Consider the following 56,853-nt stretch of genomic DNA (forward strand, 5'->3'; position numbering starts at 1 on the left):
GTCCGCAACGTTATATACATCGTGGTTGTAGCCTCCTATCAGCCTGATGGTCATTTTAGGCTTACCTTCTCCTGAAACCTCGTAAATATCATCATCTTCCAGCCCGTAGATCCAGAGTTCCTTTGTTTTGGAATCATCATAGGTCTTTTCGAAAACCAGTTCAGGATTTTCTTTATTCTTATCTAATTTGTATTGTTTTACATTAACGGAGTTACCGGTTTTTGTGACAACAAATTTATCAGGATTCACGGTTCCGGCCAGCGGAACTTTTTTCTGAAGAACGTCATAATACAGGGAAGCATAGTTCTGGAGCTTTGTTTTCCGTATTTTCAGCTTGCTCCGAATATCGGCAATCGTTTCGTCTTTTACCTCTTTCGGAAGATTAGTGAAAGCGTCGTCAATATCGGCATCCGTAAGATGATCCTGGATGTATTTGGCCTGAGCGATCCATTCTTCCTGTGTGGAACCTTTCAGGAAAACCAGATCTAGCGGATAAGGCTCCATATTCATCCATTTTACATTTTTTATATCATCCTTGAAAGTTTTCATATGCCGGATAGCCGGAACATTCATAATGATTCTGAATGCGGCCCCGTCATATTTGCTGAAAGCCTGGTCTCTGTCTTTCGGAATGGGTTTGTATACCACTTTATCTCCATCCTGGTATTCTGCCCATTTCCACTGATCAGAATGCCTGTCCCAGTCGCCGATCAGCATATCAAAGATTCTTGCTCTGATATAGGATTCGCGGTCTACGGAATACTTATAATTTTTAGTGAAATTTTTCAGAACATCATCTGTAGAAACAATGTCTTTGGCATTATCCAGTGAAGCAAGGGTTTTAGGATCGGAAGAGAAACGTTCTTCAATCATGTACATTTCATCTCCGTAGTTTTTATTGTATTCTCCCAGAGTATACTGCTTCGGAATGTAATATAATTTCGGATTGCTGTGGAAGATTCCCACCTTATCAGCCATATTTCCTACAGAGAAAGGAGTAAAAGGATGATTGGTGGTATAAAAATCCAGCAGAAACTTCTCCGGAAATGTATTGTTCAGCTCATTTCCGAAAGTACTTTTTTTGAAGGCCATATTATTCAGAAAGCGAACGGCACTTTTCTTCACTCCCCTCATTACAAATTCCTGACCGTCTGCTGCCTTAAGCCTTAAGCTGTTGGACTGGTTTCCTCCTCCTTCACGGAAAGGGGTAAAGCCTCCGTTCAACGTAGCAAGATCAGCCGTAGGAGCTTCGATAGGGATTCCGTAATAGTTTCTGTAGTGTTCACCCCAAAGCCAGCGATATACTTTTCCTTTTTGGGTCAGCTCAACAGGGTAGACTGTTGATGAAACAGTTCCGGGAAAAGTACGTGGATAGTTATTGACAAATACATCCGGTTTTGAAATCACGGAAATATGGGTAAGCTTTTTAAGGCTGTTGTTTTGGGTTGAAAAATATTCAACATCAGTGCTTTGGTCTTTTCTGATATTCAGTACTGCAAAACCGCTGCCACCGTAAGAGAAATCGGTCTGCCGGGCAATGGTGGAAGGATCTGTTTTGGAACCTGCACCGCTGATAATCTGCCTGATGTTCCGGTCTTCATGATACTGAAGGTTATGATCATGCCCGGACACGAAAATAATATTCTCTTTATCCTGAACAATACTTTTTAAACGGTTGGCCAGATCGGCATAATGCTGATTATTGAGATCTTCAGGACTGGCACCGGAAGAACTTCTCAGAATATTAATAAGGCTTGCCACACCGGGAACAGGAACTTTGCTTTTCAACGGAAAAAGGTGGGATTTTGCTGAATTGAATCCGGCATGCGTGCCACTGCTGATGATGGGATGGTGCAGAGCTACAATGATTCTCTTATCCTGATTTTTAGTGACTAAATCTTTAAATTCTGTAAAAAAGTCTTCACGAGTTTTGATGGTGCAGCCTTTGTTTATACCCGGATAATTATCCCAGTTGGCGAGTGCCCATTCTGTATCAATGACAATCAGCTTGATGTCTTTGGAAAGGTTTACATCATCAATGGGACAGGAATTTTTCGGGAGAAAAGCTTTTTTGTCGTTGAAATAGTTTTTCACGAAATCTTCCTGTGCTTTTAAACCTCCCAAACCGTTGTACCAGTCATGGTTTCCCGGTATAACCAGTGTTTTTCCTTTAAAATTTCTGGTGATAGCTAGCTGATTTTCCAGCTTCTGTCTGGCCAAAGCATAGTCTTTGTCTGTTTCTTTGGGCATTCCGTTGGGATAGATATTATCTCCCAGGAAGATCAGCATTGAATTGCTGTCTGCAGAATCAAGCTTGTTTTTTAGAAGACCAAGGGTCTGCTGTGCCTGAATTTCATCTGCATTTCCTGCATCGCCAATCAGGAAAACTTTAAAATCATTTTCAGATTTTATATCAGAATTTTTTACTTCAAATAAGTTTTTACCCTTTTTTACGTTATAGGTTGCGCAGGAATAAAGAACTCCGGCAGACAATACTGCTCTAAAGGCAATAGAAGTATTTTTTAGATGAGTTTTAAAGGATAAATTCATAAATTTACATTAACAAAAATTCAGGGATGAGTATTTTACACAAAGCCAAAGATTATGTTGAAATCTTATTCAAAGATAAGTTATCTTCTGTATACTTTTATCATAATTTTATTCATACCACTTATACGGTCAATAAGGCTGAAGAGATCATGAAGCATACCCCGGTTTCCGGAGAAGACCAGGAAAAGGTGCTTTTAGCCCTCTGGTTTCATGATACCGGTTACATAGAATGTGCCCAGAATCATGAGGAAAGAGGTGTTGAAATTCTGAAAGATTTTTTAAAGAAAGAGAATTATCCTGAGAGTTATGTAAATGACGTCTCTCAGCTGATTCTCGCAACAAAAATTACTCATGAGCCACAGAATCTCCTGGAAGAAATTGCAAAAGATGCTGACTGCAGCCACTTTGCAAGCCATGATTACAGCGATATTTCCGACTGCCTGAGAAAAGAATGGGAACTGACGAATGTAAGATGCTTTTCCAATGAAGAATGGAATGCAGGAAATCTTGATATGCTTAAAAATAAACATCATTATTATACGGAATACGCCAGGGAAAACTGGGATCCTTTGAAGAAAAAAAATATTAAGAAAATAGAGAAAAAGCTGGAAAAGGAAGAAGATAAAAAAGAGAGTTCCGAACCCAAAAAAGAAAAGGAACCTAAATCGGACCGAAGCGTGGATACCCTGTTCAGGGTAACTCTGAATAACCATACCCGTTTGAGTGATATTGCAGACAGCAAAGCAAATATCCTTCTTTCCGTAAACGCAATCATTATTTCTGTGTGCCTTTCTGTACTGGTTCCTAAGCTGGATACTCCCAAAAACTCTCACCTGATCATCCCGAGCTTTATCCTTCTGCTATCCAGTGTGCTCACGATTATATTTGCGATTTTATCCACAAAACCGAATGTGACGAAAACCGTATTTACCGCTCAGGATATTAAAGAAAGAAAGGTAAACCTTCTGTTTTTCGGGAATTTTCACCAGATGCTTTTCAATGATTATCATGATGCGATGAGAGACCTGATCAAAGATCGTGACTATATTTATGATTCTATGGTAAAAGATCTTTACTTCCTCGGAAAAGTTCTGGACAGGAAATACAAGCTTCTTTCTATTACCTATAAAATCTTTATGGCCGGAATTATTATCTCTGTGCTTTCTTTTGGGTATGCATTTATTACGCTATGATGAAGTAAAAATTTTATCTGTTTTTTATCTGAGTAGCTATCTTTCACTTCTGCCAGCATATATTTGCCTATTAATATGTATGTGGTGGTAGAGGATTGAGAAAGTGAGAGTAATTGGTCTGATTTTATTTTATTCATTCGTTTGTGAATTTTTTTTATATATTTAACTCACTAAAAAACGAAAACGAATGAGAAAAAAATAAAACCTCATCAGGCTTTTTGTGGTTACTCTGGCCATGTTCTCTCTCTGTTCCTGTATTCGTGAGGACCTTCTTCAACCCGATAAAACCAAAGGAATATCATCGCAGGATGTCACTGCTGCAAAATATGCTTCGAAAAGCTTATGGCAGGAAGATGATGTATATATTGGAAAAGTACAGCAGATATTCTTAAAGGCTGCTAACCTGGAAAAGGTAAAAGAAACTTATGGCGAGCTGTACTGGAATTATTCGATGAGTTTCGGTCAGTTTGGTGAAAAGTATCTGCTGGTTCCTGTAGTGAAAAAAGACAAAGTTCTTCTTTTGATGGAGGCTGTAAGAAAAGGTAACAGAGTGTATTTCTATGAAAAAAATGATGCTGATCTTATAAATTTTTTCCAACACGTACTTTATTCTAATATCATCAGTTACAGTGAAGTAATAGACGGAGCAGCCGCTAAATCAAAATACGTATGCTCTACCAGGACCATTGTAATAGGCTGTCTGAATGGGCAAACGGATTGTGAACCGGTGAGCTATTCACAGATGGTCTGCGAATGGAAGGAAGGCGGAGGAGGTCCTCCTCCTAAGAGTTTTGATCCGCTTGGCGACCCGTTTAGCGGTGGAGGCGGAGGCGGTGGAAGCAGTGATGACGGCTATGAATATCCTGATCCACCAGAAGATCCATGCGAGAAGAATAAACAGATTATTACTAGCCCGGGGATACAGAATAAAATAAAAGATGTAAGAGAGAAAGCTGACAGTAAAGGCAGATAGGAGTTTGGGTTTAAGGTGAATGCTGATGGTACTTCAACTGAAGTAACACAGGGGCCTGTAAAAGGAGAATGGGAGGTCGGAAGCTTAGCGGGGATTAAAGGTTTTTATCACTCACATCCAGATGTAGGAATCCAGATTTTTTCTCCTAATGATATACAATCATTTTTCAGAACTATTGTGACTTCAGGGACCCCTTCCACAGTAGGTGATATTTTTATCGGAGTAATAGGTGCTAAACCATGTAGCATCTGCCAAGGAGGTAAAAGATATTTTCATTATATGATCCGCTATGAGGGTTCAATAGCGGATGCCGGAACGATTACTTTTACGGATTATGATATAAAAACAATAATAGAAGATTATCAAAATAGAGAAAATGAACTAACTTCACTAACTGGATCTCCATATTCAGATGACGCTGGAGTTTCACTAAACTATAAAGGATTAGAAAAACTTTTTTTTGAAACTTTAGATAAAATGAATATAGATAAGACAAAAGTAGTATTGCAAAGAGTAGATGACGACGGAACTATTAATTCAATTACACTTAACAACGATGGATCTACCACGTCAAATCCTTGCCCTTAACTTTAATAAATATTGCTATTATGAAAATATTAACTTTTAAGATAGCCTTTTTTGTAATTCTTATAAATGTTATTTCTTGTAAAGCCCAGCAGGTGTATCCTTTAAACACCTTTATGGAAAATATTCCAGAAGGAGGATATGTAAAAGATTTGAATAATGAATTGGAACCCTATATTGGAGTATATAAAGCTGTTGATCAAGGAAATGAAATTACTTTATTTATTACGAAAGAAGAAAATAGACTTACAAAACGAGTAAATAAAAAATTTTATAGAGATGCATTGATTGTAAAGTTTATTATTAAGAATTCTTCCGGACAGATTTTACAGGATACTCAAAATGGAATTACTTCTTTAAATAATATTCATAGTCTGGGTACTAATCCGAATCTTGGAGCTGTAATCTTGTATTATGAAGGAACTAATTGTGGAATCGGCTGGGGAAAGATTATTTTGAAAAAACTTAATATGACCCAGTTTTCCTGGACATATAGTTTTAATGGATCTGTAATCACCAATGAAAATTGCTCCGGTAATCCAGATAAAACGATATATCTTCCGGACACAGATGGTTTAATTTTTACCAAACAATAGTGAATAAGTTATTATTTTTAGGAGCATTATTTGCTCTGGTTTCTTCCCGATCTAGAAGATTTAATCTTTACCCAATAATGACATATGAATAAATAACAGTAGTAATTATAAAACGGCTACAATAATTTCAGCAGAACCTAATTATGAAATCTTTATTATTTTTTTTTATTCTTTCATCTGCCTTACTACACGCTCAAATTATTAAAGATTCAATTTTAGGAAAACCTAAATTTGTAAAAGAGTTCGTCATTTTTCTAAATGATTCCGGACCGTATACTTTTATGAAAGGGGATGATGAATATGGTCACTCCATTATTAAAACCCCTCATAACCTAAGAAAAAGTATGAGGGATACGTGGTTTGAGACCTATTTTTGCAGATATATAAATAATGAAACCTATTATGATAAAAACAGAAATATTATAAAGGAAACATGGTATTACAAGTCGGGAGAAATTGTTGATGATTATGTTTATACATTTGATCATTCAAACAGATTAATTACAGAAATATCTAAAAACAAATATTCCGAAAGGAAGTCTAAATACTGGTATGAGGAAAACAGTAAAACGGCAGCATTTAAAGAAAATTCTTATCAATGGAAAGATGAACCTGCAAGAAGATATTTGAATAAGACTGAAAACTATGAACCTTTAATTGTAACGAAGTTTGACACTCTTACAAAGACAGACAGCATTTTTGCCGTGACAAATAATATTTGGAAAGCAACAGGAAAGGGATCTTTTATGAGAAGCGCAGACTCTGTTTATCATAAGAGATTGAGTAGAGTCAAAATTTATGATAACGAATACAGGGTTATTGAAGAAAATTTTTTCAACTATGAAGGTGATCTTCAAAACAAAATATATTCAATGGGACAATTTCAATATCAATATGATGCATCTGGAAATATTATAAAAAAAACGTTATTAAAAGAAGGAAAACCTTATTCATATAGTTTTTTTGAGAATGGAAAATTAATTAAAGAAGAAAAAGCTGAAAGTTCAGAATATACAGTTTATACTAAAAACCATAAACAAGAAAGGAAAACAACATATTACAAAGGTGAAATTTTACATGATCAGATAATCGAGTATAAAGGCAATTATATAACCGGACTATTTTTTCTGGATAAATTAGGAAAGGAAGATCAAAAAAAGGAATCCCAGATAATACGTTTCAAGTATAAGTTTGATAAATATAAAAACTGGATAGAAATAATTAAAAATGTAGATGGAAAAGATTTATATAAGTGGGTCAGAAAAATTGAATATTATTAAAATCTAATATCTGCCTTTCTAAAATGAAAAGTAACTGATCTGGATATTTTAATTTTAAACTATTGAAACCCTCAGTGCCAGCAGCCCGGTAATTCCCTGAAGATCCTCTACTTTCAGGAATTCTACATCGTGCTGAAGGACACCTTTTTTCTGAAGCTTAGCAATGTATTCCAGATATTCTTTCTGGTTTTCCAGGCCAAAATAAACGATGGTAATCTTTCCGGGACAGGTAATCCTTTCTGTGGAGTCTTTAATATGGGATTTGTCAAGACGCTTTTTAATAATTTCATAATAGGAATTGTAGGCACCGTCTACGTCAAAGCGTTTTTCATCCATTCTGAAACGGATGTCTATCTTTTCGTTGTACACAAAGATCAGGGAGGCAATATCCAGCCGGATGGGAAGATCCATTTTAAATGTCTGGAATTCGCGTTCCATACTGCAGATGGTTTTCAGCTGCCAGTATCTTAATTTGTGAACTACTTTGGAGGAATAGTGAAGATCAGGAGCAATATTGTGCCCAATGTAAAGATTATGTTCTACACCATCGGATTTGAACCGCTCATAATAATGCGGAAAGATCTGTTGCGCTTTGATCTGGCTTTCATCCAGCATATCTGCCAGTTTCCTGTTGAGCAGGGTAATGGAATCATCCAGTCTTTTCCGGTTGGCATAAAAGAGATCGGTCTGTGGAAAAACCTGTAAAAAATAATCTTTAATTTTTGTTTTGATTTCTCTTGTTGATTTTACTTCCAGCTTTCCCTGAAGGTAAGGGTGAATTTCCTCTCTCAAAATTCTTTGGAAACGCTGTTCTGTATCGGCTTTGATCTCATTGTTCAGCTCATTTTCAAAAACATCCAGTGCCAGAAGGTATTTCTCTGAATCGGAATTGATCAGGGTAAAAATATCATGAAGGGTCTCAATCTGCTGGTTGAGGTCTTCAAGCATGAGGTTAAAACGTTTGTCTGAAGAAGAACGGATATCTGAAAACCCGAACAGCGGGGTGAGGTTCTTAAAGGAGATCTGTTTCAGCGTATACATTTTCTTGGCCAGATAAGCGTTGAAATATTTTTCGGCTTCATTCCTGAATTTCCAGACTACACTGTTGTGGATGGAAGTATATTCACGCTGGATAATAGCTTCTATCTGATAATTTTTTTCAAAGCTGAACCGGGTCAGGGAAAATAGGATCATATCAGTAAAGAATTCCATCTTTTTCAGCTTTAAGCCATTGAAGCTGTTGGCATGATGAGACGTAAATTCCATGATGGCCAGAAGTTCATTGTCTTTCATGATGGGAATCACCATGAAGCTGTTGATATTATTTTCCTTTAAAATACTGAAAGAAGGCAGCGCTTTTATATTTTCATCCAGATTGCTGACATTGGAGACGACAATCGGTTTTGAATTATGACTTAAATTGTTAAAAGTATTGATTCGTGTTTCTTCATCAAAGGCATTGATCCAGAAATCAAGAATATGGTTGCTGAAAAGGCTTTCGTAGATCGGAAGCTTTTCCAGTTTCTGTCCCTTTTGATCGAAAAGCATTAATCCGAAGCTGAGATCTGCCACATCAAAATAGGATTTGAAAATTTCAGTGAGATTTTCATCAGGACTCAGGTCTTCAGGGTCAATTTCTATCATGCTTGATTTAAGCTCAGATAATGCTACTTCCGAGGTGCAGTCTACCAGTGATATAATAGTGAATCCTTTCAGTATCCACGACTGTGAAGGGAAATATCTTTTCCAAAGCTTGAAATCATCAAGGTTTTCCAGCAACATATCCAGCACATCATCTTCCGGAATTTTTGCATTTTCGGTAGGATATATTTCGGTAAAATCTGAATTGACCGTAATCTTATAATGTTTCATGATTCCCTGCTTGTTCGGGATATCATAGTAAAACGGGATGGTACTCTTAATGTCTTTTTTGAAATAGCTCTGAAGGATCAGGCAACAGCAGAATACATAAAATTCATTGTCATCAATATTCCTGAGCTCTATTTCAAAATCTTTACCGGCATCTTTAAGGATATTTTTAAACCTTTCGGTATAATTGAATGTAATATTGGAAAGCGGTATACTGGCCGCTTTAATTTCGTTATGGGTAAGGCCGGTGGGGAAGAGGTCTGCCAGAAGCATTCTGATAAGGTCTTCATGTTTGTCCAGAATAGCAACATCCTGAAAGCCGTCTCTCAGCTCCTGAAAATTTTTGGTACTGTCGATCAGGGATTCAGCATAGTTGACACGGTATTCCAGACGGTCATTATACCGTATATGTTCCAGCACATCCAAATATTTTTTGAACGAAATGTAAACCTGGAAGGGTGAGTCTTTTTTGTAAAGATTGGCCAAAAGCTGAAATTTAGAGTAAAGTTATGAAAAAAACGGAACTTCCAAACCGGACGGTATTGGCTAAAAATAAAGTTTTGGAACTGTTTCGTTTAAGACTGTTAAAAAAATCACTGAACAGATAAAAACATTACCCGTTTCTTCTTTTCTTTTTAAAAAAATCAACAGTTTTATGCAGGAGATTCGGATAAAAGTCTATAGTTCCGATCTTTAATTCTTTGGTAACCGGAAACAGAAATTTCATCACAGGGATGGAAAGCATGAGTGCACACGGAAGCAAAAGTATACCAGGACCATTAGTTTCTGCCGGATCTTTTTTTAGAAAAATAAGAAAAGCGGCTACAGATAAGGCAACGCATAAGGTAATAAGTATTTTTTTCATAGATGATCAGCTTTTCAAATATAATAAATTCTAGCCTTTTTTGTTGAAAATATCCGTTATTTTTCCACTGAGCCGCACAGTTTTGTAATTTCTGTTTTCTCGATAAGGAAATGGTCGTACGTCAGGATTTCAGGTTCTTCCGGATCGAAGGTAATGTCCTGAAGTTTTTTTGTAGCAGGAAAGAATTCCAGCCAGCCTACAGCATGATCAGCCATCTTTTTTACGGATGAATCTTCGGAAATATTGTTGGTTACATACAGTTCAATGATGATTTTTTCAGATGTGGCTTCTTCTATCCGGATTTTAACATCTTTAAAAGTTTTCAGGGAAGAAGCATTGCTGGATTTCACCAAAGCTGTCATCATTTCTTCACATGACCCAAATGTTTCTTCTTTTAGTACAGGTGCTTTTTGAAGAGTTTTTTCTTCAGCGACCGACGGTTCTGGGACAGGAGTTATCATTTCCGGTTTCTTTTCACAGGCAATGGACCATAAAGCTGCCATAATCAGGGTTTTATAATTTTTCATTGTGGTTGGAAAGTCCAAAGGTAATCTGTTTTTATTGCTTTTCAATCTTATATTTTTCCTGTTCTCCTACTATTGATTCCATAAGGTTACCTTCAAGGGTTAATTGATCTGTCCTGGTGAGGGTCAGGGATTTTCCTGTGGATGGATCTTTTAACTTCAGTTCTTTGGGGGATTGGCTGATTACTTCCATGTTTTTTTTAAGGATTTCAACATAAGAGTCAATAACAAAAATGGCTTTTTTATCGTGAATATCCAGTTTAATCTGGCCCCACGCCCTCGGATCTGCATATTCATCCTTTAATCTCAAAAATGTACCAAAGTATTTCCCGTTCCAGGTTAAAGAAGGGATGGATTGCTGTGAAACAGTTTTATCTGTATCAATTTTTCCGGAATCTTCTGAAATCTGTTTTTGGGAAATAATATTCTCTGCTTTGGAAACCGGAGCAGATTTCTGTTTGTTTTTGGAGCTATTAGTTTCCTTACAGGAAGAAAACGATACAACCAGGAGAAATAATAAAGTTTTTAATGTTCTTTCTATCATATTTTAATGACAAGGCTCAAGAATTAATGGGAGTTTACCACTGTTTTCTTTTATGAGAAGAAAATCATTGCTCATAAATTCCAGTTTTTGTTTTTTCATGTTATATAAGCCAATCCATTGCTGTGTATTTAATTATAAAAAGTATCATTTACTTCTGTCATATACCCTTTGAGGAATCTTTTTCAGGTTCTTATCCTGAGTTTTCATTAATGATATACAGGTGTGGTAACATTCCTTTGCGTTTACTTTATCCTTTATTTCCCAATAAGCATCTGCTATGTTTAAATAGGTAACTACTCTGGTTAAAAATTTTTCTATAATTTTTGTAAGTAGAAAAATAGCTTCTTTATTATTTCCTGACTGCTGTAAATAATAACTTATGTTGCTGTACATTTTGTTGAGTCATTGGAAATGTTGGTAATTGAATAAATACATTACTATGAATATGTTTTTATTATTGAAAATTATTTCAGTTTCTGTAGGATTTCTGTTGTTGTATCTTCAAATTTTATTTTCCCGAAGTCTTTCTCAGTCCAGACTTTTTCTGGAATATCTTTTTCATGATCACTTTTATCAAAATAACTTTCTCCATATTTATAAAGGTAAATTTCATTTCCATTAACTTTAAATGTAATGTAAGTATTGACCAATATATTATAGTCTGAACAGTCCTGATGTTCAATGGTAAAGTAATTATTTTTCACGGCAACGTTACTGAACCCCTCAGAAATACAGTTGTTTTGTTTATCAAATACCAGATGGTCATTGCTTTTCCACAAGGTGTTTCCTTTATAAATCTTTATGGGAAGATTAAAATGCTGTTGATCGTAGGTATCCTTATCTATACTGTTTTTTAAAACTTCAATTCTATATTTTTCCTGATCATTATTGAAATTTGTATTGACTTTAAGAATGGCTTGTTTAGGGAGTGAATTAACTTTCTCTACGTTTATAAGAGTTCTTATCTCATTCAGATTTTTATACTGTGGCTCATGAATTTCTTTGATGATCATATCTGGTTGAGTTGTATTACCATAAAAATATACATATGGCAATTCGCTTTGATTCTTAGGGATTGTATAATTTCCTTCTCTTTCATAATTGTTGTTTAATGATGCTAGAATTTTCTTATCAGCATTTATCACAATTTCTTTTATATCTTTCGGATATCCCCAGAATGTTTTTTGGGGATATCTACTATCCAATAAAGCTGGATTAAAATATAAAAGTGGGACCTGTTTCCCATTTTGAATGTCATATATTACATAGTCAACACCATCTTCATAGCCCTGAGCTCTGATTATTTCGTTTTGTTTATCATTATCTAGGTTTGTAAACCATTTCTTATTAATAGTCCCCCAAGGATAAGAAAACTGATAAATAAGTTTTCCATTTTTAAACCAATATTCATAAGATGTCGTAGCATCATTATCTGATGTGGTTATTATTGTTTCTTGTTCATTATCATTATCAAAATCTATATTTTCTTTGCTTTCTATTTTTTGATCTTTAGGAATAAATTGTTTAAATTTATTGTCAAGGCCTGAATGATTTTCATTTATTTTCTGCCCTGAAGTTTTTTTACATGCTAAGAAAAATAAATTAATAATAATTAGATATTTTAAAGTTTTTATTTTCATAAATTATAATCCATTTTGAGAGTTACGATCGGGACTTGTGTTAACAGCTTTTCCAAGTTCAGGTATTTCTGTTAAAGGATTAAATGAAGGCTTGGACATCTTTTCTGTACGAACTTCAAAATGAAGATGTGCCATTTTCGCTGGCTGTCCATAGGCGTTACCGGTTTGTCCTGTTTTTCCAATTTCCTTACCTGCCTCAAATTTACCTGTTTTATATTCTGAAAGATGACAATACATAAAGTAATATTTTTTTCCTTTATATGTTCCTTCTAAAAATGTTCTATGCCCATACCCTCCTGGGTCAGCCCTATAAGTGACTTCTCCATCAATACAAGCATATACAGGTGTGCCCACAGGAGCATATAGATCTAAACCGTCATGTTTACCACCAGTCCTTCCATGAAAATCACTTTTTCCTGGAGACCATTGTGTTTCAGAATACCATCCTCTTAGCTCCATTTTATCAAGAGGATTATGCCAAGAAGAATTGTCATCTATTTCATAACCTGTGCATTCTGTTACTTTGAAAATATCTATCATTCGTTGTAAATGCGACCATCTATCCTCTCGCGAAGAAGTTTTGCTATTAACAATATCAACAATTTTATCGAAATTTTCTCTCTTAACTCCTTTTTCTGCTTCATCTTGGCATCCATATTCTTTCCAATATGCCATACTGGCTACTGTACCTTCATTTAAATTGTTGATATTGCCTGCGTCTATATGTACACCAAACTCTGAATAATCGTTTTCTAACCTAGAATTTATTTTATCATACTTATCTTTTCCTGTAATTTGAATTATTCCACGACCTCTATATTTCCATCCATCTCCACTAGCAGCGTCACCATTACCATTTCTATTAGCATAAGCATTATTTGCAATAGCTTCTGGATTAGCTGGATGTTCAGGTGTTCTTCCATCTCTATAAGATCGTTCCTTATTTTGATAATAGTAGCTAAATATTACTTCGTACTTATTTTTTTTTGGATTCCATTTCCCTTTATATAAAACATCCGCTGAGTAATTGAGATTCTCTCCATCCTTAACATTCATTGATGTACCTATTTCTTCTCTGACTTGGGCAAAAAACTGAGCTTTTTGTTGACAAGTATTTAGTCCCAATTTACTGTTTGCTTTATTAAAAGCATCTTTTAATTCTCTTCTTTTATCTTCCGTTGCATCAGGAAATATGCTAATTAGTTCTTCTACAGTTAAAGTGTCACATCTCGAACATTTTTTAGAAACCTCAAAATACGCCCCCTCCTTCTTCAAAAACTCCTTATCATGCTGTTTCTCTCCCTGCGTTTTGGCGTGAAGATACAACAGTTCCGGAACTTTTTTCAGTAAGTTAAAAGTAATTGTTTTTCCGGCTTCATAATTTTTTATTTCTAGTAACTTTTCTATTTCTTCTACACTGGAAGTTTTACCATTTTCTATTTTAGGATTTTTAGAATTCCCTTTTTGGGCATTGTCGAGGATAATCTGGGCAATGGATTTCTTTTTAGCTTCATCAGTAATGTTGGTATTGCTTCCGAATGTATAGGTATAGGTTCCGTCCTTTTTTCCTTTGGTTATTTTTTCTTTCCATTGCTTCAGTTCATCGTCAGATTTCGGACGGAGATGGACCGGGATTTTAACCATATTATCCTTTACGGTGCCTGAAAATTCGGTTTTTTCGGTTCCAGGAACTACTCCGGCTGGTGCTTTTTGGTCCATTTGTTCTTCGGTTATTTCGAGGATGGGAAGAACTGTATCGGCCGTACCTTTGATAATTCCGTCTTTTTCTTTAATGGAGATTTTAACCTGTTTTCCATCAAGAAGCATCGTTCTGGCAACAAGATAGAGTTTATCTTCCAGTGGCGCACTGTCAACTCTTTTAAATTCCGGACCTAATTTAAGTGTCTTAAAGGTAACTGTCTTTTCATTGGTTGTGTCCTTGCCATAAGCATCGGCGGTTAATGCAGCAGCAATTATTTCAAGTGTGGTATATTTTTTCTGAGATTTCAGACTGTCTTTAACTTTATTGAGAATGGTCTGAGCCACTTTATTTTTCTCTTCAGCAGTAGATGTTTTATTATTCTGTTTGCTTCCTCCGAAGGTGTAAGTATGGGTTCCGTCTTCTTCTCCCGTTTGTTTTGTATATTCTTTTTTAGCAAAATATGCATTAAGAAGATCTTCCGTTTTCTGTTCATTAACGGTTGTAGGAGAGAGACCTCCCGGTGGTGGAGAAGCTGGTGGCTGGGTATTATTGGCTTGTCCGTGAGCTGTTTGAGGTTCAGGTGGAGGAGTAGGTTGTGGCTGGGTTGTAGGTTGCTGCTGTGGTTGAGCCTGAGGTTTTCCGGATGGAGTGCGGATCTCATCAGGGGTATTGATATTAACGTTATCCGTCGCATGCTTCTTATGAGCATAATACTCCACAGTAACATAAAACTCCAGCTGCTTGGGATCAGTTTCGCCTTCCATCGCTTTTTTCATCAGGGCTTTGGTGAGTAAAAATTCAGCTCTGGCAACTCCGTTGCGCACTTTTTCTTTTTTACTGTCTATCTGCAGGTTTTTATTGTTGTGTCCTGAATCTGCTGCGTCATCTTCCCAAAGCGTAAATTGAAGATACTGGCCTTCCAGATTCATACATTTGGCTTCTGCGACCAGTTTTTCCGTGAAGCTGAAAACAGTTCCGGGAGTATCGTCTATATATTTTAATTCAACTTTATTGATTCGGGGAACATCGCTGGGCTGAGGCTGTATTTCCAGCGCCATTGGAGCTCTGCCTTCCGGATTATGGAGATAGGCTTCAATTCTGAAGGTATCTTTATAAGCTGTTGTGTTAAAGGTAAAGCTGCTTACTCCTTTTTTCTTAATATTGGTAGGGACAAATTTTCCGTTTACCTTTTTGAAAAGATGCCAGGTAACGAGGGCCGGATTTCTTTTCTCGAGTGGAGTGGCAGGATACCATTCATCAATTTTATAAGTAACCCGTTCTCCTACTTTTGGTTTGGTATTTCCCGATATTTTATAAATTCCTTGTTTTGACATGGCCGAAAAGTTTTTGATTAGTAGGCATCTGGTTCAGTGTCCTGCATTTCCTTCTGGAATTCCTTGAAATTGATGAAGGGATTGATGTGATGCTGTTCCTGGGGGTCTGCTTTTTTTACATTCTGCTGAGTCATCGCTGAGGTTTGCCCATGTTCCATGATGGTGATCTTTCCGCCTGTGGTGCACATAAGCTCAGAGATCTCCGTAACACAGCTTTTGTCCATTACCTTTACTTTTTCATAGGTTTTCTGCCATTTTCCTGCAGGAGCGTAAGTGCAGGGAAGGTACCCACCGGATGAAGGCTTCAGTTTGCATCTTCCGAAACTTGGCCCAGAAGGATTAAACTGAAGATCATCTTCAGTTACGGCCAGATAATCGGTTTTGCCTTCTTCATTATTCCAGTAATGCTTCTGGTGAGAGGTTACTTTAAATTGCGGAAACTGGTCTCCCTGGTTACATTGGGCCTTTCCTTTCTGTATGACGAAATGTTTTCCGTCATGTGGTGATGCGGAACCGGACATATTTTGCGTTTTTTGGTGTTGTTCCAAAGATACTAAATTATTTTAATTGCTTTTCCAGTGTAAATACTTCTTTTTCAGTTACATTTCCGATCTGAATTTCAAAATGCCCTGTGATTTTCTGAACTTCCAGATCATTCCGGCTCATGCAATATTCCGCTTCATGGTGGCAGATTACTGAGTCGGCATTGAAAGATGATGATTCATCATATTTATGTTTGCTATCATAAAGTTGATTAAGGTTTCTGTAATCAACTGAAGTACCTTTCTGAACGACTTTCAGTCTATTATTATCGGTTGCATCCGGCTCTTTTGGTAAAATTCGGTTATACAGTTCAAAGCGGATTGGGGAAGCATTGGTAAGCCATGGAAGAAACTCATGGTAAATCCCGGAATCTGTCCAGCTCTCATATTGGGCGTTATAAAATGAGCCGGACAGAAATTGTATGGGCAATGTATTACGGATATCTGCCAGGATTTGTTTCTTATCTTCAGCTTTCTTTTTTAACTGATTAATATAAGAGGCAGACCATTCATCAGTAAAGTATTTTTTTAATGCCTCAAGTTCTTCTTTAACAATTGTTTCCGGATGATGAAATGCTGCATCTGTAAGTTTTCCTGTTTCATTAATTCTGATTTCCAAAGGGAATATAATTGCTGCACAGGCTTTGGCCAGACTGGATATTTTGCTGTCCGATTCATGACCGTCTTTCAGGGAACCAGACTGCTGCACTGAAAAAAGATGCTGGCCTTTTTCATGCTTCAGGTATTTTAGTTCTACCTGGTAACGATAATTTGTCAGCAGGGTATTGTCCTGATATTTATGATGTCTGGCTGTATATCTGCCCTCCAGCAGAGGAATCTTAAATGGAATTTTTCCGTGAGGCGGATGATAGTAGAGGCTTTCACCGTTTTCATTAATTTTTTTGTTGAGCTTCTTTATTTCATCACCAAAGGGAATATGAAGAAGGGTACCGGTTTTCAGCAGTATTGGATCTACAAGCCTATCGTGCAATGCACAATAAGCATTATGGAAATCTCTGATGTATTTCGGGTTCTCTACTTTCAGGTCAGAAGCAATCTTTTCTAAAGTATCGCCCGGAAGTGTCATGTAGGTGATCATGCGATAGGTGTTTTTAATGATGAATAAGTTTACCGTTATAGTTCAAAACAACGGGATTTATTTATCAGGATGTAATTTATAAAAAATTCCGCAAAAAACTTTCATCAGTGTTAAAGGCTGTAGTTTAGCCTGAGTTCCGGATAAGATAACTTTTCCAAACCTGAAATTTCCAATAAAAAAACCTTTCAGCTGCCTGAAAGGTTTTTATTTTCATATGTTTAATACCCAATTATAATCCGAACTGCTTTGCAAACAGGTCCGGGAAAATTCCCAGAAGAATAATGGATACAATAACGAATACCGCTACAATATTATAAGTAAGTGTTACTTTTTCTGAAGATTTGAATGTTGATTCTTTAAAGAAGAACATTGCAATGATCATTCTTAAATAGTAAGCAATGGAAAGGGCAGACCCTAAAACGGCTACCAACACTAAGAAAACCCCGTGTTGTGAATTCATCGCCTGGGAGAATAATGCAAATTTACCCATGAAACCTGCAGTTAAAGGTACTCCGGCCATTGAAAGCATAGAGATCGCTGCAGTTGTTGCCAGTAAAGGCTCAGTTTTAGCAAGACCTTTGAAAGCTCCGAATGAAGTCTCTCTTTTCAGTTTTTCTACCCAGATCAGGCACATGAAAACTCCCACTGTAGATAGTGAATAGGCAAATAAATAAAATGCCAGGTTATAAGTGGAAAGGCTTGTCATTCCGAAGAATACCAGCCCGATGTATCCCGCATGAGAAACAGAAGAGTAAGCAAGCATTCTTTTGGCGTTAGTCTGTGCAAGCCCCATAACGTTGGCCAAAAGCAAAGTGATGATTAAGAATACTCCCAATACATTGATCCAGTCCTGAGTAACACCAGCAAAACCGATCGTCATTAATCTGAACAGGGCAAAGAATCCGGAGATTTTTACAACACTTGCCATAAAAGCGGTAATCAGGGAAGGGGAACCTGCATATACATCAGGGCTCCACATATGGAAAGGCGCCAGTGCTACTTTAAATGCCAGTGCGCAAAGGATAAGCAATACCCCTAAAATGAACATAACATTGGTAGTATTGGCCAATCCGAATTCATGGATTTTATATAAATCGAAACTTCCGGCACTTCCGTAGATGAATGCAATCCCAAACAGTAAAAATCCTGTGGCAAATGCACCCATTAAGAAATATTTAATAGAAGCTTCGTTTGATCTTAAATCAGTTTTGTTGGCTCCGGCCATTACGTATAACGGAATAGAAAGGATTTCAATACCCAGGAACATCGTTACCAGATTCTGGTATCCGAAAAGAACGATTCCACCACATAATGCAAACAGCATCAGGGCGTATAATTCCGACTGGTGGCTTCTGTGGTTGCTGAATGCAAAACCTCCAAGGAAGAATAACAATAAGGTGGTTACAATGGATATTTTAGTGAACAACGCTGTATTAGCCGTGTATTCATACATATGTCTGTACTTTTCGAAGAAAGCACATTCAGGCATGAAGCTTACGTACAATGCAATGATCAATCCCAAAATCCCAATGTATCTTGCGAATTTTCCCTGTTCAAAAACTCCCGAAAATAACGCAATAACTGCCGTTAGGAAAACAATAATTAAAACACTCATAATATAGATTTGAGACGAGATTTAAATTGAAAGTAAAAGATTCAAAGTTTGAGGTTTTTCCGGATGATCTCCGTCTCTTATCTCTGCGTCTTTTATCTTTAGTCTTTCCTTATCTCTTATTTTTTAATTTTTAAATCTTTTAATTTTTTTAGTTAGCCATCGCTGTGTAGATAAACTTCACCGAACTGCCTACCATATCGATCACCGGTTGTGGATAAATACCCAATAGGATCACGAAAACTGCTAAACTTGCCAATACAGAGAATTCTACACCGGAAAGGTCTTTTGCTGTGCTTAGGACTGCTTCATCACCTTCACCGAACATTGCTTTTCCGTAGAATCTCAACAGGTATACTGCACAAAGGATCACCGTAAGACCAGCAATCACTGCTGCCAGTCCGTTGAAATCATATACTGATTTTAACAGGATAAATTCTCCGATAAATCCATTGGTCAACGGAACTCCCATTGAGCCCAATATAATGATCAGGAACAATACGGCAAATTTCGGAGCTACTTTCGCCAGCCCTCCCATCTGTCTGATATCTCTTGATTTAAATCTCTTGTACAAAATATCACAGCAGTAGAATAATCCCACAACGTTGATACCATGGGCAAATGTCTGTACCAAGGCACCTTCAGCACCTTCAATATTGAAGGACCCTCTTAAAGTAATTACTGCTGAAGCAAAAATTCCCGCTACCATTAATCCAACGTGGGAGAAAGAAGAATACGCAATAATTCTCTTCATATCGGTCTGGATAATTGCAATGAGTGCTCCGTGAACGATTCCTACAATAGCAAGAATAATCACGATCTGTCCTGAAATCCCTGCAATCGGAACCGGGGTGATAGGAAGTAAATAACGCATTACTCCATACACCGCCATCTTAAGCATGATCCCGGATAACAACATTGATCCCTGTGTAGGAGAGTAGGTATAGGTATCAGGCTGCCAGGTGTGGAATGGGAATACCGGTAATTTCACTGCAAATGCAAAGAAAATGAACCAGAATACCACAGTCTGCTGAGTTTCGTTAAGCTGCGCATTATACAGGTCTGTAAGCTCGAATGATGCAGAGTGGTTGTAAACATAGATCAATCCTGCCAGCATGAATAATGAACCAACGAAAGTATAAACGAAGAATTTTGTAGTGAACTCAAATCTTTTATTTTCCTGCCCCCAAAGTCCGGCAATGAACCAGATCGGAATTAAGGTTACTTCCCAGAAAATGTAGAATAATAATCCGTCTAAAGAAGTGAATACCCCTACAAGGCCGAACTGCATTAACAGAATCAGACCGTAGAATGTATTTCTGTAGTTTACATTTTCATTGAAAGATGATAAAATAATAATTGGTGCTAAAATGTTCGTTAATAATAAAAGCAACATACTCATTCCGTCAATTCCGAAATGAAGGGTACTTTTTATGAACTGAGACCAAGGGTAATTGATTTCATGCTGAAGTACACTGTCTACGGTTGGATTAAAATCAAAATCCGAAATAATGTAGAATGTTACAAGCATCTGGATCAATGCAATTCCCAGCGCCAAATATTTGCTGGAATTATTCTTCCAGGCAAAAACTAATCCCGAACCTACAAGAGGTAATAGTAATAATGTTAATAATAAACCAGACATTATTGTAATATAAAGTTAACAATCAGTATAATTCCCACAGCTAAAGACATGATAAGGATATAAGTCTCTACATTTCCGTTCTGGATACGCTTCATTGCTTTTCCGCTGTCTTCTGCGCCTTCGCCCACGAAGTCTACAAAACGGTCTAAGATTCCTTTATCAAACATCTTTCCTCCGCGTCCTAATCCTTCAACAGTTTTTACAATCAATGCATTGTAAAGTTCGTCTACATATAGTTTTTTAGCAGAAAGCTTTTCCCATCCGGTGTAGCTTTCTTCTGCAAGAGCCATTTTTTTCTTTTTCACATAGGTGTTTCTTACGATGAACCATACGGAGAAGAACATTAGTACTGTTGCTGCTAATAAGATCATTTCTGTGTTGAAAGGTACTCCTGAAAGAGTAGCTTCCATCTGCTTGAAGCTTTGTTCGGTAAGAACCGGTTTAAGCCATTCCATCAGCTTGGCATAATGTCCGTGTCCGATGAAGTGAGGAAGGTTGATAAAACCTCCAAGTACAGAAAGGATGGCCAATACGATCAATGGTAATGTCATATTAGACGGGCTTTCGTGTAAATGGTGTTTCTGCTCTTCAGTACCTCTGAATTCTCCGTGGAAAGTCAGATAGTACAGTCTGAACATATAAGTTGCCGTCATAGCTGCTAAAACAAATAAGATTACCCAGTAGATTGGATTTTTAGCAAAAGCAGCTACTAAAATTTCGTCTTTAGAGATCATCCCTGATAATAAAGGGAAACCTGAGATAGCTAATGTTCCGATAAGGAAAGTAGCGTGGGTAAGAGGAATGTATTTTTTAAGACCTCCCATGAAACGCATATCCTGTTCGTTGCTCATGGCGTGGATTACAGAACCTGCTCCTAAGAACAATAAAGCCTTAAAGAATGCGTGTGTCATTACGTGGAACATTGCAGTTGTATAAGCTCCAAGACCTAAAGCGATGAACATGAATCCAAGCTGTGAAACGGTAGAGTAGGCCAATACTTTTTTGATGTCATTCTGACGTAACGCGTAGAACCCTGCCAAAGCAGCCGTTAAGAATCCGATGAATAAAATTCCTCCCTGTACTGTAGGCGCCAAAGTAAATAAGAAGTTAGATCTCACTACTAAATAGATACCTGCTGTAACCATCGTTGCCGCGTGGATCAAAGCTGATACCGGAGTAGGCCCGGCCATTGCATCCGGTAACCATGTATATAAAGGAACCTGAGCTGATTTACCGGTTGCACCGATGAATAAACTCGCCGTAATAAAGATGATTACAGTTCCGTCCAATTCAAATTTTGAAGAATTCTGAGCTACGGTAAGGTAATCTACAGCATTCGTCTGAGAAGCGATCATGAAGATACCGATCAGTAATGCAAGGTCACCAATTCTGTTCATAATGAAAGCTTTTCTTGCTGCTTTACCATATTCCTCATTGGTATACCAGAATCCGATCAGCAGATAAGAACAAAGACCTACACCTTCCCATCCGATGAAAAGAATAAGATAATTGCTTCCCATTACCAAAAGTAGCATAGAGAAGATGAAAAGATTCAGATAAGTAAAGAACTTATAGAAACCTTTGTCGTGGCTCATATATCCGATAGAATATAAGTGGATCAGGGAACCGATACCTGTGATGATCATCACCATCATTAAAGAAAGCTGATCAATCTGGAACCCGAAATTAATCTGAACTCCGTTTACTCTGAACCATTCAAAAGCTCTTACAATTACCGGCTGGCTTTCGGAACTGAAATTCATGAAAAGACTTACAGCAATACAGAATGATCCGAAAACCACGGCTGTAGCCAAAGATCCAACCACCATTTTTGGAAGATGTTTTCCGAATAAACCGTTAATAAGAAACCCTAAAAGTGGTAAAAGTACTATTGCATACACTAAATTTTCCATTCCTTATCCTCTTAATTTATTAAATATACTTACATCTACAGAACGGGTATTTCTATACAGCATAGCAATAATTGCAAGACCTACCGCAACTTCTGCGGCAGCCACTACCATAATGAAGAAAACTAAAAGCTGTCCGTCTCCGTTTCCCTTATATGCTGAAAAAGCAGCTAATAAAAGGTTTACAGAATTCAGCATAAGCTCTACACAGCCCAAAATAACAATAGCATTTTTTCTCAGCAATACTCCAAGCACTCCCAGACAGAATAATACTGAACAAAGAATGATGAAATAATTCAGAGGGATGCTTTGTATGAATGTATTTACTTCTCCCATAATTTTATAAATCTTTTTTACCGATTAATACCGCACCTACAATACCTGCCAAAATCAGGATAGAAGCAAGTTCAAACGGTAAAACATATTCATTAAACAAAAGTCTGCCCAGATTTTTCGTGAGACCCACCCCTTTATCTACATTTTCCAGTACAATGTGGTTGTCGCTTACTCCTCTGAATACTCCTAAAACTCCAATTAAAAGAAGACCTGCTGTAAAAACTCCAACAAATTTTAAAGTATTGTTCTTCTTACTTTCGTCTTGCTTATTAAGGTTAAGCATCATCAGGATATAAAGGAATAATACCATGATGGCACCGGCGTACACTATAATCTGAATGATTGCCAGAAACTGGGCATTCAGAAGAATGTACATACCAGCAATGGAAAACATCGTAACAATTAATGACAGGATAGCATAGAGAGGATTTCTTGCAAACACGAAATACACCGCACTTGCCACTGCTAAAAATGCCACCAAGAAAAATAAAAACTGATCCATTATTTTACCGCATTTTTTTGTTTCTCGGATTGTCTTGTCGTGATGTCAATCCTTTCATTTATTTTTTCCACTAATTTATCTTTTCCGTAAATGAAAGAACCTCTGTTGGTTTCCACATCCACCAGTCTGTCGGTAAGATAGATGGCAGACTTCGGACAGGCTTCTTCACACATACCGCAGAAAATACATCTCAGCATATTGATTTCATATACTGAAGCATATTTCTCCTCTCTGTAAAGGTCTTTTTCCTCTTTTGTTCTTTCTGCAGCAGTCATAGTGATGGCTTCTGCAGGACAGGCTACGGCACAAAGTCCACAGGCTGTACATCTTTCCCTGCCTTCTTCGTCTCTTTTCAGAACGTGCTGGCCTCTCCAGATGGAAGCTCTTGGTTTCTTTACTTCCGGATACGAATATACTGCGGGAGCACCTTTTATCACGGTTCTTACAGCATGCTTAAATGTAATCCCCATTCCTGTGAAGATCGCAGGAAGGTAGATTTTTTCAGCAAGGGTCATTTCTTTATTGGAAACAACTTTTGATCTGTTAGTTAATTTCATTATATAATTTGAAATTTGAAGTTTGAGATTTGAAATTTATTAGTAAAATTTTATTTCTCAAACCCTTAATTATTAATTATTATTTCGTTTAAATTTATTTCCGTTATGCCCTGTCATTTTTAAATAATTTATAAATCCTGACAGTTTCTTAGACAAAGATATTGTTTGGCTTTTTAAAAAAAATTAAAAACTTCTTCATCTAAATAATTTCGGTCAAAAGCTCTGATTAATCGAGAACGAATTTCTCCTGCAGAACCTTTAGACATGGTAAGAAAGTTTATGAATTCTTTATTACCTTCTCTTTCAAACCCTTCGGTTATATTATCCATAATTGATGCAGATGATCTGTCAATCTGGTTTTTATCGTGGTTTAGAAATTTGGGATTCAACAAATATTCTTTCTGAATCAATTAGCAAAGACTTCTTGACTGCTGCCATATTTCTAAATCTTCAAAATTATTTATCGTTGCCATATTTGATATTTGAAATTATTACTCTTAAAATTACTAATTTAAAGTCATTCCGCTGAATCTCAAATTTCAACCATCAAATCGCAAATTTACTGGAACGCTAAAATTACAGCTCCTGTAATTAGTAGGTTCACTAATGCCATTGGGATTAATGTTTTCCATCCTAAGTGCATTAACTGATCATATCTGAATCTAGGAAGCGTCCATCTGATCCACATAAAAATAAGGATTCCGATTACTGTTTTCGTTAAGAAAGCAACAATACTTAAGATTCCTGCTACGTTTTCTCCCCAGTTCTGAGTTACCCATTCAATACCTGGGTAATTGTAGCCTCCGAAGAAAAGAACAACCATAAATGCATTGGAAATAAACATGTTCACATATTCACCGAACATATAAAGACCCAGCTTCATGGAAGAGTACTCTGTAGAATATCCCGTTACAAGCTCAGATTCACATTCCGGTAAATCAAAAGGGTGTCTGTTGGTTTCTGCCAAAGCAGCTACGAAGAAAACAAGGAAGGCAATCGGCTGATAGAAAATATTCCAGTTCATTCCGGAACCCCATGGGATAATTCCCCATAATTTTCCGCCAGTCTGGCTTTCTGTAATTTCTTTTAAATCTAAACTTCCTGTCATCATAATGATAGAAAGAAGTGCTAATCCCATTGCCAATTCGTAAGAAATCATCTGTGAAGAAGCACGGATAGCACCCAGTAATGAATATTTGTTATTTGAAGCCCAGCCTCCGATCATGATTCCGTATACCCCGATAGAAGCCATTCCGATGATGAAAAGAACTCCTACGTCAATATTGGCAACCTGAAGATCAAAAGAAGTGCCTGCAATATTTAAACTTTTACCCCAAGGAATAACCGCCCCAGTGATTAATGAAATAAACATTACCAAAGCCGGTCCCAATACGAAAAGAAATTTTTCAGCATTGGCAGGCGTAAAGTCTTCCTTAAAGAAGAATTTTCCACCGTCAGCAAGAGGCTGAAGCAATCCGAATGGTCCTGCTCTGTTCGGACCAATTCTATCCTGCATAATAGAGGCTACTTTTCTTTCCGCCCATGTAGAGTAGGCCGCTATCGTAAGAGACAGCAGGAAAAGCGCTAGTACAAGTATAAGTTTAAATGTTAGTAAATCCATTTTTATTTAGATATTAAGATGTCAGATGCTAGATGTCATTGTCTGAAGTCTGGTATCTGAAATCTGATGTCTTATTAATTATTTTTCGTCTTTTTCGCTGATTTCTTTCGCCATTGGGTTATCCAGAACTCTCAGCTCATCTTTAGGCTTTTCGTAATGGTTCAATGAAATAACAGAATGTCTGTCGATATGTCTTGGACCTTCAATGTTCCAGTCTGATAAAGCTTTTCTTTCGAAACGGCAGGTATCACAGATGAATTCTTCAACTTCACCCCACTGGTCTTTTCTTGCTGTTACCCTTACGATTTCATCACCTTTCATCCAAACGACAGCTTTTCCTGAACACTTATCACATTTACATGAAGCATTCATTGGTTTTGTAAACCATACTCTGCTGGCAAAACGCGCTGTTCTGTCTGTTAAAGCTCCAACAGGACATACATCGATAACGTTTCCGATGAAGTCATTATCCAGAGCTTTATTTAAGTATGTTGAAATTTCAGCGTGATCTCCTCTGAAAAGAATTCCGTGTTCTCTTTGACCTGTCAATTGGTTGGCAGCTAATACACATCTTGCACAAAGAATACAGCGGTTCATATTCAATTTGATGTTCGGACCAAGATCGTCAGCTTCGTAAGTATTTCTTTCGAACTCGGTTCTTGTGTTTTCTACACCATGTTCGTATCCTAGATCCTGAAGATGGCATTCTCCGGCCTGGTCGCAGATAGGGCAGTCCAGCGGGTGGTTTACCAATAGGAACTCTGTTACTGCTTTTCTTCCTTCCTGAGCCTTTTCGGAGGTAAGATTTTTCACCTCCATTCCGTCCATTACGTTGGTTCTGCAGCTGGCAACCAATTTAGGCATCGGGCGTGGATCTGCTTCAGATCCTTTAGAAACTTCTACAAGGCAGGTTCTGCATCTTCCTCCACTGGTTTCCAATTTGCTGTAGTAGCACATTGCAGGAGGTACAGATTTTCCGCCGATCTGTCTTGCCGCTTCCAGAATAGAAGTTCCAGGCAGTACTTCGGTGGTCTGTCCGTCTATCGTTATTTTGAATTTTTTAACCTCTTCGCTCATATTCTATGCTTTTCGCTTATGCTTTTAGGGCGTTAAGCTCTATTTTAATTATACTTTTTCGTGTTAAATGTATATCCTACCCCCGCAAGAACCTGTCCGAAAACAAAGTCCTGTCTGGCTTTATCAGGTTTATTATTTAATGTAGTTTTAATATCCCACATATTAATATATCCTGCTTTAGCTTCGGCTCTGATCATCCAGTTTTTCCAGAAAACCAGGTTAAGACTGGATCTAAGGTCGGCTCCCATACCTGCAACGTGAAAACGGTCGCTTCTTTCATTACCAAAAAGTTTTATATTACTTTTCGGGAACATTACTCCGAGCCCGGCACCATAAGACCATACCAGATCTATATTTTTCTTATGAATCAGGTTTTTATATTTTTCTAAACCTAAATTTTCATAATTAAGTCCGTCCGTATGCTCAAAAGTAAGAAACTGGGTGTCTGATAAGTCCACTTGTCCGTTCTGTACCATCCCTGCATATTTAGGATCTGAAATAGTTCCTGAAAAATCAACCGTCTGGTTCTGCTTCATCACATATTTCATGTGGTCTATTCCTAAAACAAGAGCCAGATTATCTTTTATAAAATATCCGATTCTGAAATTATACTGCGTTACGGTAAACCAGCTTGGATCGATGTAAACAATTCCGAACTTGGTAGGTTTATCTCTCGCCTGTACATTATTCAGCTGAAAATCATAACCGTTTCCTGAAAAATGGATATCAGAATTACTAAAAGCTCCTCTGTTCCAACCGTAGAAAAGGAAAACCTGTCCTTTTTTGCTCAAGGGCAGAGGCTTTTCTTTCTTTTCAGCTTTATATGGAGTTACCTCCAGTTTATATTCTTTGTCTAATGTATCTTTTTTAATTTGCCCCAAAGCAAAGCCCGACATCATTACGCCGACAACAAATAACTTCTTCATTCCTTAGCTACGCATTTTTTTCAACAGCCGGGATCGGATCAGCATAATTTGCCAATCCATAGTTTTGAGTCTGGGATAACTCAGGGTTTTTCACGTGCCATTCAAATTCATCTCTGAAGTGGCGGATCGCTGCTGCAACAGGCCACGCTGCGGCATCACCCAATGGACAGATCGTGTTTCCTTCAATTTTTCTCTGGATATCCCAAAGAAGATCGATATCTTCCATTTTTCCCTGTCCGTTTTCTATTTTTTTCAGGATTTTATACATCCACCCTGTACCTTCACGGCAAGGTGTACACTGGCCGCAGCTTTCGTGGTTATAAAATCTTGCTAAAGTCATGGTATGTTCCACGATACACTGGTCTTCATCCAGAACGATGAAACCTCCTGAACCCATCATGGTTCCGGTAGCAAAACCACCATCTGCAAGGGATTCATAATTCATGTATCTTGGTTCTCCGTTTACGGTTCTCAACAGTAAGTTGGCCGGAACAATCGGAACGGAACTTCCTCCCGGAATACAGGCTTTTAATCTTTTACCGTCTTTAATTCCTCCACAATATTCATCAGAGTAGATAAATTCTTCTACGGTAATGGTCATGTCAATTTCATACACTCCCGGTTTGTTGATGTTTCCACAGGCAGAAATTAATTTTGTACCTGTAGACCTTCCTACTCCAATTTTAGCGTATTCAGCACCTGTAATATCAATGATTGGTACCACTGCCGCGATAGATTCTACGTTGTTTACTACTGTTGGTCTTTCCCAAAGCCCTTTTACAGCCGGGAAAGGTGGTTTTAGCCTTGGATTTCCTCTTTTTCCTTCAAGAGATTCAAGCAATGCCGTTTCTTCACCGCAGATATAGGCTCCTCCTCCTCTCTGAACATAGATTTCAAGATCGAATCCTGTTCCTAAAATATTTTTTCCTAAGAATCCTGCTGCTTTGGCTTCTTCAATGGCTTCTTCCAGAATATCCGGAATCCATGAATATTCTCCACGGATGTAGATATAGGAAACGTTTGAACCTAAACAGTATGATGAAATAAGCATTCCTTCAATCAAAAGGTGAGGAAGAAATTCCATCAGGTATCTGTCCTTGAATGTTCCAGGCTCAGATTCATCTGCATTTACTACCAGGTGTCTTGGAACACCTTCTGGTTTTGCCAGAAAGCTCCACTTCATTCCTGTTGGGAATCCGGCTCCGCCACGTCCTCTCAGTCCTGAAGCTTTAACTTCTTCAAGAATTTCGTCAGGGGTCATTTTCAGGGCCTTTTCAGCTGCAGTGTAACCTCCCTGCTTACGGTACGTTTCAAAGTAGCGGATGCCTTCTATATGGGCGTCTTTAAGTAAAAGTTTTTTACTCATTGTTATTGGCTTCTTGCAATTGGCTTTTGGCTTCTTGCATTAATTATTATTAAACGTTAAGTGAATAATTTAAAATCTAAAATGTAGAATTTAAAATTTCTATTAGTCCAAAGCAATCTGTCCCTGTCTGCAAAGATCAAGGATTTCGTCTACTTTTTCTATCGTTAAATTTTCATGAAAGAATTTTCCAAGCTGCATCATGGGTGCATATCCGCATGCTCCAAGACATTCTGCCGGTTTCAGGGTAAACATACCGTCTTCGGTAGTTTCTCCGTCCTTAATGTTCAGTTTAGTTCTGATGTGGTTCAGGATCTTTTCGCTTCCACATACCATGCAGGGTCCTGTACGGCATACTTCCAATACATATTTTCCTACCGGTTTCATATTGAACATTGTATAAAAAGTAGCCACCTCATATACTTCAATCGGCTTGATACTTAGTAATCCGGCCACATAATCCATTACAGGTACGTCCAGCCATCCTCCGAATTCTTTCTGTGCCAAATGCAGAACGGGAAGAAGAGCAGATTTTTGTCTTCCTTCAGGATATCTTGCGATAATTTTGTGTACCTGTGCTAAACTTTCCGGTTTAAAAGCTATTGTTTCGCTCATTTTTTATCTAAGATTTCAGATGTCAGATTTCAGACATCAGATTTTAAATTTATATGTAAAGTCAAGAGTCTGACAATCTGAAATCAGATGCCTGACATCTTATTTTTTATGCGTCTAATTCTCCCGCAATAATATTCATACTACACATGGTTACAATGGCGTCTGAAATTACAGAACCTGTAATCATTTCAGGATATGCCTGGTAGTAGATAAAACATGGTCTTCTGAAGTGAAGTCGGTAAGGGCTTCTTCCCCCGTCGCTGACTAAATAGAATCCTAATTCTCCGTTTCCGCCTTCTACGGCATGGTAAATTTCTCCTTTTGGAACGTCTGTTTCTCCCATTACAATTTTGAAGTGGTAGATCAGTGCCTCCATTTTCTGATATACATCTGCCTTTTCAGGAAGGTAGAAGTCGGGAACATCCGCGTGGAACGGGCCTTCCGGAAGGTTTTCGTATGCTTGTTTGATAATTTTAATGGATTCCCAGATTTCCTGCTGACGAACCATGAAACGGTCGTAAGTATCTCCTGAAGTTCCTACAGGAATAATGAAGTCGAAATCTTCGTAGGAAGAATAAGGCTGTGCAACTCTTACATCGTAATCTACACCTGTTGCACGTAGGTTAGGTCCTGTAAATCCGTAGCTTAATGCTCTCTCTGCAGAAATGGCTCCGGCACCGATGGTTCTGTCCATAAAAATTCTGTTTCTTTCCAGTAAAGTACAGAATTCTTTAAATCTTGGCGGGAAGGTTTTTAAGAAGTCTTGTAATAACTCATGGAATTTCGGAGTGAAATCTCTTTCAAATCCTCCGATTCTTCCCATATTGGTGGTCATTCTGGCACCGCAGATCTGTTCGTACATATCGTAGATGCGCTCTCTTTCGATGAACATATAGGTAAGCCCTGTGATAGCTCCCGAGTCCATTCCGGTTACCCCGTTACAGATCAGATGGTCTCCGATTCTTGCAAGCTCCATCAGAATCACACGCATATAGTCTACGCGTTTAGGAACTTTAACACCGATCAGTTTTTCTACTGTCATATGCCATCCTAAGTTGTTGATAGGGGCGGAGCAGTAATTCATACGGTCTGTAAGGGTAGTGATCTGAGAATAGTTTCTTCTTTCAGAAATTTTTTCAAAGGCTCTGTGGATATATCCTACGGTTTGTTCTGCGTGAAGGATTCTTTCACCGTCCATGGTAAGGACATTCTGAAAGATCCCGTGGGTAGCAGGGTGGGTAGGTCCTAAATTGAGGGTATAAAGTTGTCCGTCAATCTGTTCCTTACTTTCGTACTGGTTGAGTATATTAGATAATGAGTTATCTTTCATAATTTAAATGCTTTAGGCTATAGGCTTTAGGCTTTAAGCTTACTGCTTATTGCTTACTGCTTATTGCATTATTTTTATCTTCCGAACATACTGTCGTTCTTATCCGTTCTGGTTCCGTCTTCAAGGCGATATTCCTTCAGCATCGGATGGTATCCCAGATCTTCCATATTCAGGATAGGTCTCAGGTCCGGATGTCCTTTAAATTTAATTCCGTAGAAATCGTAGGTTTCTCTTTCCATCCAGTTGGCTCCGGCATACAGCTCTACCAATGAATCTACTTCAATGTTTTCTCTGGACATGAAGATTTTCAGACGAAGCCTGAAATTTGTCATCATATTCTGAAGGTGATACACCACACCAATCTCTTTTTCAGGATACTCCGGATAATGAATTCCGCAGATATCAGTAAGGAATTTGATTTCTAATGATGAGTCTCTCAGGTAATGAACAATTTTTTTTATATCTTCTTTCTTTACTTCAATAGTCAGCATTCCATAAGGTTCTGAACTTGAAATAACAGATTCCGGAAATTCTCTTGTGATGGCTTCTAATACAAATTCGTTTGTCATTCCCGTTTAGTTGCTTATGTTGTAAGAGTCCAATAATTTCTGATATTCCGGCATATCTCTTCTTCTGATGCTTTCGCTTTCTGCAAGAGCCTGTACCTGCATTACGCCTTCAATGATCTGTTCAGGTCTTGGAGGGCATCCGGGAACGTAAACATCTACCGGGATAATTTTGTCGATTCCCTGAAGTACAGAATAAGTGTCAAAAATACCGCCGCTGGAAGCACATGCTCCAACTGCTACCACCCATTTCGGCTCTGCCATCTGAGTGTAAACTTCTTTTAGGACTGGTCCTAACTTCTTTGATATAGTTCCGCAAACCATCAGCATGTCTGCTTGTCTTGGTGAGAAAGAGTTTCTTTCCATACCAAATCTTGAAGCATCATATGTTGGGTTCAGGGTAGCCATAAACTCGATACCGCAACAAGAGGTGGCAAAAGGAAGCGGCCAAAGAGAGAATTTTCTTGCCATTCCGATTACACTGCTCAGTTTCGTTGCGAAAAAACCTTCTCCTTCATATCCTTCGGGAGCAGGTGCATCTGTTCTTATTACTGGTTTTTTATCTGACATCTCTTAGATTTTAGATTTTAAACTTTAGATTAAAATTCATCTAAAATTTATAATTTTTAGTTTATAATGATCCTACTTGTCCCAATCGAGTGCACCTCTTTTCCAGACATAGAAAAACGCAACGAAGAAGATCGCAACGAATGTCAATACAGCCAGGAATCCTTCCATACCGAATTCTCTGAAGTTAACGGCATAGGGGTAAAAGAATACGATTTCGATGTCGAATAGGACGAACAATACCGCAGTCAGGAAGTACTTGATAGAAAATGGTGTTCTTGCGTTTCCTTCTACAGGTACCCCGCATTCCCAGCTTTGATTTTTCACAGAATTTCCTTTTTTCTGCTTTGGTCCCAGAAAATGCGCTCCAAGCAGAGAAACGGCTACAAATCCTATGGCAACACCCGCTTGAATCAGGATTGGAATATAACTTTCAGGTAAATTCATTTTTGCATTATTATCTCAATTTGCAAATTTAGCGAATAAACAAGAAAGCATGAAATTTATCAGCTTAAAAGTCGGTGTAAAATAGGTAAAAGTGATAATTTAGAATCAATAAAAATAAGGTTTATTTCTTCATTTTTTTGAGGAGAGAGTAGGCCATGAACGATATATATCCGAAAAGAATACTGGCGAACATTATGTTAACTATAGTATTGGTTCTGTCATCCTCCAGCTGAAAAAAGAAGTTATAAATAAGAAAAGCGGCAATCAGAACGGCAAAAATAATTAACTGTGGTTTCATGGGGTAAAGATAAGGTTTAATAGCTGAAAAAAATAGTTGAGTTATTACTGATCACTCACTGCTTGTTATTCATTGCAGATTACTGATTACTAATATCCTTTGCATATGTTCTTCTTCTTTTGTGATTCACCGGGTTATAATCCTGCCAAAGGAGCTGAATGCTTTTGTTTTCTTCCAGTTCGGGGTTGGTTTCAAGGAATTTTACCCCTTTCTTCTTAAAAGTATCAAAAATCTCTTTGAATATGATTGAAGTAACCCCTCTTCTCTGATAATCCGGGTGAATACCGATCAGATAAAAATTGGCCCTGTCGTTTTTCTTTCCCGCCTGAAGAAGGTGCCACCAGCCGAACGGCAGAATTTTCCCTCCCGACTTCTGAAGAGCTTTGGAATAGGAGGGCATTGTAATAGCAAATGAAACAAGATTGTTGTGTTCATCAGCAATACATACGATAAAGTCTTTATCAATAAATTTGAAATATTTTTCTTTATACGTTTTACGCTGCTCGTCCGAAATGGGGGTGTAGGTAGAAAGATGTTTGTACGTTTCGTCCAGAAGATCAAACATAGCATCTACATATTGAAGGATCTCTTCTTTTGTTTTGAATTTTAAAACTTTGAGACGGTATTTCTGAGAGATCAGCTCATTGAATTTATAAATTTTTTCCGGCAGCGTTTCCGGAAACATCAGTTCAAATTCTACCCATTCTTTTTCTTTTACCAGTCCCAATTTCTCAAGATGTTCGGGATAATAGGCATGGTTGTAAATTCCGATCATGGTTGCCAGTTTGTCAAAACCCAGTGTCAGCATTCCTGCCTTGTCAAGGTTCGTGAATCCCATCGGACCTTCTATTTTATCCATGTTTTTCTCTTTAGCATAGTCTACTGCTTTCTGAATCAGGGCTCTGGAAACCTCTTCATCATCAATAAAATCAATCCATCCGAAACGTACTTTTTTGATGCCCAGCTCTTTTTCTTCTTTATGATTGATCATTACCGCAATTCTTCCAACTACTTTATTATTTTTGAAAGCCAGGTACTGTCTGGCTTCAGAATATTGAAGTGCAGGATTTTCCTTTGGATTCCAGATGTTGATTTCCTCATTGGCGAAGGGGGGTACATAATAAGGATTGTCCTTATACAGATCCATAGGGAATTTTACGAATTGTTTAAGCTGGCCGGCTGTTTTTACTTCAAGGATTGATACTGCAGACATAGTGTTTCTGAGGGGTAATTAATGGACAAATATAAATAATAAAATCTTATACTTTGGCACAGTTTTTACATCAATATGCTTAAATTTTAAACACAAAATCTATATAAAATGACGGGCTATTATATCATTATCGGTATTTCAATGCTGGTGAGCTGGTGGGTTTCATCCAGATTGAAATCGAAATTTGAATATTACTCCAATGTACACCTCAGAAACGGCCTTTCGGGAAAAGAAGTGGCAGAGAAAATGCTTAGGGATAACGGAATCAATGATGTACAGGTGATTTCTGTTCCGGGCCAGCTTACGGATCATTATAATCCTGGCGATAAAACAGTCAACCTTTCAGAAGGGGTATATATGCAGAGAAATGCGGCAGCGGCGGCGGTGGCAGCTCATGAATGTGGCCATGCGGTACAGCATGCGGTAGGATATTCCATGCTGAATCTTCGTTCAAAACTGGTTCCTATCGTAAGTATCAGTTCTAACCTGATGCAGTTTGTTCTTATTGCCGGGATTGCCGTGATGGCAGCAACAAGATCAATTGAAAATCCTAACGGGAACACAACCGTTTTAGCGATTGGGGTAGCTATGTTTGCAATGACCACTCTTTTCGCTTTTGTAACGCTTCCTGTGGAATATGATGCGAGTAACCGTGCTATGAAATGGCTTAAAGATACGGGAACTGTAACTCAGGAAGAATTCGTAGGGGTGCAGGACAGCCTTAAGTGGGCGGCCAGAACGTATCTGGTAGCAGCTATCGGCTCACTTGCCCAACTTTTGTACTGGGCGTCTATGCTTTTCGGAAGCCGAAGGGATTAATCTTTAAATTCAAATGAAACATACTGCATCTCGGATAATTTTTCTGAGATGCTTTCTTTTTGAGCCAGCTTTAAAGATGCAGTAAGGATACAGTTTTCATTGGCGTCAAAATTCAGTACTTTGGCATCGAATTTTGAGAGCAGGGTGAAGATGATATTCTGCTGGTTAAAGTTAAACTGAATTTCAACTTCGGTTTCCAGTTCTTTAGTAATGATATTGGCTTCTTCAAGAGTCATCTTCGCTGATTCTTTATAGGCTTTCACCAATCCTGAAACACCAAGCTTTGTTCCGCCGTAATATCGGATAACCACCACCAGTATATTGGTGATTTCGTGAGCCAGCAGCTGATTGTAAATCGGGAGACCGGCACTTCCTGAAGGTTCACCATCGTCATTGGCCCGGTAATTTTCACCCTGAAGTCCCATTCTGAAAGCATAGCAGTGATGGGTGGCTTTGGGATGCTCTGTTCTGAGTTTTTCCAAAGCATTTTTTAATTCTTCTTCATTATTGACCGGGTAAGCAAATCCGATGAACTTGCTTCCTTTTTCTTTTAATAAAGTATTTTCAATGGGGTTTTGTATCGTTTTGTATTCGAACATGCTTCAGAGTAGCTTTTGAACTGCAAATTTACAGTTAATATACTACAAAAAAAAGAGCGTTGCCGCTCTTGTATGTATTAACACATTGTTGTTGCCGGTATACACTGTCCCTTGGGCTCACATCTGTGAAAGCCTGGTTTGCAGGGGCATATTGGCATCCATGGTTCGCAGGTCTGTATGCCTCCCTGGATTGTCTTGAGTTCTCCTTTTGATAGTTTTCTTAAATTTTTCATGGTGGTTATGGGTTTTAATGGTGGTGTTTTCTAATCACAGAGATCCATTGGGATTAAGCACATATAGCTTGTGGGTCCGCAGAAATCTGTCGGGCAGTAATCCCTGCATCTTGTGGGCTGACCGTTAGGTAAAATACAGGTTACAAAAACTCCTCCTGTGATGGATCTCAGGTTACTTCTCGAAATTTTTTTCAGATTTTTCATGATTATTGAATTTGATTTTTCCTACTCTAAAACTTTTCGGATTCCGTTTTAATGTGTATTAAATATAGGTAAAATATTTCAATTGGTTATGAAATATCTAAAGACTTTCGCTTTTATTTGTATAGAATGAAATCGTGTTGTCTCTGAAAATTTCGGTTTTATCGGAAATCTGATTGAAATCAGGAGCTTTTGTTCCGTGTTCTGATTTCAGATTTTCATTTTCAATAATAATGGTTTCATCCCAGAGGCCGGCATCAATAAATTGCTGCAGAGTAAATCGTCCTCCTTCAATAATAACAGACTGTATGTGTTCTCTGTGTAGTGCAGCCATCAGGTCAGGCAGGAAATTTTCCTTTCCAATTCTGATGAACCGGATATTTCCTTCTGTTTCTTCTTTTTCGGTATTAAAAACAAGGGTTTTTGCTTCGTTATTGTAAATCCTGAAATCTTGGGGAACTTTCAGGCTGAAATCGATCAGAATTCTCACAGGATTGATTCCTTCCGTATGTCTTACGGTAAGGCTGGGATTATCTGTTAAAGCGGTTTGTGTCCCTACTAAGATGGCGTGTTCGTCGGCTCTTAACTGATGAACAAACTGGCTGGCCAGTGCATTGGAAACAGCAGTTGGTTTAAAGTCTTTATCCAGAAATCCGTCTCCGGACTGTGCCCATTTTAAAATGATATAGGGTCTGTGCTTTTCATGGTACGTAAAGAATCTTTTATTTAACTGAATGCATTCTTTTTCCAGAACTCCTGAAATGGCTTCGATGCCGGCATCCTGAATGATCTTTTTTCCTTTTCCGTTTACTCTATCGTGGGAGTCCATGGCGCCGATCACCACTTTTTTAAAGCCCAGTTCTTTAATTTTTAAGGCACACGGTGGTGTTTTACCGTAATGTGCACAAGGCTCCAGCGATACATAAATGGTAGATTCGGGAATAAGGCTTTTATCTTTAACGGAATTGATGGCATTGATCTCGGCATGGTTTTCTCCTGCCTTATGGTGATATCCTTCTCCGATGATTGTGCCGTTGTGAACGATCACGCTGCCGACAAGCGGGTTAGGATAGGTGCTTCCCAAAGCTTTCTGAGCCAGATCAATACATCTTTTAATATAGAATTCGTCGTTGTTCATAGGTGAAAAAGAAAAAAGCGAAGACAAATTTCTTTGCTCCGCCTGTTTATGTTTTTTAATGTGTTACTCTCCAGCGATGATGTTGTGAAGGTTCTGTTTTAGTGTTTCCAGATGGGCTTTTTTCTCATCAATTGTATTGTACGTATCTTTCAGAAGAGGGTTTTCTCTGGACGGCTTGTTGAAGAATGCTAAATTGTTTTCCAGTTTCACGATTTCTGCTTCAAGGTCGGAGATCTGGCTCTTCATTTTTCTTGCCTTATCAGTAAGCTGAGTTTCAGTTAAGCCTTCTTCTTTCAGTTCAAGCTCATTAATCTTGTTAAGCTTCAGCTTTTCTCTCAACGTTTTGTTGAATTCAGAATTGATGGCAATTTTGTCTCTCGGCACTTTTCCGATATTGTTCCATGCTGTTTTAATGGCTTCAATTCTTTCAATGCTGCCGTCTTCGTTAGAAACTGTTTTCAACTCGTCAAGCAGCTCTTTTTTATGCTTGTAGTTTTCTTTCCAGTTATCGTTGGAAGCGTTGTTTTTTTCTCTGTAATTGTTGAAGAACGTGTTGCAGGCATCACGGAATTCATCCCAGATTTTATTGGTCATGCTTTTAGGAACATGGCCGACCTTCTTCCAGTCTTCCTGAAGTTTTTTGAATAGCGGAACGGCAATGTCCCATTCTTCATTGTTCATATTATCTTTAGCAGTCTGGATCAGTTTTAGTTTTTCTTCCAGGTTGGCCTGCTGAGATCCTTTCAGAGATTTGTAATAATTGTTCTTTGTTGTATTAAATCCTCTTAATATGGTTTTGAAGTCGTTCCAGTTCTGATTGGATAATTTTCTCGGAACGCTTCCTGTTTTTAGGAATTCAGAACGCAGATCTTCCACTCTTTTAATGGCATTCTGCCAGTAGTTGTGGTTAGGGGTTTCTGAAGGTTCAGAAAGTTTTTTAATCTCTGCAATAATCTGGTTTTTCTTTTCCAGGTTAGCATTCTGTTCTGTTTCAATGGCAGCAGAAAGCTCAGATTTTCTTTCGTGAATCTTGTTGGAGATCTCTTTGAACTCTTCCCAGGTTTTTTCACGGAATTCTTCTGCTACGGGCTCTGCCTCCTCTTTCCATAATTTATGAAGATATTGAAGCTCATTCAGGGCTTTCTGAATAACAGGCTCATTTTCAAGCTCCTTAGCACGGGCAATGATATGTTGTCTTTTCTCCAGATTATGGCTGAATTCCTGCTCCAGGAACTCTTTGTTCAGATCCAGCATCTGATAAAACTGGTTCAGGTGGTGGAAATAATTGTTGTTAAGGATTTTGAATTCCGATTTGGCAACCTGTCCGGCTTTTGACCAGTCTTCTTTGATCTCACGGATGGATTTGAAAAGATTGGTTCCTGCTTCAGAGTTGGTATAAAGGTTTTTAAGTCTTTCGATAATACTCTGACGGTAATCAAGGTTTTTCTTTTGCTCTTCTTCCTGCGATTTCTGGTAAGAATCGTGCTTTTCCTTGAAAATATTGACTAAAGCAGAGAATCTGGCTTGTGAAGGATGCTCATAGCTGAAATTTTCAGGAGCATTTCCGGCCTCTACATATTCATGCTTTTTGTCTTCCACTTCATCATGGATGTGATGACTTGCTTTATCTTTTAACAGGTTGAATCTTTTGAAGTTTTCTCCGGCATTATCTGTATTGATGATCTTTTCCATTTCTTTCAGGGCATCGGCCAGGCTAATATCCGTATCAGCATGTTCTTCTTCATGATGTTCTGTATCGTCATCATGGTGCTCATCCTGAGGCTGGGTATTTCCAGACGTGTCTTCTTGAGATACTTCTTGAGGATTTTTGTTTTCTTCGTTTTCAGAAAGATTGTTTTCTGTAGTCATAGCAAATCTTTTATGTGAGTGGCGTTAATATCCCTTTTATATGGCTCTGAAGCCAATTTGAGTACTAATTTAGTTTATTTTTTTTGAAAATTCCAAATTTCCCAGGCTTTTTCTGCTTGCTGTTCAAGCATATAATAGCCGTTCACTGTTTTTGCTCCTTTTTCGGCAGCTTTTATGATGAATTGAGTGTAATTAGGGTTATAAATAAGGTCTATGATAAGATGCTCCGCCGAAAGTCCGTCAAAAGGAAATTCCAGACAGTCTTCAACATTGGGGAAAGTTCCTACGGGTGTACACTGGATAATAATTTTATGGTCCTGTACGGTTTCTTTGTTCAGCGTGTCAAATGTAATTTCAGATTTTCTGGAGATGGTTATGGAAGGAATTCCAAGTTGGTCCAGAACGTATTTTACAGCTTTTGCTGCCCCGCCGTTTCCTAAGATCAGTGCTTTATCGTGATGGGCTTTTTTATGAAGAAGCAGAGTTTTTTCAAATCCGAAAGCATCGGTGTTGTAGCCTGTCTTTTTTCCGTCGCGGATGAGTACGCAGTTGACGGCGCCTATTTTTTCGGCTTCATCACTCAGCCCGTCCAGATAATTGATGATTTTTTCTTTGTAAGGGATGGTGACATTAAAGCCTAAGAGTTCCGGGTTGGCGAAGAGCTTTTCGGCTTCCTGGATGTCATTCAGGTCAAAAATATCGTAGGAATAGTTTTTAAGCATCAGCTTTTGAAACTTGTCTTCAAAGAATTTTTTGGAAAAGGAATAAGAAATATTCTTTCCTATAAGTCCTAATTTTTTGTTGGAATCCATGATATCAAAAATAAAAAAAAGACCGAATAAATCGGTCTTTGTTGTAAAATATTTTTCAAGTTTAATCTACGATGAATTTTGTAGAGAAGCTGTCTGTTTTCAGAATGTAATTTCCTTTAACAAGTCCTTTAAGATTAATCTTATTAGAATTTTTGAATGGATTGGCAATCACTTCCATAAGCTTTCCTGAAAGATCATAGATTTCAGCTTTTGAAATTTTGCCCAGATTTTCACCTTTTACAAACAGTTCATTGTTTTTTACCGGGTTAGGGTAGATGGTGAATTCAGCTTTATCTTTTTTGATATCTGAAGTTCCCAATGAACCGAAACATGTCCAGCTTAAGTCGTCCATCGTAACTCTGTTGGAACTAGGATTGGTTAATTTGATAATCACATCTCCGTCAACGTTAATGTTGATCGTTGTTGTTACGGCAGTTTGAGTATATGGAATAGTACCAACTACAACATCGTTAACCAATACATTTACAGAGTTGTTAGAGCCACTGAATCTTCTTTGAGTAGTCACTGTTAACGTCTGAATACCTCCGGATATGGTGGTACTGGTAAGAGTTCCGTTTCTGAGAGTGATCGCTCTGGTGGTATTGATTTTCTCATCTATTTTGGTGTCTGTTGCAGTCCAGGTGATATTATTATTGGTCCAGGTTCTGGTTTCATAACCATTATCTGTTCCTACAATGCTGTTGAAGTTTTCTGTACCACAGCTTGTATTTCCTCCGGACTGTCCGGCTAAAGTTGTTTCACTTGCGAGGTTACTTTGAGGTGAAGAGTTTCCGGCTGCATCTCTTGCAATAACATAGAAGCTATACAGGGTAGAAGGCGTTAATCCAGGAACAGTTGTAGAAGTTCCTGATACCGTAGTTTTTAATGTTCCGTTAGCATACACATCATAACCTATTACGCCGATATTATCTGTAGAGGCAGTCCAGCTTAAAGAAATGGTGTTAGAAGTAGGGTTTTGTGCTGTAAGGTTGGTTGCAGCGGTTGGCGCTTGATTGTCAACAACCGGCGTTCCCCAGATCATTTCAACATATGCAGGATTGTCAATAAAAGGATTCCTGTTTCCCTGGAAAGTATATGAAGCATTGTTTCTTCCTCTTTCAGCATCTGAAACAGGGTCCATGGCATGCCATGCCATAAGCTGGTTCAGTTCCCAAGGCTGTAATCCCGGGAATGTAGATCCGCCCAGCATATTTCCTGAAGTGAAAGAAGGTAGTTCTGCTTCGTATCTTGTTACAAAATAAAAGATCATTCGGGCAACGTCACCTTTGAATTCATCAATCGGCTCAAATACTGTTCCTGAGTATCCCGGAGATACAGAATTTCCTAATTTAGATCCATTCATAGAGTTGAAACTTGCAACGCCTACTTTCCCGAAAGGAAAATTGGATCTCATCCCGTTTACTTTTCCATCGGTAGCACGGATAAAATGAACATCTGCAACCATAGGGCTCTGTTCATTAAAAAGACTCTGCGGTACAATGTGTTCTCTGTTATAGCAATGGCCTTCAGCGCTGTAGTTTCCACACTGATTCGTTCCTAAGGTGTATGAGTATGGATCCGGGCCAGAAGGGTTTTCAGAGTAAATATCCAGAATTTTTCCATCATTATCATAGTAATAATCCCGGTCTGTAGTTGCGTAAGCCGTCCATAAGCCGCTGTAGCCTTTGTCCTGATGACCATTCTTGATGATGTTTTTTAAGGCTGTTTTAAGGGGGGCTCCTGTTAGGCCTGCGGCATTATTATAATAACCGGCAGGTGCCTGTGCTGCAGCATTGATAAACAAGATGCTCAGCATTAAAAAAGATAGAATTCGTTTCATTTCTAAAAAAATTGGGGGCGTAAAGGTACAAAAAAATGGAGACGAAACGTGTTAATTTTTAGTAATATACTCTTTGCTGATTTTTGAAAAGAACCACGAAATAGCAATCCCGAACAGGGAAGCGGTAAGGGCTACAATGAAATAGTTTTTCCCGACAATTTTTACAGGGAACGGGAGAATAGAATTGGCTCTGAAAAATTCGGTATAGAGCTGGAAATAACAAAGGATGGTTCCCAGGATCAGCCCGGAAATAACCCCTGAAATCACGATAAGAATTCCTGTGTAAAAATAAGTCATTCTCAGATGGCTTATAGGAAAGCCTAATGAGATAAGGGATTTGGCCTGTTCTTTTTTATCCAGCTGAAGGATAATAATGGCCCCGGCCAGGTTGAACGTTGTAATGAAGATAACAAGAGCAAAGATCAGGTAAATGAACATTTTCTCTGTGTTGATCATTTTCCAGAAAGCGGCATTTTCCTCTTCTTTGGTTTTTATTTCAAAGTTTTTCCCCAGGGTATTGAGAAGGTTTTGCTTAACAGCATCTGCGCTGTCCGGATTCTTTAATTTGATAACAATCTCGTAAGCAGATTTTTTTTGAAGATTAAGCAGTTCTTCGGCAAGTTCAATAGGGGCGATAATATAGCTGTCGAGCTGTTCTTTTCCGGGAAAAAGTCCGGTAACAATAATATCTCTTTTGTTGTAAATATCTTCTTCTTTGTTGATGATTCCGGTTCCGGGTTTCGGCATAAATACCGTGGCATAATTGTCGGAAGAATCTACCGGAATAGAAAGCCTGTTATCCAGATTGGTTTCCATAAATACTTCATTGGTGTATTTAAAGCCCGGATAGGTTCCGTAGATGACTTCTTTATCAATGGGATTTACTTTTGTATAGGCTGAATCTACTCCTCTTAAATAGGCAATATCGCCTTTTCCACGGAAGCTGATGTATACTTTTTCCTCAATGATGCGGGAAAAGCTGCTGATGGCTTTGTTGTTCTTTAAAGTAGTGTTTACCTTATCCAGATCTTTTATGGTTTTTCCTGAAACACTTTTAAGGGTAAGGTCTGCATGAAGATTGGAGATCAGGTCTTTATTAAGGTCCTCAAGTCCTGAAAAAACTGAGATAATAACGAACATTGCAGCTACGGCAACCATCATGGCACCCACTGCAAGCCACGTAATGAACGTAACGGCAGTACTGCCTTTTTTAGCCAAAAGGTATCTGGATGCTATGTAAAATGCAATATTCTTCAAAATTCTTATAAAACAGGATTGTCGCCTTCGCCTCTTAATTCTCTTTCCAGTCTTTCAACATCGTCAAGAGCGGTGTCTAAATAAAAGTTAAGCTGTGGAATGATACGTACCTGTTTAGCCATTTTCTGGCCGATAAAATTTCTGTACTGAGGTTTGTTTTCTTCAATTTCCTTCATAACTGCAGAACGAAATTCCTGCGGGAAAATGCTTAAATAAATTTTAGCAATACCAAGATCTGCCGTTACTTTTACATCTGAAACGGATACCAAAATACTCTGCTTGCTTTCTGCAGCCTGTTTGCGGAAAAGTTCTGCGAAGTCTTCCTGAATAATCTGTGCTACTTTTCTTTGTCTGTTACTTTCCATAAGTTGTGCAAATTTAGTACTTTTGTTTGAATTGATACCTGAAATTTAGCTCGGGTATCAAATTTACGATTTAATTATATTTATTAGTATTTATGAAGCTAGAACATATTGGTATTGCCGTAAAATCTTTAGGCGTTTCTGACGACCTTTTTGCCAGGCTTTTAGGAAAAGAATCCTATAAACAGGAAACTGTGGAAAGGGAAGGAGTGGTTACTTCCTTCTATGAGACCGGAGAAAGTAAAATAGAGCTTCTGGAAGCCAGCAATCCGGAAAGTCCGATCTCTAAATTTATTGATAAGAAAGGCGAAGGTATCCATCACCTGGCTTTTGGCGTAGAAAATATCCTTGCAGAGGTTGAAAGGTTAAAAAAAGAAGGGTTCCAGTTTATCTCGGAAGAACCGAAAGAAGGTGCTGATAATAAATTAGTTGTCTTCCTTCATCCCAAATCTACCAACGGAGTGCTGGTAGAATTGTGTCAAGAAAAGCAATAAAAAATTTTGTAGTGAAATAAATTTTGCTATTTTTGCAGTCACAAAATTTAACCAAGTTTTGAGGTCCTATAGCTCAGTTGGTTAGAGCACCTGACTCATAATCAGGTGGTCCCTGGTTCGAGCCCAGGTGGGACCACTATCTCAGAATCCTTTCCCACAACGGGATTCTGAGATTTTATACAAGCTTTAACAAAGGTAGAATGACAATGAAAGTCAACTTTAAGGGCAACTTTAAAAACATTCTACCAAAATGAAAAACGAAAGAAAGAAACTTCTAAACGGTTGTTCCAGAACCGCTGTTTTTATTTCCCCAAAGAAATACAAAACATTTACTGCAAAATCAAACTATCCTAAACAATGGTTTATTCAATGTAGATTCTTTGATCCTTTGTTTGAAGATCAATACCCGGACGGTTATCCATACAGGGTTAAATTTTCGGATGACAAACTTCAGGATCTGAAAGTCAAGGCCGAAATATTTCTTGAAGAAATGGAACTTAGATTAGACCAACAGAATTTTAATCCCATTACCAAAGTTTATATGAGTGATCATGTAGGTGATCTACATCCAAATTTAGACTTGGTTTCTGCACTTGAAGAATCTCATAAAAAGTTAAAATCGTCTTGGTCGGCTGATCATAGTAAGGAAGTAAAACGAAGTATTAACCATGTAAGAAAACATATACTTACGATGCGGTTTTCTGATATTCTTATTAATGAAGTAAAGACGTGGCACCTTAAAACAATTTTAGACGCAATGAATTTACCCGACGTTTCATATAATCGTTTCAGAAGCTACCTTCAATCATTGTTCAAAGAATTAACACAATACGGATGCTGCGATTATAACCCAGTTGATAATATTTCAATAAAAGCCGAAACAAAACATATTCGTGAAGTAATAACAGAAGAAAGGCTTACATATGTTTACAAGCATCTTCAAACAAAATGTTATTCTTTTTTTAGATATGGGAAAATATTCTTCTATTCCGGGGGCCGGTCAACAGAATTCATGCAATTGCAGAGAAAGCATGTTGATTTGGAAAATCAGGAGTACCAAGTTTTAATTAAAAAAGGAAAGCGGAAAACATGGGTTAAGAAAATTATTATTCCTGCAGCTGTTCCTTACTGGAAAGAAATTCTGGCACTGTGTGAAACTGAAGAAGATTATTTATTTTCAAAAGGTCTTATTCCTGGTGAAGCACCTATCAGCGCAAAGCAGATTTCCCGCCGGTGGAAAAGGCATGTAAAAGATTCAAAAGAGATTAAAGATAGCGAAGGTAACATAATAAAAGTTACAGAGGATTTTTACAGCTTGAAACACTTATTCCTTGATATTCTGGATGAAATGCAGACTACACCAATTATTCCGATCGCCGGTAAAGCTCAAAGAATGGGCGCACATACAACACCTAAAACAACAGGCATATACACTACCGGAAGGGAAGAAAGAAAAAATAATGATCTAAAGAGATTGATGATAAGTTAATATTTAGGGATGTCGCGTTTCACGACATCCCCTTTTACTATATTCGCTATTAAATGGCTAAAATTTTTTGACCCAAAAAAGGCCCTCTTATGAGGGCTTTTTGTTCTATATCCATTCTGTTTCAACGTTAGAATAAATAAGTTTGATTTCTTCAGTACTGATAAACAAATGGTGTTTGTTTTTTCTATTGTTTATCAGCCATCTTTTTGCAGAATTACCGATGCTTTTTAGGTCGGTTTGAAAATTTTCATATTCTCTTTTAAAATTACTTAGTTCTTCTTTGTCGGAGACTTCTTGAACATAATGTTCTAAGATCTGTTCTTTTGTCATTTCTAACAGGGCAGCTGCTGTTTCTGGATATTTTTTTTGAAAGTCTGAAAAATTCTTCATCTTTTTAATCCCTCTATTGTTGCGTCGAGGGTTCGTTTAAATTTTTTAATGCTACCAAGATATTAACACTTAATATCAAAACATTACGGGAAACAATAAATTGCCTTACAAAATCGAATATTATCCCGCATTTAAAAAATCTCTAAAATCTCTATTAAGTTCATAGGTTAGAAAATAGTAAAAAAACAAAGCCTTTACAGATTTATTCATTTTACGTTCCCTAGAAAAAAATAAACTTATAGATGATTTATCCAGTGCTAACTGGGAAACTAAATCATTGGTGTTTAAGCCAAATTCTTTCATTTTATCCTGAATCCAATCAATAGAAATTTCAGATACATTTAAAGAATATCTAACTGGTTGTATTTTCCATTCCGGGAATACCTCTTTTGCCCGGTCAATAAGTTCTTTTTTATTTAAAATATATCCGTTGATAATTTTCACCTGGGTAATTTTTACGGTATCTTCAGATATGAGTTCAATGTCTAATCCTACCTTTTTGTAATTCTGAATAGAATTAATTTGTTCTTTTGTTAAACTAGTTGTAGCCATTTTTGTGGGTTGTTAAAAAACAAAGGGGCGGGGCGCCCCTTTTGTTAAATTCTAATCTCTTTTAAGTTTGTAATATCAAATATTGCTATTTGCTGTTCTTGTCTTCCATATTCTATTGCTTTTTCAAGTTCTGAATTTCTAAAAATCCTAATAGAATCGAAGTAAAATCTGCCATCTTCAACATTTAGCCATCCTCCTACTATTTTGCCATTTTGTAATGCGTGTTTTATTACCTTTTCTAAGCTTTCCTTATCAAAGGAATTCTGCGTCTCTAAAGCTGCAACAGCTATTCCAAATTTAACAGGCTTTAAAGTCTCTAGATTTAAGGTAAAACCATCCGGGTTGTTTATTGAGTACTCCCAAACTCTCTCAATTAAATTTTTCATTTTTGATAACTTTTTTGTTTTTCGTTTTTTTAAAGAACCCCTTTGCTTTTCTTTTTCAAAGATACAAAAAAGTTTGCGAATAGCAAACAAAAAAACAAAAAAATATTATTTTTCTTTTTTTAGCTTCATAATCTCGTTTTTGAGTTTTCTATTTAATTTTTTTAGTCTAAAATTGGCCTTAATTAAATCATCTTTGCTACGATTGCAATTGTCAAGCATTTTCATGTATTTAACTATTAATTTGCCCGATTCCCTTAATTCCCATAGTAATAAACCAATAGGAATAATCAAGACCAAAAAGAGGCTTAATAATAATATTAGATCTGTCATAGGCAGTAAATTTAATTGTTAGTATTTATTATAAATTATGGCAATCCGTAAAAAAATGAGCCTTTTTATAACCTGCTCAGGTTGAATATTTAGGACCAAAGTTTTTTTGCTAGATCTAAATTTTTTTGAGCTTCTTTGACATCTCTATTTGCGTATTGTAAACTCATTGAGTGGCTTCGGGCAATAGTTCCGGATTTCATTCCCTCATGCTGAATTTTGGCCGCTTCTAATTTGAATTCATAGTATTCTATACTTTCAGGCATTGATAAATTAATATCCTTTGCCCTTCTCTCCCAGTATTCGGCTTTGCTTTCGTGTGTGGTGGCTTTTTCTGAAAATTCAACCGCTTTGCCCATTCTGTTCCAGTTTCTTTCTATTAAAGCTCTGTGCTTTTTTTCGCTATGGTGGCCAACTTTAATAGGCTCCCCAAGGCTTAAAAAATCTTTTCCCTCCTGAGAGGCTTCATAATATTGATTGCTTTTACTTTCTGCTGCTGCTGCCCAGTTGTTATATCTTTTTACTTTCGCTTCTGCTCTTGTCTGAGCATTTGTGCCGTCTGCTCTGATTATTGAATAAAAGAAAAATCCGTCTTTCTCATAAATAAGGTTGAAAACCTCACTCGCATTTTCTTTACCGTATTTGGTAGTAACATTAATTATGTCGCCTTTTGCGTGTCTTTCTGTGCATTTTGCTAAAAAAACGTTAGCAGCGTATTTACTGTATGTATTCATAATGAAAATTTAAAAAGTTATATATTTTGAAAAAGTGGGGCCGAAGCCCCTGGGTTACTTGTTTCTGTCTAAAAATTTTCCTGCTTCTGCTTTTGCTAACCATAGAGTTGAGTGCATTCTGTCGTTTAATCTTATTCCGTTGTTCTCTGTGGCGAAGAAGATTCTTTTTGTTCCGTCTTTTTTGTATTTAAAGATGTCAACTACTTCTCCTGTTTTAGCGCTTTTAAGACTGATAGTTTTTTTTAGTTTTGTGTAGGTTGCCATAATGTTTGTTTTTGTTGATACAAATGTAAAACAATTATTTTACATATGCAATACTTTTGTAAAACTTTTTTATTACATTTTTTATTATTACATTTGCATTATGACAGTAGAAGAATTTTTAAAAACAGAAAAAGCGGTAAACCTTGCGCCAATAGCTGCAAAGATGTACCCCAATAATAAGAGTGCTAATACTTATCTTGTAAATAAGCTTAATAACAATGATAATAGGAAATTTACTGAGAAGGATGCAGAACTAGCATTGAATGCTTTAAAAGAGTTGTCAATAAGAATAATAGAATTAACAATAAAGTAAAACAATAGCTTTACTTTTAGATTTAAAATCAATGTGCTAATTATAGCGTGTATTTCATTTATCTAATTGTAAAGTTAGATTAATCTAATAAATTTTATTATAAATATCTAATTATTGATTTTTTTTATTAATTTTGTAGTGATCAATGATGATATTGACAATCAATACTTATTAAACTAAACGCACATGAAGAAGGTTTATTTTTGGGATTGTGTAGTGGGTGATGTTGCAAGGCGTTTGGTTTTTATTAGATAGGTTGAATGCTATGGTGCGCAGGGTAACCTGTTATATATAAGAACATGGCGTAAGATAGGCGCAAGCTGGGGAAGATAATCCGATTTATCCGGAGTGAGGCGATTACCCTTTACAGACACCAGCAGTAATTGTACAGGTATCGAATCCTGTTGTTCTTTTTAGAGTGATTTAATGCAGTGGTACTTTTTTCATTTCAATGCATATATAATTTCCTGCCCCGCTGCTTTAGAGTAGCGGGTTTTTAATTTAATATAAATGAAAGTTATTATTGCCGGAACTAGAAAATTTGAAAATTACTCTTTATTAAAAGAGCGATGTGACTATATACTACGGAATTGTAGCGATGTAGAAATAGTTTCAGGTGGAGCTAAGGGAGCAGACCTGATTGGAGAAAAATATGCAAATGAAAAAGGTTTCAAGCTAACTAGGTTTCCTGCAAATTGGAAATTAGGCCCTAAAGCTGGGCCAATCCGGAATCATCATATGGCTGAATATGCAGATGCGTTAATAGCTTTCTGGGATAAAAAGAGTAAGGGGACCTTAAACATGATAGAAGCAGCAAAAAAACACAAGCTTAAAATTAGAATTATAACCATTTAATTTAATGTTGATGGCAAAGATATTCAGAGAATGCTTTCTTTTGGATATATACAGAATCATTCAGATAAAAGCAGAAAAGACACGTTTAGATTAAAATCAGTTTAATAATGGAAAAGACAGGCGTGACGGGAAGTGTGGTAAATGAGCTAGAAGTAAGGGAGCGAAATTATGAGCACCGATTAAGAGCTGTTAAGAACCTGAAAAAGATGAAACAGATTGAATGCACTTGGATAAGGGTTTCTGTTCAGCTAATGAGTGACGGGTGTATCATTGCAAGGTATACGCCAGTAAATAAAAAGCGAATAAAGTCGCGAATCCAATAAAACAAATGCAAGATGGGACGAAAAAAGAAGGTTGAAGAAAACACAGGTCGGACACCTGACGGGAAATTTGCTGCAGGTAATAAAATATCTGTAGGTAATGAAGGAGGTATTGAGAGTAAGTACAAACCGGAATATTCAGAGCAGGCTTACAACTATTGTTTATTAGGGGCAACAGATAAACAGTTGGCCGAATTCTTCGATGTTTGTGAGGCCACAATAAATAATTGGAAAAAAGATTATCCGGAGTTTTTAGAGGCGTTACGCGCAGGTAAGGAAGTCGCAGATATTATGGTTGCAAAGTCCTTATACCAAAACTGTATGGGTGCTATTACTACAACACAGAAAGAAGTGAGAATTAAGCAGGTAGACCCAAAAACGAAAAAGCTAATTGACAAAGTCGAGATTGTAACCCTTCAGGATCAATTACCGCCGGATACCAATGCAATTAAGTTCTGGCTTACTAACCGACAGAAAAGCATGTGGAGTATTAAAAATGAGACTAAAGTTTCTGGCGACCCTGAAAACCCTATTGCTGTAACTCAGATTACTGGAATGGTAGTAAAATAATGGTTTTAGAATTTGACACGAAAGGCAATGAAAAGCAAAAGCTTTGTGCTCAGAAATGGATTGACAACGTTACTGAGGAAATAAGCTATGGAGGAGCAAAAGGAGGGGCGAAATCTTTTACCGGGGTTTCTCTTGTTTTCGGTGATGCTTTAATATATCCAAAGACCAGGTATTTTATAGCTCGTAAAAAGCTTAATGATCTAAGAAAACACACTATACCATCAATTCATGAAGTATTTGAGAAGTGGGGCCTTAGTTCGGATATGTATAAGTTTGATGGCAAGGATAGTATTTTCAAGCTTTACAATCAAAGCGAGGTACTATTAATAGATGCTAAATATCTTCCATCAGATCCGGAATATCACAGGTTCGGGTCTATGCAGATGACAAGGGGTTGGATTGAAGAAGGTGGAGAGTTTGAGCGAGCAAGTTATGAGAACCTTAAAATTTCAATAGGTCGATGGAAAAATGATGATTATGATCTATATAAAAAATTACTAATAACCTCTAACCCATCTAAGAATTTTCTTTACAAAGACTTCTACCTTCCAAATAAAAACGGAACACTCCCGGATTGGAAATGCATGATTCAAGCCTTACCCTATGACAATAAAATGCTTACAAAAGGGTATCTGGAAAACTTAGAAAGAACACTTAAAGGAAACGCTAAGAAAAGGCTTTTAGGTGGTGAATGGGAATATGATGATGATCCGACTGCTTTATGTGATTATGAAAGAATATTAGAACTGTTCAGTAATAATCATGTTCAAAGAACCGGAAAGAAGTACATAACAGCTGATATAGCTCGTTTTGGTTCCGATTTGGCAATTACTGGGGTTTGGGATGACTGGGATTTATTCGAGGTTTATATTCTTGAAATAAGCAAGACCACGGAAATACAGCACCTAATCAATACTTTAAGAATTAAACACCAAATACCAAAAAGCCAATGTATTGCTGATGAAGATGGTGTCGGGGGCGGTGTTGTAGATAACTGCGGTATTTATGGATTTGTCAATAACTCAAAAGCATTAAAAGAAAAGGTTCAAACATTTGGCGAAAAAGTGGAAGTCCCTAACTATCAAAATTTACAAACGCAATGTCTTTACAGGTTAGCTGATAGAATTAATAAAAGCAACATATATATATCTGCAAGCCTACAAGATAAATACAAAGACATGATTGTGGAAGACTTGGAGAATATAAAGTCTGACAATACAGATTTGTCAAAGCTTAAAGTTATAAAGAAAGAACAGATCAAAGACATTACAGGTCGATCTCCTGACTTTAGAGATATGATGTTAATGAGAGAGTGGTTTGAATTGGAACCAGAAGTTAAAGGATTCGCATTTTAAATTTTAAAAAAATCAAAATATCAATAACTAAAAATAAACAAGATGATAACAGAATTAAGAAAAGGTAATTACGTAATTGGTGAAAGTGGAAGAGTAGTCAGGATAGATGGCTTCATGCAAGAATCAATCTATATGAAGGTAGAAGATGAACGTGTAAGGCATATTGTACATAAAGTAAAATATTGTAACCCTATTCAATTAACAAATGATATTCTAATGAAAAGTGGATTTATCCAGACTGGTCATTTATTTTCTTTTGATTTAGGAGAAGGTTTTAAAATTGTTTACAATGATGCTTTAAAAAATTGGCATGTAAGCATCCATTCTACAACTACAGCTTCTATCAATGATATAAAAGGGTTTCATTCTCTACAAAATATTGTTAATTCGCTTACAGGTAAAGAGATAGAAGCGAACTTTTTAATCCAAAAGAGTTATGGCAACAAGAGGTAGAAAGGTAAAGTATAATTCTAATCTACTAAATCCCTCAAAAAACCAATTATGAATAATAAAGGCAGGAGAAACGAACTTGCACAATTGAAATATAAAAAACGGCTTAAAATGTACGGATTAAAACCGGGTGATCAAAACACCGCTTTAAAGTCTCACAGCGTCCCGTGTAGCTGCGGTATGTGTAGATCAGAAAAATATAGAGACACAAAACGTCAGAAAAATAAAAATATTGACTTTGAATAATCAAATATTAAAATATGAAATATATAGTTGTGGGTATAGCCCTATTATTAGCCGTAATAAGCGGAATGTATTTAGCGAAATCAATTTTCATTAAATTTGACATCTACAGTTTTTCTGGAAGTTGTTTGTATATGGCTGCTTTCTTTTCGCTATTATCTTATGGACAAACTAAAGAACGTAATTGATAAATTTTCACTATATTAGAGAAAAATGCAGTAGGCAATGGCGAAGGGTAATATTATAAGCATGATCGGGAATGCTTTCAGTCAGGTGAAGTATGAAAACCTTGTTAATAAATCTTTCTTTCAGTTTATTGGTGGACAGAAAGCCCAATATGATTACAAGGACGAAACGTATTTAAAAAAAGGGTATGCAACGAACCCGGATGTGTTTGCTGTCATAAATCAGATGTGCGACAAAACAAAAGCGGTTCCCTATGCTGTTAAGAAAATCAAAGACGGTGTTAACTTTAGAAAACTTCAATCACTAAAAACAGCGACAAACGGCCGTTACTCTACCAAACAGCTTGCCGATGCTTTAATATTAGAACGAAAGGCATACGAGGATAAAGAAATGGCTTTCCCCCTTGAAAAACCTAATCCAAACCAGACATGGGCCGACATTCATGTTTTATTTAAGCTATTTTTCAGGGTTACTGGTAATGCATATTTATTCATGGCATGGCCTGATGATGGCGAAAACGCTGGCATACCTCAATTGTTATATGTGCTTCCAAGCCATAAAATGACCATCGTTTTAAAGAAAAATGCAGATCTACTTTATGATGAAGACCCAATTGATTACTACATGTTACGTGATGGTGATCAAAATATTAAATTTCCAGCAGAGCAGATTATCCACATAAAAACAGCTAATCCTTTCTTTGATCTAAATGGCTCACATTTATACGGCTTATCTCCTATAAGGGCATTATTAAGAAATATTGAATCATCAAATGAAGCTTTGAACAACAATGTTAAGACAATGATCAACGCTGGTGTGTTTGGTTTCTTTTCTGGAAAGAATCAAGCTTTAGACCAAGATCAGGTGGAACAGATGAAACTTAAACTCCATGAAATGGACAAAGATCCGGGAAGGCTTGCCAGGATTGCAGGTTTTTCTTTGCCTTTAGAGTTTACTAAGATGTCTTTAAATACTGATGAGCTACAACCTTTTGAATTCCTTAAACACGATCAAAAAGCCATTTGTAATGTTTTGGGCTGGTCAGATGCCTTATTGAATAACGATGATGGTGGTAAATATGATAAACAAAAAGAGGAAAGAAAACGAGTAATTACAGACAATATACAGCCGGATCTTATTCTTTTTGATGAAGCAATGACAGATAAATTCATAAGAAGGTTTAAAGGTTATGAGGCTGCGGTATGGGAGCATGATATATCTGAACTGCCGGAAATGCAGGAAGATTTCAAAATGATGCTTGAATGGATGGAGAAAGCGTATTATACACCGAACGAAATAAGGGCGGCAACTAAAGCGGAGACCCTTGATATTGAAGAAATGAATGTGCCTTGGATTGACGGTGGTAAAAAACGAATTGATGAGGTAGGAATTACCGCATCAGACGTGCAAAAATCTTATGAATACTTAAAAAATGATATAGTATGATAACAAAGAAAATGGTGATTGAATTTCATAAACAAAGATTGGAATCAACAGCAAAAATTATCGAAACTTTACGTGAGTTAAAGAAAACTAATTTAACTACTCATCTTATAGACTGTGAAATAGAAATGCAGGAAGGTGAACGTGATTTTACAATTGAAACGTTGTCATTTCTTCAGCAAGAAGATAATGAAGACAATGTAATTGTTTTAGGTGAAAAAAAAGGAAATGAAGTGAGATTCAGAATTAAAGAATGTGATCCGCTTAATGTACTAGATAGAGTGAAGAAAAAAGTTAACGTTCTAGATCATAGAAGCCCGTCTAATTAGCCAGCTAAATAATGTCTGATCAGGTTTACAATTCCTATATTCTACACTTCAACGCCTACATGGCTAAGGCGTTGAAATTGCTTATACCTGAATTCCGCAAACAGCTTAAAAGAATACCCTTTGATAATTTAAGCTTTGGAAGCTCAACAGCCTTGATTATGCTAAATTTTGATAAAGAAAGCATGCGAAAGGTTTTGTATAAGATTCACTATACAATAGGCCGAGCATATGGCTATTATTCAGCCCAACAATTAAGAAAAGAGAATCCTATCCAGGAAAAGAAATGGAAGCCGTTGCCTTTTTTCAATGAAGCATTTCAGAAATTTCTATTGGACTATTACCGAGATAAAGGAGGTGAATTGATTGTAACTCTATCTCGCACCATGGCTGAAAGGGTAACGCAGGATATTATATCCGGAACGTTTGAAAATGAAACAGTAGAACAGATGCGAGACCGGATGATGAGAACGGTAAACGATCCTAAGTATTACGAATGGATGTGTATGAGAATCGCAAGAACCGAAACAGGCTTTGCAATGAATGCCGGACAATATACCGCTGGTGATGTATCGGGTGTTTTAATGGAAAAAGTCTGGATTGCGAAAAGAAGCGGACACAGACGTGATGAGCATCAACGTTTAGATGGTAAAACCGTTGGTCCAAAAGAGTATTTTAAGCTTTCTGGAGGGGTTGAATTACGCTTTCCGTGTGATAGGGATGGCAAAGGCAGCAGAAAGGCAATAGGCAAACAGGTGATAAATTGTGCCTGCACTTATGGTTTTCGACCAGTAAGAGACGAAAACGGTCGATTAATTTTTACAGAATAATTTTTGTAATTAAAATAAAATAACTATATTAGAGATTATGACGAGGTAAAATGGAGATGGAATTAAAACAATTATCTTATAACTTAAAGGATTTAGACGAAACCAAAGGTATTGTTACCGCTTACGCAAACGCGTATGATTTTGAAGATTCAGATGGGGATATTTCAGCAAAAGGATCTTTCGATAAAACTGTTTCAGAAAATTTTAAAAGAATCCGTGTCTTAAAAGATCATAATCCGCGCGAGATGATCGGTGTACCTATTGCCATAGATACAAAAGATTCGTTTGGACTACTCACAACAACTCAATTTAACATGAATAAGGACCTCGGTAGAGATATGTTTACCGATGTTAAGTTAATGCATGATAACGGGCTAAATGCAGAATTGTCAATTGGCTATAAGGCTGTAAGACGTGATGAGCGAAAAAAATCAATTATAACAGAATATAAGTTGATGGAGTATTCTTTTCTTTCCAGTTGGGGGGCTAATGAACTGGCGACTGTTCAGGGTATAAAGTCTATAAGAAGTACTTATGGAATACTTGAATTAATAGAAAAGTCTTACAATCTAAACTATTCTGATTCTAGGCTAAGACAAATTGAATCAATTTTACAAACTTTAACCAAAAACACTCAGGAAGAACCGGAGCCGTCTAAAGTTGACACCCCGTCTTTTGAGCCGTTGTTAAATTCAATAATTAATTTTAAATTTTAACATTCTACAAGATGGACGAAAAACAAATTTTAGAGGCTGTTGAGGCGAAAATGTCAGAAGCAAAACAGCATATTGACACAAAAACTGCTGAAACTAATAAGGTTTATGAAGGTTTAAAGCAAGACTATGCTGGACTTGAACAAAAGTTTAACGAACTAAAAGAAAACGGGGCTTCTGCTTCTGATCTGAATGCTTTACAAAAGCATATAGATACTCTTGACATGAAGATGAAGGGGCAAATTAATAAAGACGCAGAAAAAGAATCTTTCGGGGCTGTTCTTGAAAAAGAAATGCTTTCTAAATCTGATGACATTGCGAAGTTTGAACGTAAAGAAATCAAGTCTTTCAACCTAGAGCTTAAAGCCGTTGGAGATATGACTACTGCCAACGTAACTGGTGGTAACAGATACGGCCAAGTCATGGCGGATGGCATCAGAATGAATCCCAATAGAAAGGTTCATATGAGAGATATTCTGCCAGGTGGTACGGTTGGAGCTGGCAACTCGTTTACTTTCATGCGTGAAAATGGAAACGGAGAAGGAGATCCAGCCCCAGTAGTAGAAGGCGCAACTAAAGCACAATTCGATTTAGATTTGATCGAATCTACAGTACAGATTGAAACAATTGCTGGATGGTTAAGAATTTCAAGAAAGATGCTTAATAACGTGCCAGGAATGATCTCTTACTTACAACAAAGACTGCCTGAAAAATTCCTAAGAGTTTTAGATGCTCAGATACTTTATGGCAATGGCACTACTCCTAACCTTAAAGGAATTTTGACAGCTGGTAACTTTGTTACATCAACAGCAACTGCAGCTGCTCCACTGATTGAAAAAATCATCGAGGATATTTCTTCATTAGAAGACACTTACGAAAGAGACGCAAACGGAATTCTGTTAAGGCCAAAAGATTATTTATCTTTCTTCCTGAATAAAGCTGCTGGGTCTGGTGAATATGACTTACCGCAAGGGGTTACATTTGTTAACGGACAACTTTACGTATTAGGGATCCCGGTTTGGGCATCTACTGCAATTAATTCTCCTGACTACATTGTGGGTGATTTCGATATGGGAGCACAACTGTTAACACAGGAAGGAATGAGAATTGAATTTGCTGAACAAGACGGGAATAACTTTACTCAAAACAAGGTTACAGTACGTATTGAAGGTAATTACGCCCTTCCGGTGTATGGGCCTGATTACTTCATTAAAGGAAATTCAACGGTTTCTGTGTAGCTTATGTGGTTCTACTTATTATCATAAATTTATCGCTCCTTTTTTGGGGCGGTTTTTATTTGAATTTTAATTGAAAATCACTATATTAGAGAATAACAATAAATAAAAAAGTATGTCAAAAATCAAAATGATACAGCCAGCACCTGATAAAGATGATAATAGTAAGATTTATGAAGTAGGTCAGGTTCTAGATTTAGGAGCGGAAAGAAACAGAGCTGCAGTTAATAGACGTCTTGCAGTATGGATTAATGAAGAGGGTTCTGAAAAAATTTCCTTACCAACCGATAAAAAGAAAAAGGTTTCAAAGGCTGGATCAGCCATAATTGAAACTAAAAAAGCTAAATGATGCCTTGGGATTTAGAAA

61 protein-coding genes and 1 tRNA gene (1 of these 62 cut by a window edge) are annotated in these 56,853 nt (G+C 37.2%); 20 read left to right on the forward strand and 42 right to left on the reverse strand.

The genetic code is table 11. From position 1 onward, the window contains the following. On the reverse strand, positions 1-2,550 hold the 5' portion of the coding sequence (locus AOB46_RS18400; RefSeq protein ID WP_062702112.1) for a metallophosphoesterase. It extends 1,167 nt beyond the left edge of the window; 2,550 of the gene's 3,717 nt are visible here — the first part of the coding sequence; the start codon lies at positions 2,548-2,550; its stop codon lies off the left edge, out of view. Positions 2,551-2,576: 26 nt separating this feature from the next. On the opposite strand from AOB46_RS18400, the gene AOB46_RS18405 reads away from it, so the two are divergent. From AOB46_RS18405 to AOB46_RS18425, 5 genes are all read left to right on the forward strand, one after another. Beyond that, positions 2,577-3,743, forward strand: coding sequence for a Pycsar system effector family protein (locus AOB46_RS18405; protein WP_062702114.1), 1,167 nt, complete (start codon positions 2,577-2,579; stop codon positions 3,741-3,743). Positions 3,744-3,978: 235 nt separating this feature from the next. Then, a complete protein-coding gene (locus tag AOB46_RS18410; protein WP_062702116.1) occupies positions 3,979-4,716 on the forward strand; it encodes a hypothetical protein in 738 nt (245 codons plus the stop codon). Between the two features lie 15 nt (positions 4,717-4,731). Next, on the forward strand, positions 4,732-5,304 hold the full coding sequence (locus tag AOB46_RS18415; RefSeq protein WP_062702118.1) for a hypothetical protein: 573 nt from the start codon (positions 4,732-4,734) through the stop codon (positions 5,302-5,304). Between the two features lie 20 nt (positions 5,305-5,324). Then, positions 5,325-5,897 (forward strand): hypothetical protein, encoded by a 573-nt coding sequence (locus AOB46_RS18420; RefSeq protein WP_062702120.1) that lies wholly within the window; start codon positions 5,325-5,327, stop codon positions 5,895-5,897. A gap of 143 nt (positions 5,898-6,040) precedes the next feature. After that, positions 6,041-7,177 (forward strand): hypothetical protein, encoded by a 1,137-nt coding sequence (locus AOB46_RS18425; RefSeq protein WP_062702122.1) that lies wholly within the window; start codon positions 6,041-6,043, stop codon positions 7,175-7,177. A 54-nt stretch (positions 7,178-7,231) separates the two neighbouring features. On the opposite strand, the gene AOB46_RS18430 is transcribed toward AOB46_RS18425, so the two are convergent. The 27 genes from AOB46_RS18430 to AOB46_RS18555 all read right to left on the reverse strand — a co-directional run bounded on the left by AOB46_RS18430 (position 7,232) and on the right by AOB46_RS18555 (position 33,881). Then, positions 7,232-9,466 carry a GAF domain-containing protein gene (locus tag AOB46_RS18430; RefSeq protein ID WP_241489240.1) on the reverse strand — a complete coding sequence of 745 codons (2,235 nt, stop codon included), beginning with the start codon at positions 9,464-9,466 and terminating at the stop codon, positions 7,232-7,234. A gap of 193 nt (positions 9,467-9,659) precedes the next feature. Further along, positions 9,660-9,911, reverse strand: coding sequence for a hypothetical protein (locus AOB46_RS18435; RefSeq protein ID WP_062702126.1), 252 nt, complete (start codon positions 9,909-9,911; stop codon positions 9,660-9,662). Positions 9,912-9,967: 56 nt separating this feature from the next. Next, positions 9,968-10,414, reverse strand: a complete 447-nt coding sequence (locus tag AOB46_RS18440; protein WP_131724419.1) for a hypothetical protein — start codon at positions 10,412-10,414, stop codon at positions 9,968-9,970. 55 nt (positions 10,415-10,469) lie between these two features. Next, the gene (locus tag AOB46_RS18445; RefSeq protein WP_062702130.1) at positions 10,470-10,979 is read right to left on the reverse strand and encodes a hypothetical protein; all 510 of its coding nucleotides are present in this window, start codon (positions 10,977-10,979) and stop codon (positions 10,470-10,472) included. A gap of 144 nt (positions 10,980-11,123) precedes the next feature. Next, a complete protein-coding gene (locus AOB46_RS18450; RefSeq protein WP_062702133.1) occupies positions 11,124-11,372 on the reverse strand; it encodes a hypothetical protein in 249 nt (82 codons plus the stop codon). Positions 11,373-11,443: 71 nt separating this feature from the next. Then, positions 11,444-12,619 carry a hypothetical protein gene (locus AOB46_RS18455; RefSeq protein WP_062702135.1) on the reverse strand — a complete coding sequence of 392 codons (1,176 nt, stop codon included), beginning with the start codon at positions 12,617-12,619 and terminating at the stop codon, positions 11,444-11,446. A 3-nt stretch (positions 12,620-12,622) separates the two neighbouring features. Continuing rightward, positions 12,623-15,655 carry a peptidoglycan DD-metalloendopeptidase family protein gene (locus AOB46_RS18460; RefSeq protein WP_062702137.1) on the reverse strand — a complete coding sequence of 1,011 codons (3,033 nt, stop codon included), beginning with the start codon at positions 15,653-15,655 and terminating at the stop codon, positions 12,623-12,625. A gap of 17 nt (positions 15,656-15,672) precedes the next feature. Continuing rightward, the gene (locus AOB46_RS18465; RefSeq protein ID WP_062702139.1) at positions 15,673-16,176 is read right to left on the reverse strand and encodes a DUF4280 domain-containing protein; all 504 of its coding nucleotides are present in this window, start codon (positions 16,174-16,176) and stop codon (positions 15,673-15,675) included. Between the two features lie 37 nt (positions 16,177-16,213). Further along, on the reverse strand, positions 16,214-17,296 hold the full coding sequence (locus AOB46_RS18470) for a hypothetical protein (RefSeq protein ID WP_062702142.1): 1,083 nt from the start codon (positions 17,294-17,296) through the stop codon (positions 16,214-16,216). A 229-nt stretch (positions 17,297-17,525) separates the two neighbouring features. Then, entirely contained in the window at positions 17,526-18,911 is a 1,386-nt protein-coding gene (locus AOB46_RS18475) for an NADH-quinone oxidoreductase subunit N (RefSeq protein ID WP_062702143.1), read from the reverse strand. Positions 18,912-19,059: 148 nt separating this feature from the next. Then, positions 19,060-20,553, reverse strand: a complete 1,494-nt coding sequence (locus AOB46_RS18480; RefSeq protein ID WP_062702144.1) for a NuoM family protein — start codon at positions 20,551-20,553, stop codon at positions 19,060-19,062. Next, on the reverse strand, positions 20,553-22,466 hold the full coding sequence (gene nuoL, locus AOB46_RS18485) for an NADH-quinone oxidoreductase subunit L (protein WP_062702145.1): 1,914 nt from the start codon (positions 22,464-22,466) through the stop codon (positions 20,553-20,555). The genes AOB46_RS18480 and nuoL overlap by 1 nt, the downstream gene beginning before the upstream one ends. A 3-nt stretch (positions 22,467-22,469) precedes the next feature. Continuing rightward, entirely contained in the window at positions 22,470-22,799 is a 330-nt protein-coding gene (gene nuoK, locus AOB46_RS18490) for an NADH-quinone oxidoreductase subunit NuoK (protein WP_062702146.1), read from the reverse strand. A gap of 4 nt (positions 22,800-22,803) precedes the next feature. After that, on the reverse strand, positions 22,804-23,301 hold the full coding sequence (locus AOB46_RS18495) for an NADH-quinone oxidoreductase subunit J (RefSeq protein ID WP_062702149.1): 498 nt from the start codon (positions 23,299-23,301) through the stop codon (positions 22,804-22,806). Continuing rightward, positions 23,301-23,858, reverse strand: coding sequence for a NuoI/complex I 23 kDa subunit family protein (locus AOB46_RS18500; protein WP_062702150.1), 558 nt, complete (start codon positions 23,856-23,858; stop codon positions 23,301-23,303). Before AOB46_RS18500 ends, AOB46_RS18495 begins: the two co-directional genes overlap by 1 nt. A 173-nt stretch (positions 23,859-24,031) precedes the next feature. Beyond that, positions 24,032-24,187 (reverse strand): four helix bundle protein, encoded by a 156-nt coding sequence (locus tag AOB46_RS24110; protein WP_410470275.1) that lies wholly within the window; start codon positions 24,185-24,187, stop codon positions 24,032-24,034. 230 nt (positions 24,188-24,417) lie between these two features. After that, positions 24,418-25,479 (reverse strand): NADH-quinone oxidoreductase subunit NuoH, encoded by a 1,062-nt coding sequence (gene nuoH / locus AOB46_RS18510; protein WP_062702152.1) that lies wholly within the window; start codon positions 25,477-25,479, stop codon positions 24,418-24,420. Between the two features lie 78 nt (positions 25,480-25,557). Next, on the reverse strand, positions 25,558-26,556 hold the full coding sequence (locus tag AOB46_RS18515) for a 2Fe-2S iron-sulfur cluster-binding protein (protein WP_062702155.1): 999 nt from the start codon (positions 26,554-26,556) through the stop codon (positions 25,558-25,560). Between the two features lie 44 nt (positions 26,557-26,600). After that, positions 26,601-27,482 carry a hypothetical protein gene (locus AOB46_RS18520; RefSeq protein ID WP_082377245.1) on the reverse strand — a complete coding sequence of 294 codons (882 nt, stop codon included), beginning with the start codon at positions 27,480-27,482 and terminating at the stop codon, positions 26,601-26,603. A 7-nt stretch (positions 27,483-27,489) separates the two neighbouring features. Next, positions 27,490-28,848, reverse strand: a complete 1,359-nt coding sequence (gene nuoF, locus AOB46_RS18525) for an NADH-quinone oxidoreductase subunit NuoF (RefSeq protein WP_062702157.1) — start codon at positions 28,846-28,848, stop codon at positions 27,490-27,492. A gap of 102 nt (positions 28,849-28,950) precedes the next feature. After that, entirely contained in the window at positions 28,951-29,460 is a 510-nt protein-coding gene (nuoE, locus tag AOB46_RS18530) for a complex I 24 kDa subunit family protein (RefSeq protein ID WP_062702158.1), read from the reverse strand. 106 nt (positions 29,461-29,566) lie between these two features. Then, positions 29,567-30,790 (reverse strand): NADH dehydrogenase (quinone) subunit D, encoded by a 1,224-nt coding sequence (nuoD, locus tag AOB46_RS18535; RefSeq protein ID WP_062702161.1) that lies wholly within the window; start codon positions 30,788-30,790, stop codon positions 29,567-29,569. A gap of 74 nt (positions 30,791-30,864) precedes the next feature. Next, on the reverse strand, positions 30,865-31,359 hold the full coding sequence (locus AOB46_RS18540) for an NADH-quinone oxidoreductase subunit C (RefSeq protein ID WP_062702163.1): 495 nt from the start codon (positions 31,357-31,359) through the stop codon (positions 30,865-30,867). Positions 31,360-31,365: 6 nt separating this feature from the next. Next, on the reverse strand, positions 31,366-31,926 hold the full coding sequence (locus AOB46_RS18545) for an NADH-quinone oxidoreductase subunit B (protein ID WP_002983540.1): 561 nt from the start codon (positions 31,924-31,926) through the stop codon (positions 31,366-31,368). Positions 31,927-31,998: 72 nt separating this feature from the next. After that, complete coding sequence (locus AOB46_RS18550; protein WP_062702165.1) at positions 31,999-32,370, reverse strand: NADH-quinone oxidoreductase subunit A; 372 nt, start codon at positions 32,368-32,370, stop codon at positions 31,999-32,001. Positions 32,371-32,491: 121 nt separating this feature from the next. After that, positions 32,492-32,668: a hypothetical protein gene (locus AOB46_RS23660; RefSeq protein WP_185113887.1), complete on the reverse strand. Its 177-nt coding sequence runs from the start codon at positions 32,666-32,668 to the stop codon at positions 32,492-32,494. Between the two features lie 79 nt (positions 32,669-32,747). After that, a complete protein-coding gene (locus AOB46_RS18555) occupies positions 32,748-33,881 on the reverse strand; it encodes a GNAT family N-acetyltransferase (protein WP_062702167.1) in 1,134 nt (377 codons plus the stop codon). 108 nt (positions 33,882-33,989) lie between these two features. Between AOB46_RS18555 and AOB46_RS18560 the strand changes: the two genes are divergently transcribed. Continuing rightward, on the forward strand, positions 33,990-34,700 hold the full coding sequence (locus AOB46_RS18560; RefSeq protein ID WP_062702169.1) for a zinc metallopeptidase: 711 nt from the start codon (positions 33,990-33,992) through the stop codon (positions 34,698-34,700). Here the strand turns inward: AOB46_RS18560 and AOB46_RS18565 are convergent. The 9 genes from AOB46_RS18565 to rbfA all read right to left on the reverse strand — a co-directional run bounded on the left by AOB46_RS18565 (position 34,697) and on the right by rbfA (position 43,014). After that, positions 34,697-35,299, reverse strand: coding sequence for an IMPACT family protein (locus AOB46_RS18565; protein WP_062702171.1), 603 nt, complete (start codon positions 35,297-35,299; stop codon positions 34,697-34,699). The genes AOB46_RS18560 and AOB46_RS18565 overlap by 4 nt on opposite strands. Before the next feature lie 77 nt (positions 35,300-35,376). Further along, positions 35,377-35,532, reverse strand: coding sequence for a bacteriocin-like protein (locus AOB46_RS24115; protein WP_410470276.1), 156 nt, complete (start codon positions 35,530-35,532; stop codon positions 35,377-35,379). Between the two features lie 30 nt (positions 35,533-35,562). After that, positions 35,563-35,736, reverse strand: a complete 174-nt coding sequence (locus tag AOB46_RS23470) for a bacteriocin-like protein (RefSeq protein ID WP_157845084.1) — start codon at positions 35,734-35,736, stop codon at positions 35,563-35,565. 97 nt (positions 35,737-35,833) lie between these two features. Beyond that, positions 35,834-36,871: a bifunctional diaminohydroxyphosphoribosylaminopyrimidine deaminase/5-amino-6-(5-phosphoribosylamino)uracil reductase RibD gene (gene ribD / locus AOB46_RS18570; protein WP_062702173.1), complete on the reverse strand. Its 1,038-nt coding sequence runs from the start codon at positions 36,869-36,871 to the stop codon at positions 35,834-35,836. Between the two features lie 63 nt (positions 36,872-36,934). Beyond that, complete coding sequence (locus tag AOB46_RS18575; RefSeq protein WP_062702175.1) at positions 36,935-38,740, reverse strand: DUF349 domain-containing protein; 1,806 nt, start codon at positions 38,738-38,740, stop codon at positions 36,935-36,937. Positions 38,741-38,814: 74 nt separating this feature from the next. Beyond that, a complete protein-coding gene (locus tag AOB46_RS18580; RefSeq protein WP_062702177.1) occupies positions 38,815-39,552 on the reverse strand; it encodes a shikimate dehydrogenase family protein in 738 nt (245 codons plus the stop codon). Positions 39,553-39,613: 61 nt separating this feature from the next. Continuing rightward, positions 39,614-41,392 (reverse strand): endonuclease, encoded by a 1,779-nt coding sequence (locus tag AOB46_RS18585; protein WP_062702179.1) that lies wholly within the window; start codon positions 41,390-41,392, stop codon positions 39,614-39,616. Between the two features lie 51 nt (positions 41,393-41,443). Further along, positions 41,444-42,649 carry an ABC transporter permease gene (locus tag AOB46_RS18590; RefSeq protein ID WP_062702181.1) on the reverse strand — a complete coding sequence of 402 codons (1,206 nt, stop codon included), beginning with the start codon at positions 42,647-42,649 and terminating at the stop codon, positions 41,444-41,446. 5 nt (positions 42,650-42,654) lie between these two features. Then, positions 42,655-43,014: a 30S ribosome-binding factor RbfA gene (rbfA, locus tag AOB46_RS18595; protein WP_062702183.1), complete on the reverse strand. Its 360-nt coding sequence runs from the start codon at positions 43,012-43,014 to the stop codon at positions 42,655-42,657. Positions 43,015-43,106: 92 nt separating this feature from the next. Between rbfA and mce the strand changes: the two genes are divergently transcribed. The 3 genes from mce (at position 43,107) to AOB46_RS18610 (ending at position 44,994) form a co-directional block, all read left to right on the forward strand. Further along, positions 43,107-43,505 (forward strand): methylmalonyl-CoA epimerase, encoded by a 399-nt coding sequence (gene mce, locus AOB46_RS18600; RefSeq protein WP_062702185.1) that lies wholly within the window; start codon positions 43,107-43,109, stop codon positions 43,503-43,505. Between the two features lie 62 nt (positions 43,506-43,567). Then, positions 43,568-43,641 (forward strand) — tRNA-Ile (locus AOB46_RS18605). 114 nt (positions 43,642-43,755) lie between these two features. Next, positions 43,756-44,994 carry a tyrosine-type recombinase/integrase gene (locus AOB46_RS18610; protein ID WP_062702187.1) on the forward strand — a complete coding sequence of 413 codons (1,239 nt, stop codon included), beginning with the start codon at positions 43,756-43,758 and terminating at the stop codon, positions 44,992-44,994. Between the two features lie 105 nt (positions 44,995-45,099). Here the strand turns inward: AOB46_RS18610 and AOB46_RS18615 are convergent, their stop codons facing one another. The 5 genes from AOB46_RS18615 to AOB46_RS18640 all read right to left on the reverse strand — a co-directional run bounded on the left by AOB46_RS18615 (position 45,100) and on the right by AOB46_RS18640 (position 47,647). Continuing rightward, positions 45,100-45,384: a hypothetical protein gene (locus tag AOB46_RS18615; protein ID WP_062702189.1), complete on the reverse strand. Its 285-nt coding sequence runs from the start codon at positions 45,382-45,384 to the stop codon at positions 45,100-45,102. Positions 45,385-45,504: 120 nt separating this feature from the next. Beyond that, positions 45,505-45,936 carry a hypothetical protein gene (locus tag AOB46_RS18620; protein ID WP_062702191.1) on the reverse strand — a complete coding sequence of 144 codons (432 nt, stop codon included), beginning with the start codon at positions 45,934-45,936 and terminating at the stop codon, positions 45,505-45,507. 44 nt (positions 45,937-45,980) lie between these two features. Beyond that, entirely contained in the window at positions 45,981-46,322 is a 342-nt protein-coding gene (locus tag AOB46_RS18625; protein ID WP_062702248.1) for a hypothetical protein, read from the reverse strand. Between the two features lie 419 nt (positions 46,323-46,741). Further along, positions 46,742-47,383 (reverse strand): DUF3560 domain-containing protein, encoded by a 642-nt coding sequence (locus AOB46_RS18635; RefSeq protein WP_062702195.1) that lies wholly within the window; start codon positions 47,381-47,383, stop codon positions 46,742-46,744. Positions 47,384-47,437: 54 nt separating this feature from the next. Continuing rightward, positions 47,438-47,647 carry a hypothetical protein gene (locus tag AOB46_RS18640; protein WP_062702197.1) on the reverse strand — a complete coding sequence of 70 codons (210 nt, stop codon included), beginning with the start codon at positions 47,645-47,647 and terminating at the stop codon, positions 47,438-47,440. 100 nt (positions 47,648-47,747) lie between these two features. Between AOB46_RS18640 and AOB46_RS18645 the strand changes: the two genes are divergently transcribed. The 11 genes from AOB46_RS18645 to AOB46_RS18700 all read left to right on the forward strand — a co-directional run bounded on the left by AOB46_RS18645 (position 47,748) and on the right by AOB46_RS18700 (position 56,835). Then, entirely contained in the window at positions 47,748-47,960 is a 213-nt protein-coding gene (locus AOB46_RS18645; protein WP_131724420.1) for a hypothetical protein, read from the forward strand. A gap of 510 nt (positions 47,961-48,470) precedes the next feature. Beyond that, positions 48,471-48,815, forward strand: a complete 345-nt coding sequence (locus AOB46_RS18650; RefSeq protein WP_062702200.1) for a DUF2493 domain-containing protein — start codon at positions 48,471-48,473, stop codon at positions 48,813-48,815. Between the two features lie 335 nt (positions 48,816-49,150). Continuing rightward, on the forward strand, positions 49,151-49,705 hold the full coding sequence (locus tag AOB46_RS18660; RefSeq protein ID WP_062702205.1) for a hypothetical protein: 555 nt from the start codon (positions 49,151-49,153) through the stop codon (positions 49,703-49,705). Beyond that, a complete protein-coding gene (locus tag AOB46_RS18665) occupies positions 49,705-51,060 on the forward strand; it encodes a terminase (protein WP_062702206.1) in 1,356 nt (451 codons plus the stop codon). The genes AOB46_RS18660 and AOB46_RS18665 overlap by 1 nt, the downstream gene beginning before the upstream one ends. A 42-nt stretch (positions 51,061-51,102) precedes the next feature. Continuing rightward, positions 51,103-51,513 carry a hypothetical protein gene (locus AOB46_RS18670; protein ID WP_062702207.1) on the forward strand — a complete coding sequence of 137 codons (411 nt, stop codon included), beginning with the start codon at positions 51,103-51,105 and terminating at the stop codon, positions 51,511-51,513. A 465-nt stretch (positions 51,514-51,978) separates the two neighbouring features. Then, complete coding sequence (locus AOB46_RS18675) at positions 51,979-53,385, forward strand: phage portal protein (protein ID WP_206542265.1); 1,407 nt, start codon at positions 51,979-51,981, stop codon at positions 53,383-53,385. Continuing rightward, entirely contained in the window at positions 53,382-53,711 is a 330-nt protein-coding gene (locus tag AOB46_RS18680; protein ID WP_062702208.1) for a hypothetical protein, read from the forward strand. Before AOB46_RS18675 ends, AOB46_RS18680 begins: the two co-directional genes overlap by 4 nt. A gap of 11 nt (positions 53,712-53,722) precedes the next feature. After that, positions 53,723-54,538 carry a phage minor head protein gene (locus AOB46_RS18685; RefSeq protein ID WP_082377246.1) on the forward strand — a complete coding sequence of 272 codons (816 nt, stop codon included), beginning with the start codon at positions 53,723-53,725 and terminating at the stop codon, positions 54,536-54,538. Between the two features lie 56 nt (positions 54,539-54,594). After that, positions 54,595-55,254 carry an HK97 family phage prohead protease gene (locus AOB46_RS18690; RefSeq protein WP_062702251.1) on the forward strand — a complete coding sequence of 220 codons (660 nt, stop codon included), beginning with the start codon at positions 54,595-54,597 and terminating at the stop codon, positions 55,252-55,254. Positions 55,255-55,265: 11 nt separating this feature from the next. Continuing rightward, a complete protein-coding gene (locus AOB46_RS18695) occupies positions 55,266-56,489 on the forward strand; it encodes a phage major capsid protein (protein WP_062702212.1) in 1,224 nt (407 codons plus the stop codon). Between the two features lie 112 nt (positions 56,490-56,601). After that, a complete protein-coding gene (locus tag AOB46_RS18700; RefSeq protein ID WP_062702213.1) occupies positions 56,602-56,835 on the forward strand; it encodes a hypothetical protein in 234 nt (77 codons plus the stop codon). The last annotated feature ends 18 nt before the right edge of the window (positions 56,836-56,853 follow it).

The organism is Chryseobacterium indologenes, assembly GCF_001295265.1.
In the GTDB taxonomy this organism is placed as follows: Bacteria; Bacteroidota; Bacteroidia; order Flavobacteriales; family Weeksellaceae; genus Chryseobacterium; species Chryseobacterium indologenes_A.

Coding starts and splice junctions, on each gene's coding strand:
- AOB46_RS18425 (WP_062702122.1), top strand. CDS start 6,041: ATGAAATCTTTATTATTTTTTTTTATTCTTTCATCTGCCTTACTACAC.
- AOB46_RS18435 (WP_062702126.1), bottom strand. CDS start 9,911: ATGAAAAAAATACTTATTACCTTATGCGTTGCCTTATCTGTAGCCGCT.
- AOB46_RS18445 (WP_062702130.1), bottom strand. CDS start 10,979: ATGATAGAAAGAACATTAAAAACTTTATTATTTCTCCTGGTTGTATCG.
- AOB46_RS18695 (WP_062702212.1), top strand. CDS start 55,266: ATGGACGAAAAACAAATTTTAGAGGCTGTTGAGGCGAAAATGTCAGAA.
- AOB46_RS18640 (WP_062702197.1), bottom strand. CDS start 47,647: ATGGCAACCTACACAAAACTAAAAAAAACTATCAGTCTTAAAAGCGCT.
- AOB46_RS18675 (WP_206542265.1), top strand. CDS start 51,979: ATGGCGAAGGGTAATATTATAAGCATGATCGGGAATGCTTTCAGTCAG.
- nuoE (WP_062702158.1), bottom strand. CDS start 29,460: ATGAGCGAAACAATAGCTTTTAAACCGGAAAGTTTAGCACAGGTACAC.
- AOB46_RS18515 (WP_062702155.1), bottom strand. CDS start 26,556: ATGAGCGAAGAGGTTAAAAAATTCAAAATAACGATAGACGGACAGACC.
- nuoD (WP_062702161.1), bottom strand. CDS start 30,790: ATGAAAGATAACTCATTATCTAATATACTCAACCAGTACGAAAGTAAG.
- nuoF (WP_062702157.1), bottom strand. CDS start 28,848: ATGAGTAAAAAACTTTTACTTAAAGACGCCCATATAGAAGGCATCCGC.
- AOB46_RS18660 (WP_062702205.1), top strand. CDS start 49,151: ATGGGACGAAAAAAGAAGGTTGAAGAAAACACAGGTCGGACACCTGAC.
- AOB46_RS18690 (WP_062702251.1), top strand. CDS start 54,595: ATGGAATTAAAACAATTATCTTATAACTTAAAGGATTTAGACGAAACC.
- AOB46_RS24110 (WP_410470275.1), bottom strand. CDS start 24,187: ATGGATAATATAACCGAAGGGTTTGAAAGAGAAGGTAATAAAGAATTC.
- AOB46_RS18450 (WP_062702133.1), bottom strand. CDS start 11,372: ATGTACAGCAACATAAGTTATTATTTACAGCAGTCAGGAAATAATAAA.
- AOB46_RS18410 (WP_062702116.1), top strand. CDS start 3,979: ATGTTCTCTCTCTGTTCCTGTATTCGTGAGGACCTTCTTCAACCCGAT.
- AOB46_RS18565 (WP_062702171.1), bottom strand. CDS start 35,299: ATGTTCGAATACAAAACGATACAAAACCCCATTGAAAATACTTTATTA.
- AOB46_RS18650 (WP_062702200.1), top strand. CDS start 48,471: ATGAAAGTTATTATTGCCGGAACTAGAAAATTTGAAAATTACTCTTTA.
- mce (WP_062702185.1), top strand. CDS start 43,107: ATGAAGCTAGAACATATTGGTATTGCCGTAAAATCTTTAGGCGTTTCT.
- AOB46_RS18700 (WP_062702213.1), top strand. CDS start 56,602: ATGTCAAAAATCAAAATGATACAGCCAGCACCTGATAAAGATGATAAT.
- nuoH (WP_062702152.1), bottom strand. CDS start 25,479: ATGGATTTACTAACATTTAAACTTATACTTGTACTAGCGCTTTTCCTG.
- AOB46_RS18540 (WP_062702163.1), bottom strand. CDS start 31,359: ATGACAAACGAATTTGTATTAGAAGCCATCACAAGAGAATTTCCGGAA.
- ribD (WP_062702173.1), bottom strand. CDS start 36,871: ATGAACAACGACGAATTCTATATTAAAAGATGTATTGATCTGGCTCAG.
- AOB46_RS18645 (WP_131724420.1), top strand. CDS start 47,748: ATGACAGTAGAAGAATTTTTAAAAACAGAAAAAGCGGTAAACCTTGCG.
- AOB46_RS18495 (WP_062702149.1), bottom strand. CDS start 23,301: ATGGATCAGTTTTTATTTTTCTTGGTGGCATTTTTAGCAGTGGCAAGT.
- AOB46_RS18620 (WP_062702191.1), bottom strand. CDS start 45,936: ATGGCTACAACTAGTTTAACAAAAGAACAAATTAATTCTATTCAGAAT.
- nuoL (WP_062702145.1), bottom strand. CDS start 22,466: ATGGAAAATTTAGTGTATGCAATAGTACTTTTACCACTTTTAGGGTTT.
- AOB46_RS18460 (WP_062702137.1), bottom strand. CDS start 15,655: ATGTCAAAACAAGGAATTTATAAAATATCGGGAAATACCAAACCAAAA.
- AOB46_RS18610 (WP_062702187.1), top strand. CDS start 43,756: ATGAAAAACGAAAGAAAGAAACTTCTAAACGGTTGTTCCAGAACCGCT.
- AOB46_RS18545 (WP_002983540.1), bottom strand. CDS start 31,926: ATGTCAGATAAAAAACCAGTAATAAGAACAGATGCACCTGCTCCCGAA.
- rbfA (WP_062702183.1), bottom strand. CDS start 43,014: ATGGAAAGTAACAGACAAAGAAAAGTAGCACAGATTATTCAGGAAGAC.
- AOB46_RS18575 (WP_062702175.1), bottom strand. CDS start 38,740: ATGACTACAGAAAACAATCTTTCTGAAAACGAAGAAAACAAAAATCCT.
- nuoK (WP_062702146.1), bottom strand. CDS start 22,799: ATGGGAGAAGTAAATACATTCATACAAAGCATCCCTCTGAATTATTTC.
- AOB46_RS18685 (WP_082377246.1), top strand. CDS start 53,723: ATGTCTGATCAGGTTTACAATTCCTATATTCTACACTTCAACGCCTAC.
- AOB46_RS18475 (WP_062702143.1), bottom strand. CDS start 18,911: ATGAGTGTTTTAATTATTGTTTTCCTAACGGCAGTTATTGCGTTATTT.
- AOB46_RS18470 (WP_062702142.1), bottom strand. CDS start 17,296: ATGATCACCTACATGACACTTCCGGGCGATACTTTAGAAAAGATTGCT.
- AOB46_RS18580 (WP_062702177.1), bottom strand. CDS start 39,552: ATGGATTCCAACAAAAAATTAGGACTTATAGGAAAGAATATTTCTTAT.
- AOB46_RS18440 (WP_131724419.1), bottom strand. CDS start 10,414: ATGGCAGCTTTATGGTCCATTGCCTGTGAAAAGAAACCGGAAATGATA.
- AOB46_RS24115 (WP_410470276.1), bottom strand. CDS start 35,532: ATGAAAAATTTAAGAAAACTATCAAAAGGAGAACTCAAGACAATCCAG.
- AOB46_RS18615 (WP_062702189.1), bottom strand. CDS start 45,384: ATGAAGAATTTTTCAGACTTTCAAAAAAAATATCCAGAAACAGCAGCT.
- AOB46_RS18585 (WP_062702179.1), bottom strand. CDS start 41,392: ATGAAACGAATTCTATCTTTTTTAATGCTGAGCATCTTGTTTATCAAT.
- AOB46_RS18520 (WP_082377245.1), bottom strand. CDS start 27,482: ATGAAGAAGTTATTTGTTGTCGGCGTAATGATGTCGGGCTTTGCTTTG.
- AOB46_RS18555 (WP_062702167.1), bottom strand. CDS start 33,881: ATGTCTGCAGTATCAATCCTTGAAGTAAAAACAGCCGGCCAGCTTAAA.
- AOB46_RS18455 (WP_062702135.1), bottom strand. CDS start 12,619: ATGAAAATAAAAACTTTAAAATATCTAATTATTATTAATTTATTTTTC.
- AOB46_RS18680 (WP_062702208.1), top strand. CDS start 53,382: ATGATAACAAAGAAAATGGTGATTGAATTTCATAAACAAAGATTGGAA.
- AOB46_RS18625 (WP_062702248.1), bottom strand. CDS start 46,322: ATGAAAAATTTAATTGAGAGAGTTTGGGAGTACTCAATAAACAACCCG.
- AOB46_RS18670 (WP_062702207.1), top strand. CDS start 51,103: ATGATAACAGAATTAAGAAAAGGTAATTACGTAATTGGTGAAAGTGGA.
- AOB46_RS18550 (WP_062702165.1), bottom strand. CDS start 32,370: ATGAATTTACCTGAAAGTTATATTCCAATCCTGATTCAAGCGGGTGTT.
- AOB46_RS18665 (WP_062702206.1), top strand. CDS start 49,705: ATGGTTTTAGAATTTGACACGAAAGGCAATGAAAAGCAAAAGCTTTGT.
- AOB46_RS18635 (WP_062702195.1), bottom strand. CDS start 47,383: ATGAATACATACAGTAAATACGCTGCTAACGTTTTTTTAGCAAAATGC.
- AOB46_RS18480 (WP_062702144.1), bottom strand. CDS start 20,553: ATGTCTGGTTTATTATTAACATTATTACTATTACCTCTTGTAGGTTCG.
- AOB46_RS23660 (WP_185113887.1), bottom strand. CDS start 32,668: ATGAAACCACAGTTAATTATTTTTGCCGTTCTGATTGCCGCTTTTCTT.
- AOB46_RS18465 (WP_062702139.1), bottom strand. CDS start 16,176: ATGTCCGGTTCCGCATCACCACATGACGGAAAACATTTCGTCATACAG.
- AOB46_RS18500 (WP_062702150.1), bottom strand. CDS start 23,858: ATGAAATTAACTAACAGATCAAAAGTTGTTTCCAATAAAGAAATGACC.
- AOB46_RS18420 (WP_062702120.1), top strand. CDS start 5,325: ATGAAAATATTAACTTTTAAGATAGCCTTTTTTGTAATTCTTATAAAT.
- AOB46_RS23470 (WP_157845084.1), bottom strand. CDS start 35,736: ATGAAAAATCTGAAAAAAATTTCGAGAAGTAACCTGAGATCCATCACA.
- AOB46_RS18405 (WP_062702114.1), top strand. CDS start 2,577: ATGAGTATTTTACACAAAGCCAAAGATTATGTTGAAATCTTATTCAAA.
- AOB46_RS18560 (WP_062702169.1), top strand. CDS start 33,990: ATGACGGGCTATTATATCATTATCGGTATTTCAATGCTGGTGAGCTGG.